The organism is Pantoea sp. Tr-811, from assembly GCF_011752535.1.
Lineage (GTDB): Bacteria > Pseudomonadota > Gammaproteobacteria > Pseudomonadales > Pseudomonadaceae > Aquipseudomonas.
Genome location: NZ_VWXJ01000029.1, coordinates 1 through 51,239, shown reverse-complemented (window position 1 = coordinate 51,239; position 51,239 = coordinate 1). Strand labels below are relative to the sequence as shown.

Below are 51,239 nucleotides of genomic sequence, written 5' to 3'. Positions count from 1 at the left end.
CTGCACAAGGCGCACAATCGTGTTTCGTCGTAAACTTTTTCATGGTCTCGCCCTCGCTGCCGTTGGCTTCTTAGAACGCCACCGTGGCACTGTGATGCCTCGGCGGGGGCGAGTCCATTTAATTACAAATGCCTGGGTTTGATGGCCCATTGTAGGAGCGGGCTTGCCCCGCGAAGAGGCCCGTATAGACTACAGCGTTACCTCAGGCCACGCCGACCGTCATGCCCCACGATCCGCAGTCTCTCTACCTGCAGGCGCTCACCCAGCAGGGCTTTACCCAGGACTCCGCCCAGGCCCGTGCCGTCCAGGCCCTGCAAGCCTGCTTCCAGGCCCTGGAGCAGGGCAAGCGCCCCCAGGGCCTTTACCTCTGGGGCCCGGTTGGCCGGGGCAAAACCTGGCTCATGGACTTGTTCCACCGCTGCCTGGGCGTTCCGGCCCGGCGCCAGCACTTTCACCATTTCATGGCCTGGGTCCACCAACGCCTGTTCCAGCTCAACGGCACCGCCGACCCGCTGCAAGCACTGGCCCGTGAACTGGCCAGGGAAATCCGTGTGCTGTGCTTCGATGAACTGTTCGTCAGCGACATCGGTGATGCCATCATTCTCGGCCGGCTGTTCCAGGTACTGTTCGACCAGGGCGTGGTGATCGTCGCCACGTCCAACCAGCCCCCTGGGCAGCTGTACCGCGACGGTTTCAACCGCGAGCGCTTCCTGCCGGCCATCGCCGCCATCGAGCGCCACATGCAGGTGCTGCCCGTGGCCGGGGAGCAAGACCACCGCCTGCACCAGGGCGCCGAGCACAAACGTTACTGGGTGGCCGAGCCCGGCACGCGCGGCGCCCTTGAAAGCGTGTTCCAGCAGCTCAGCCCAGGCCAGCCGGGCACTGCCGAGCCCTTGCAGATCGGTGCCCGGCAGATTCGGGTGGTCCGGCGCAGTGCCCAGGCCATCTGGTGCCGTTTCGCCGACCTGTGCGAGCAACCCCTGGCCGCCATCGACTTCATGGCGCTGTGCGATGATTTTCCAGCCATCCTGCTCGAAGGCGTTCCTGCCCTGGGCGGCCAGCAGCAGCCCGGGCGCATCGCACGCGGTACGGAGGACGCAGCCGTGCGGGTCGAGGCAGGCGACCGCGAGCTGCCCATGCTGTCGCCCAGGGACGACGCCGTGCGCCGCTTCATCGCCCTGGTCGATGAGTGCTACGACCGCCGCGTGGCGCTGTACCTGGAAGCCCAGGTTCCGCTCGATGCCCTCTACACCCAGGGTTACCTGGCGTTCCCGTTCCAGCGCACCCTGAGCCGCCTGCGAGAAATGCAACTGCAGCGTTTCCAGACCCTGTAGGAGCGAGCAAAGCTCGCGATCACCGGCAAGGCCGGTGCCAGGCACCCTGAGGGCTGCCTGGCAGCCCATCGCGAGCTCTGCTCGCTCCTACCGGCCTTGCGCCGATTTAGAAAAGGTCATCGTGTAGCCGGTGGCTGCCCCAGCCACTCCACCAGGGTGCGGTTGAAGCGCCGCGGTTCTTCGATCTGCGGTGCATGCCCCATGCCTTCGAACGTCACCAGTTGCGCATGGGGAATCAGCTTGGCCACCTGCGGCCCCAATTCCTGATACTTGCCCAGCTTGGCTTTCACCTCCGGCGGGGCGATGTCGCTGCCGATCGCCGTGGTGTCCTGGTCGCCGATCAGCAGCAGGGTCGGCATCTTCAGGTCCTTGAACTCGTGGTACACCGGCTGGGTGAAGATCATGTCGTAGATCAACGCCGAGTTCCACGCCACCGCTTCATGCCCCGGTCCCTGGTTCAGGCCCACCAACATGTGTACCCAGCGCTCGTACTCAGGCTTCCAGCGCCCGGCGTAATAGGTCTTGCGCTCGTACTCGCGCACGCCCTCGGCGTCGAGTTTCAGCTCGCGGGCGTACCACTGGTCGACCGTGCGGTAAGGCACACCCAGGGCCTTCCAGTCCTCAAGGCCGATTGGGTTGACCATGGCCAGGCGCTCGACCTGCTGGGGGTACATCAGCGCGTAGCGGGTGGCGAGCATGCCGCCGGTGGAATGGCCAAGAATGATCGCCTGCTTCACCCCCAGTTGTTCGAGCAACGCATGGGTGTTGCTCGCCAGTTGCTGGAAGCTGTACTGGTAATGCGCAGGTTTGCTGGAGGTGCAAAAACCGATCTGGTCTGGGGCAATGACCCGGTAGCCGGCCTCGCTCAACGCCGCGAGGCTGGTTTCCCAGGTGGCGGCGCAGAAGTTCTTGCCGTGCATCAGCACCACGCTGCGGCCATTGGCCTGGCCCTTGGCGGGAATGTCCATGTAGCCCATCTGCAGGTTCTGGCCCTGGGACAGGAAGTCGAAATGCTTGAGGGGGTAGGGGTAGTCGAAGCCTTCGAGCTGTTTGCCATAGGTGGGCGATTCGGCAGCGATGGCCGGGGCGCCGACAAGGCAGGCCAGGGCCAGGGCGGTTGCGCGCAGCATGGGGAACTCCGTGTAGGGCCATGTAGGAAAGGGCGACTTTAACAGGCAGCGGAGCACCTTAAACGTTAAAGGTGTTACCAAGCATGAACCTCGAGCGCAGCCCCCTGCCGCGCCGGGGCTCAGGCACCGTGAGGTTGCTGGTCCAGGTCGCGCATCAGCAGGCCGTATTCCAGCGTGACCTGTTCGGGAATCGGCAGGTACACCACGTGGCCATCGCCCAGCGCCACGTCGATTGCCTGCTGCTGGCGGTTGTACAGGCGGTGCAGGTCGAAATGGTAGTTGCCCCGTGGCGTCATCAATTCCAGGTGGTCGCCCACGGCGAAGCGGTTCTTCACCTTGACCTCGGCCAGGCCATCGATGCGCGCACCGGTCAACTCGCCCACGAACTGCTGGCGCTCGGACACGGAGTTGCCGCGTTGGTAGTTCTGATACTCATCGTGCACATGGCGGCGCAGGAAACCCTCGGTGTAACCGCGCTGGGCCAATGATTCGAGGTTGTCCATCAGGGCCCGGTCGAACGGCCGCCCGGCAGCGGCATCGTCGATGGCCTGGCGGTAGGCTTGCACAGCGCGGGCGCAGTAGAAGTGCGACTTGGTGCGGCCCTCGATCTTCAGCGAGTGCACGCCCATCGCTGCCAGGCGCTCGACGTGCTGGATCGCGCGCAGGTCCTTGGCATTCATGATATAGGTGCCGTGCTCGTCTTCGAAGGCTGGCAGTTCGGTGCCGGGGCGGTTGCTTTCCTGCAACAGGAACACCTGCTCGGTGGGGGCGCCCAGGCCCAGGGTAGGCTCAGCCTGGCGAACGATGTCGCCGCAGGCATCTTCGCCTGCGGGGCTGGCCTGGTACTTCCAGCGGCAGGCGTTGGTGCAACTGCCCTGGTTGGCGTCGCGCCGGTTGAGGTAGCCCGACAGCAGGCAGCGGCCGGAATAGGCCATGCACAGGGCGCCGTGCACGAACACTTCCAGCTCCATGTCCGGCACCTGCTGGCGAATCTCCTCGATTTCTTCAAGCGACAATTCCCGCGACAGGATCACCCGGCTCAGGCCCAGCCCCTGCCAGAACTGCACGCTGGCCCAGTTGACCGTGTTCGCCTGCACCGACAGGTGCACGGGCATCTGCGGGAACTGCTGGCGCACCAGCATGATCAGCCCTGGGTCGGACATGATCAGCGCATCCGGGCCCATGGCGATGACCGGCGCCAGGTCCTTGAGGAAGGTCTTGAGCTTGGCATTGTGCGGGGCGATGTTCACCACCACATAGAAGCGCTTGCCCAGGGCATGTGCCTCGGCGATGCCAAGCGCCAGGTTGGCGTGGTCGAATTCGTTGTTGCGCACCCGCAGGCTATAGCGTGGCTGGCCGGCGTAGATCGCATCGGCGCCATAGGCGAAGGCGTAGCGCATGCTCTTGAGGGTGCCGGCTGGGGCCAGCAGTTCGGGCTTGGCGGAAGGGGTCATGGGCGCACCGGGGCAAAAGGCTGGGATGCTAAGGCCCAGCGCTGCGCGCCGTATTGATTTGAATCAAGGCTATGAAGGCACTTTTCCAGGATTGCGCTGCACTAATAGCCATGACAGTCGAGGAGTCGCCATGAACCCAAACCCCCTGCACAACAAAGCCCTGGCGGTACTCCTGGCGCTGGTGACCATCGCCTTCGTGTGGATCATGCTGCCGTATTACGGCGCCATCTTCTGGGCGATCATTCTCGCCATCCTGTTCGCGCCGCTGCAGCGCCACCTGGTGATTCGCTTTGGCCGCCGGCGCAACCTGGCGGCCGCCAGCACCACCCTGGTGTGCCTGTTGGTGGCGATTCTGCCGGTGATCATCACCAGCGCCTTGCTGGTGCAGGAGGGCGCCACGCTGTACCAGCGCATCGAAAGCGGTCAACTGGACATCGCCGGTTACGTCGAGCGGGGCAAAGACATGCTGCCGGCGTTCGCCCAGCACGGCCTGGACCAGATGGGCATGGGCAACCTGGACGGGCTGCGCGACAAGATCAGCAAATGGGCGACCCAAGGCAGCCAGGTGCTGGCCAGCCAGGCGTTCAGCTTTGGCCAGGGCACCTTCGAGTTCCTGGTGAGTTTCGGCATCATGATGTACCTGTTGTTCTTCTTCCTGCGCGAGGGCCCCGACGTGGCGCGCCGGGTGCGGCTGGCGGTGCCGCTGCCCGAGCAGCAGAAGCGCCGCCTGCAGTTGAAGTTCAGCCGGGTGGTGCGGGCCACGGTCAAGGGCAACCTGCTGGTCGCCATTACCCAGGGTGCCCTGGGCGGCTTCATCTTCTGGGTACTGGGTATCCCCAGTGCGCTGGTGTGGGGGGTGTTGATGGCGTTTCTGTCGCTGCTGCCGGCGGTGGGCGCGGGCATCGTCTGGGCGCCGGTGGCAGCCTACTTCCTGCTGACCGGGGCCATACTGCCCGGGGTAATCCTCACCGCCTTCGGCGTGCTGGTGATCGGCCTAGTGGACAATTTGCTACGGCCGATCCTGGTGGGCAAGGACACGCGCATGCCCGACTACCTGATCCTGCTGTCGACCCTGGGCGGGTTGGCGGTGTTCGGGCTCAATGGGTTCGTGATCGGGCCGCTGATCGCCGCGCTGTTCATGTCCAGCTGGGCGATCTTCGCGGCCACCCAGCCGCAGGTTCAGTTGCCCCAATGAGGGCTAGCGGAAGCTGTAGGAAACCCCTGCATACACCCCAAGGCCTTCACCTGGGGTGGAGCGGGCAACGTCCAGCCCGGCATCGTCGTAGCCCGGGGTCACCGTGGCCGCGTAACGCTTGTTGGTGAGGTTGCGCAGGTCCAGCCAGGTTTGCCAGTCTTGCTTGGGCGAGTCCCAGCCCAGCCGCGCGCCCAGCAGGGCATAGGCATCGGCGTGGTAGCTGTTGGCGTAGTCCACCTGCACCTTGGAGGCCATCTGCGTGTTCACCCCGGCGTAGAACCCGCTCGGCCAGTCGTAGCGCAGCTCGGCCTGGTAGTAGTGCATGGGAATGCCCGGCAGGCGGTTGTTGCCGAACTTGTCGTCGTCGCGGTAGTGGAAGTCGCTGAAGGTATAGGCCTGGCGCAGGCTCAGCTTGCCGGTGCCGGAGCGCTCCCACAGAAGGCTGTCCAGGCCGGCCTCGACACCCTGGTGCACCGTGGGGCTGGCGTTGAATTCCTTGAACGGCAGGCCCTGCACCACTTCCACGTTGAGCAGTTCATGGCGCACCTGCGCGTAGTACCAGGCCAGGTCCCAGCGCCCCAGCGCCGAATCGCCACGGGCACCCAGCTCCAGGGTGGTGGCGGTCTGGTTCTGCATCTTCATCGGCTGGTTGGTCACCGGCGCACTCCACACCAGCGACCATGGGTGCGGCGGCTCCACCGAGCGGCTGAGGTTGCCGTACACCTGCAGGTCCGGGCGGATGTCGTAACGCAGCCCCAGGCGCGGTGCATAGTCCCAGTCATGCTGGCTCACCCGGCCGCCACTGGCCGGGTAGGTGACATCGCTCTCGCGGCGGGTGTAGATCATCGCCAGGCCCGTGGTCAGCCACAGGTCCGGCACCAGCTCCAGGTCATTGCCCACGTGCAGGACGGTGTCCGAGCCCTGGTAGCTGAAGTCGCGCGTGCGGGCGCCCACCACGTTATCCACCCGCGAGAACTGCGAGGCACCGCTGTTGGGCAGGTGCTTGGTGGTACGCCAGCCGACGGTGGTCTTGCTTTCATGGCCGAACAGGGTGTCGCGGCGCAGGTAGTTCAGCGTACCGCTGACATCGGTGTAGGCCACCTTCAGGCGCATGGCACCTTCGCGCAGGTCCATCGGGTAGTCGTGATAGACCAGCCCGGCCTCCAGACGCGAATCGTCATCGAGGTAGAAGGTGGTCTTGTTGCCGACCCAGGTGCTGCCCGGCTGCGGCCGGCTGTCGTTGCGCGACAGGTAGCCGGGGTTGGCAGCCCGCGGGTCGTGCTTGATCTGCTCCTTGGTCAGGCGCCCGGCCAGGTCGTTCTCGGTTTCCCGGTAGCGCAGGTAGAAGCGCGTTTCCAGGTTCGGGTTGAAGCGGTAGCCCACGTTGGCGGCGATGCCTTTCGCACTGCCGCTGCTGTGCCGCTGGTAGCCGTCGTATTCCGAATCGGTGAGGGCCACGTAGTAGTCAAGGTTGCCCAGTACCTGCCCGGAGCTGATATGCCGGTGCTGGTAGCCACGGCTGCCGACTTCATAGCGGACCTGCAGCGGTGCGGCATCGTAGCCGGTGTGGGTGACATAATTGATCGCCCCGCCCAGGGCCAGCGAACCCTGGTCAAAGCCGTTGGCGCCGCGCAGCACTTCGGCGCGGCTCAGCCACAGCGGCTCGAACAGTTCGTAGGGGGTGCCGCCGGGGCCGGTCAGCGGCAACCCGTCGAACATCGTGTATACCCCCGAGCCGTGCGCACCGGGCGCACGGTTGATGCCCGAGCCACGAATCGACAACTTGATGCCATCGTTGCCCGCCGACTGGGCAAACACGCCCGGTTGGTAGGCCAGCACATCGGCGTTGCTGGCCACTCGGCCTTGCTCCACGTGCTGCAGGTCCACCAGGTTGCTGGCGCCTGGAATCGTGCGCAGCTTCTCGCGGGCCTCGTCCAGTTCGCTTTGCGCTTCGTCGCTGATCAGCACCTGGCCCAGCTCCACGGCGGGTGCCGCCAGGGCTTGTGGGCTGGCGCTGGCGAAGGCCAACAGGCCGAGGAATGACGGCAGGGGCAAAACGGGACGCATCGGGCAACTCCAGGCGAAGGGCGGGCAACGGCGTTGTGACGCGCGAAATCATGCTCAGAGCACGCAGGATGTCGATTTATCGCGTGTCACCCCTGAAATACGGATGCCCAGGGCTGCGCTTTACACGTCGCCCAGGCTGCCATGGCGCGCAAAAAAAACGCCCCGCTGGTGCGGGGCGTTTTTGCTGCGGGGCTGATCAGCCGATCAGCTGCAGGCCTGCTTGCTGAACCAGGTCCAGCAACGGCTGTGGGTACACGCCCAGGACGAAGGCAAGGATGGCGATGGCCAGCAGCATCACGCCGCCGGTGCGCTGTTCCCACTTCAGCGGGGCGTCGTGGCGACGCAGGTTCGGCTCTACCAGGTACAGGGTGACCATCACCCGCAGGTAGTAGTACACGCCGATGGCGCTGCCGATCACCAGGGCACCGACCAGCCACCACAGGTGCGACTCGACGCCGGTGGCGATGATATAGAACTTGCCGATGAAGCCGGCCGTCAGCGGGATACCCGCCAGCGACAGCATCATCACGGTCAGCACCGCGGTCAGGTACGGGCGGCGCCAGAACAGGCCGCGGTACTCGTACAGTGCGTCGGCATCACGGCCGCCATACGGCGAGGACATCAGGGTAATCACGCCGAAGGCGCCAAGGCTGGTGATCACGTAGGTGACCAGGTACACGCCCATGGCTTCCATGGCCAGGCCCTTGCTGGCCACCAGGGCAATCACCAGGTAACCGAAGTGGGCGATGGACGAGTAACCGAGCAGGCGCTTGAGGTTGCTCTGGGTCAGCGCCAGCAGGTTGCCGATCAGGATCGAAGCCACGGCGATCACCGCCAGTACCGTGCTCAGCACGCCGCTGCTGGCGGCAGGGGAGAGCATGAACAGGCGCACCACCACGGCGAATACCGCCACCTTGCTGGCCGTGGCCAGGAATGCGGCCACCGGCGCCGGGGCGCCTTCGTACACGTCTGGGGTCCACAGGTGGAACGGCACCAGCGACAGCTTGAAGGCCAGGCCCACCAGCATCATGCCCAGGCCCAGCTGTGCCAGCAGGCTAGGCATGCTGGTGGCCGCCAGGGCCTTGCCCAGCTGGTCGAAGGTCAGGCTGCCGGCGTCGGCGTACAGCAGGGCCATGCCGAACAGCAGGAAGGCGGAGCCGGCGGCCGACAGCACCATGTACTTGATGCCCGCTTCCAGTGAGCGCTTGTTGAAGAAGGCATACGCCACCAGGCCATACACCGGGACCGACAGCAGCTCCAGGCCGATGAACAGGCCCGCCAGGTGGTTGGCGCTGACCAGCACCAGGCCACCCAGGGCAGACATCAGCAGCAGCAGGTAGAGCTCTTCACGGTTGCCCGGGAAGCCGGTGGAGCCTTCGCCCAGGTAGGCGTGGGCCAGGGTGACGCAGGCCAGCGTCGCCACCAGGATGATCGCCATGTACAGGCAGGCGAACTTGTCGATGGTCACCAGCGAGGTGACCGCCAGCGGCGCGACCTTCAGTGCCGGCAGAATCGACAGCAGGGCCAGGTTCAGGCCCACGGTGGACAGCAGGAAGGTCTGCGAGTGGTTGCGCTTCCAGGCGATCGCCAGCATCACCACCACGGTGGTGATGGTGGTGATCAGCATCGGCGCCAATGCGATGAAGTGTTGAGTGGTGAATTCCATAGCGCTCTTACCGGGCCGAAGCGAGTTGAGTGAAAGCGGAACCGAGCCACTGCTGCACGCCGGTCATGGTGGCGGCAGAGGTGTCGAGGAACGGCTGCGGATACACGCCCAGCAGAATCAGCAGTACCGCCAGGCCCAGCACCATGATCAGCTCGCGTGTGTCCATGCCGGCCAGCACGGTGTCGGCCTTGGCCGGGCCGAAGTAGGCGCGGTGGATCATGATCAGCGAGTACACCGAGCCGAATACCAGGCCGGTGGTGGCGATCACGGTGATCCACGGTACATGCACGAAGCTGCCGATCAGGATCAGGAACTCGCCGACGAAGTTACCGGTGCCTGGCAGGCCAAGCGATGCGGCAGCGAAGAACAGGCTGATCGCCGGCAGGTAGGCGATGCGGTGCCACAGGCCGCCCATCTGGCGCATGTCACGGGTGTGCAGGCGCTCGTACAGCTGGCCAGACAGGATGAACAGCGCAGCAGCCGACAGGCCGTGGGCCAGCATCTGGATCACCGCGCCCTGCAGGGCTTGCTGGCTGCCGGAGTAGATACCGATCAGCACGAAGCCCATGTGCGAGACGCTGGAGAAGGCGATCAGGCGCTTGATGTCGGTTTGTGCGAAGGCCAGGAAGGCACCGTAGAAGATACCGATCAGGCCCAGGGTCATGGCGATCGGCGCAAACTCCGCCGAGGCGTTCGGGAACAGCGGCAGGGCGAAGCGCAGCAGGCCGTAGGCCGCGGTCTTCAGCAGGATACCGGCCAGGTCCACGGAACCTGCGGTGGGTGCCTGGGCGTGGGCGTCAGGCAGCCAGGAGTGGAACGGCACCACCGGCAGCTTCACCGCGAAGGCGATGAAGAAGCCCAGCATCAGCAGGTACTCGGTGCCAGCTGGCAGTTCGGCCTTGAGCAGGTCGCTGTAGTTGAAGGTGATGACGCCGGTGTTGGTGTAGTTGACCAGCACCAGGCCAAGAATCGCCACCAGCATGATCAGGCCGCTGGCCTGGGTGAAGATGAAAAACTTGGTCGCCGCGTAGATCCGGGTTTTCTTGCCGTCTGCCGAGCTGTGACCCCAGAGCGCGATGAGGAAGTACATCGGCACCAGCATCATTTCCCAGAAGAAGAAGAACAGGAACAGGTCCAGGGCCAGGAACACACCGACCACGCCGCCGAGGATCCACATCAGGTTGAGGTGGAAGAAGCCGACGTGGCGCTGGATCTCTTTCCAGGAGCACAGCACCGACAGCACACCGAGCAGGCCGGTGAGCAGGATCATCAGCAGCGACAGGCCGTCGAGGGCCAGGTGGATGCTGATGCCGAAGCGCTGGATCCACTGGACTTTGTATTCCACCGCCCAGTGCGGTTCGGCGCCTGGCGCGGGCGCCAGGGTGTAGTCGCCGTGAGCCCACAGCCACAGGCCGATGCCAAGCAGCAGGGACATGGTCAGCAATGCGATCCAGCGCGGCAGGGTGGCGCCGAAGCGCTCACCCAGCCAGCACAGAAGGCCGCCGATGAAGGGAATCAGGATCAGCCAAGGCAAAATCATGACGGGTTGGTTTCCTTTGGCAAAGTCGCAAGGTTCTTCATAGTCATACCGCAGCCACTACCACGGCGCCCAGCACCAGCACGGCGCCCACGGCGATCGAGGCGGTGTACCAGCGCAGCTGGCCGGTCTCGGTCTTGCTCATGGCAACGTTGCCGCCGCGAGCGATGCGAGGAATCAGGCCAATGCTGCGGTCCACCGGGTCCTTGCGCAGGACATGGCTGATCAGCAGGTAAGGTTTGACGAACAGCTTGTCGTAGATCCAGTCGAAGCCCCAGGCGGCGAACCACCAGGCCGACAGGACGCGACCGATGCCGCTGTTGGCCACGGCGCTGACGAAGCGGCGCTGGCCCAGGAACAGCAGGGCCGACAGCAGGATACCGGCGATGGCGATGGCACCGGAGGTGATCTCCAGCGCATGCTTGGCTTCGCCACCGGCGTGGCCTGCACTTTCCGGCAGCACGCCTGCCAGTGGTGGGGTGATCCAGGCGCCGACGAAGGTCGACAGCACGATCAGCACGCCCAGCGGCAGCCAGTGGCTGATGCCGTGGCCAGCGTGGGCTTCGGTCTTGGCTTCGCCGTGGAAGGCGATGAAGATCAGGCGGAAGGTGTACAGCGAGGTCATGAACGCACCGACCAGGCCGGCGTACAGCAGCCCGGTGTTGCCGCTGGCGAAGGCTTCCCAGAGGATTTCGTCCTTGGAGTAGAAGCCCACGGTCACGATTGGCAGGGCTGCCAGGGCAGCACCACCGACCACGAAGCTGGCGTAGGCCAGCGGCAGCTTCTTCCACAGGCCGCCCATCTTGAAGATGTTCTGCTCGTGGTGGCAGGCAACGATCACCGCACCCGAGGCAAGGAACAGCAGGGCCTTGAAGAAGGCGTGGGTCATCAGGTGGAAGATCGCCGCATCCCAGGCACCCACGCCCAGGGCCAGGAACATGTAGCCGATCTGGCTCATGGTCGAGTAGGCGAGGATACGCTTGATGTCGGTTTGCACCAGCGCGGCGAAGCCGGCCAGCACCAGGGTCACACCACCCACCACACCCACCAGGTGCAGGATGTCCGGGGCCAGCAGGAACAGGCCGTTGGTACGGGCGATCAGGTATACGCCCGCGGTCACCATGGTCGCGGCGTGGATCAGTGCCGAAACCGGGGTCGGGCCCGCCATCGCGTCGGCCAGCCAGGTCTGCAGCGGCAGCTGGGCCGATTTACCAACCGCACCACCGAGCAGCATCAGGGTCGCCAGCACCATCCAGGTGTCGCCGGCCTTGAACTTCTGCGGTGCCAGCACCAGCAGTTCCTGCACGTTCAGGGTACCCAGCTGGGCGAACAGGATGAACAGGCCGATGGCCATGAACACGTCGCCGATGCGGGTGACGATGAACGCCTTGAGTGCAGCGTTACCGTTGTTACGGTTGCTGTAGTAGAAACCGATCAACAGGTACGAGCACAGGCCCACGCCTTCCCAACCGAAGTAGATGAACAGCAGGTTGTCGCCCAGGATCAGGAACAGCATGCTGGCGATGAACAGGTTGGTGTACGAGAAGAACCGCGAGTAGCCGGTTTCACCGCGCATGTACCAGGATGCGAACAGGTGGATCAGGAAGCCCACCCCGGTGACCACGCCGAGCATGGTCACCGACAGGCCGTCCAGGTACAGGGTGAAGTTCGGCGCGAAGCCGTCCACCGACATCCACTGCCACAGCAGCTGGCTGTACGCACCGCCCTCAGGCGGGGCGACGTTGAACTGCCAGATGACGTAGGCGGCGGTGGCTGCCGACAGGCCCACCGAGCCAACGCCGATCAGCGCCGACAGGTTCTCCGAGAACCGCCCGCGGGAGAACGACAGCAGCAGGAAGCCGACGAGGGGGAAGACGAAAGTCAGGAAGAGAAGGTTCATCCGCGCATCTCACTGGCAGCATCGATGTCGAGAGTGTGGAAGCGGCGATACAGCTGCAGCAGGATCGCCAAGCCAATACTGGCCTCGGCGGCTGCCAGGCTGATCACCAGAATGAACATGATCTGGCCGTCGGGCTGGACCCAACGGGCACCGGCGACGATGAACGCCAGGGCAGATGCGTTCATCATGACTTCCAGGCTCATGAGCACGAAGAGGATGTTGCGGCGGACCATCAGGCCAACCAGACCTAAGCAGAACAGGATGCCGGCGACGGCCAGGCCATGTTCGAGAGGGATAGCACCCATGATTTACTCCTTCGCCTCGTTGCGGCCCAGGTGGAAGGCCGTGACGGCTGCCGCAAGCAGCAGCATCGAAGCCAGTTCGACCACCAGCAGGTACGGGCCGAACAGGCTGATACCCACTGCTTTCGGGCCCACGGTGGTACCGCTGATGGCCGCGCCGCTTGGCGCGACGAACAGCACGTACAGCAGCTCCAGCAGCAGCAGGGCGGCCAGCAGCACCGGCCCTGCCCAGATGCCGGGCTTGAGCCAGCCCCGTTCCTGGGCCACCGACGCCGGCCCCAGGTTGAGCATCATCACCACGAACACGAACAGCACCATGATGGCGCCGGCGTAGGCGATCACTTCCAGGGCGCCGGCGAACGGCGCACCCAGGGCGAAGAAGATCATCGCAACGGAAATCAGCGAGATGATCAGGTACAGCAAGGCGTGCACGGGGTTGGTCCCGGTCACCACCCGCAGGGTGGAAACCACGGCGATCCCGGATGCGAAGTAGAAAGCGAATTCCATCTTTCTGTCCTTATGGGAGCAAGCTCTTCACGTTGATCGGCTCGGCTTCGTTCTGCGCAGCGCCTTTCGGCTTGCCAGCGATCGCCATACCCGCAACACGGTAGAAGTTGTAGTCAGGGTTCTTGCCGGGGCCGGAGATCAGCAGATCTTCTTTCTCGTACACCAGGTCCTGACGCTTGAACTCGGCCATTTCGAAATCCGGAGTCAGCTGGATCGCGGTGGTCGGGCACGCTTCTTCACACAGGCCGCAGAAGATGCAGCGCGAGAAGTTGATGCGGAAGAACTCCGGGTACCAGCGGCCGTCCTCGGTTTCGGCCTTCTGCAGCGAGATGCAGCCAACCGGGCAGGCCACCGCGCAGAGGTTGCACGCCACGCAGCGCTCCTCGCCGTCGGGGTCGCGGGTGAGGACGATGCGGCCGCGGTAGCGCGGCGGCAGGTACACGGGTTCTTCGGGGTACTGCAGGGTGTCGCGCTTGCGGAACCCGTGGGAGAACACCATTGCCAGGCTGCGCAGCTGGGTGCCGGTGCCCTTAACGATGTCGCCGATATACTTGAACATGGGTCAAATCCTCACTGGGCCGCGACGGCTGGCGTGTTGTAGAGCACGATCGCAGCGGTCACCAGCAAATTGATCAGGGTCAGCGGCAGGCAGAACTTCCAGCTGAAGTCCATCACCTGGTCATAGCGTGGGCGCGGGATCGAGGCGCGCAGCAGGATGAACAGCATGATGAAGAACGCGGTCTTCAGGGCGAACCACAGGAACGACAGTTGCGGCAGGATGCCGAACGGGCCGTGCCAGCCGCCGAAGAACAGGGTCACCAGCAGCGCCGAGATGAGGATGATGCCGATGTACTCACCGACGAAGAACATGCCCCATTTCATGCCGGCATACTCGATGTGGTAGCCGTCGGCCAGTTCCTGTTCCGCTTCTGGCTGGTCGAAGGGGTGACGGTGAGTCACGGCCACGCCGGCGATGAAGAAGGTGCAGAAACCGAAGAACTGCGGAATGATGAACCACAGGTTCTGGGCTTGGTATTCAACGATGTCGCGCATGTTGAACGAACCCACCTGCACCACCACGCCCATCAGCGCCAGGCCCAGGAACACTTCGTACGACACGGTCTGCGCCGAGGCGCGCAAGCTGCCCAGCAGGGCGTACTTGTTGTTCGACGACCAGCCGGCGAACAGCACCGCATAGACCGACAGGCCGGCCATGGCGAAGAAGAACAGCAGGCCGATGTTCAGGTCGGCGACGCCCCACAGCGGGGTGATCGGAATCACGCAGAAGGCGATCAGCAGGGCACTCATGGCCACCACTGGCGCCAGGGTGAAGATCATGCGATCGACGAAGGGCGGGTTCCAGTCTTCCTTGAAGAACATCTTCAGCATGTCGGCAGCGATCTGGAACATACCGAACGGGCCGACGCGGTTCGGACCGTAACGGTCCTGCCACCAGCCCAGCAGGCGGCGCTCGACGAAGCTGAGCAGCGCGCCGCAGACCACCACCGCGAGCAGGACCACCACGGCCCGGACCACGGTGAGGATCACATCGATCACTTCGGGGGTGAACCAGCTCATTGTGCTGCCTCCTGCAGACCTTCGACGGATGCACCGAAGATGGCAGGCGGAATGCCGGCCAGGCCTTTGGGCAGGGCCACCAGGCCTGCGCCCAGTGCTTCATTGATGCGCAGCGGCAGGCGCAGGGCCACGCCAGCTACGTTCAGGCTCAGCAGGGCACCTTCGTTGACGCCCAGGCGGTCGGCTTCGGACTTGGCCAGGGCCACGTAGGCGGCCGGGATGCGCTCTTGCACCGGGGTGGCGCGCGAGGAGTTCTCTTCGCTGCCGAACAGGTGGAAGAACGGAACCGCCGTCCAGGTGCCACGGGCTGGGTTGAAGGCGCCTGGAACGGCGTTGAACCAGCTCAGGCGGTCGCCTTGCGACTCGATCAGGCGCACGCCAGGGTCACCGGCACGCAGGTGGCCGCCGACCTCGTCCTGAAACTTGTTCCAGGCCTGTGGCGAGTTCCAGCCCGGCGACCAGGCGAACGGCACTTGCTGGCGCGGTTCGGCCGAGCCCGAGTAGCCTTCCATGGAGAAGGCGAACGCGGTGTCCTTGTCCTGCGGGGTACGCGGCTCGTGCACGCTGATGTTGGCGCGCATGGCGGTACGGCCGGAGTAGCGCAGCGGCTCACGGGCAAGCTTCATGCCCTTGATGCGGAATGCCGCGCTTGGCGCTGCGTTGACGATGCCGGCCAGTTGCGGGGCGGCTTCGGCGCAGGCGCTGGTGACGTGGTCCAGCTGGGTCCAGTCGACCGGCTTGTTGAGCAGGGTGGCACGCAGGGCGTGCATCCAGCGCCAGCCTTCGTGGACTTGAATGCTGCTGTCCAGGTACTGCGGGTCGAACACCTGGAAGAAGCGCTGGGCACGGCCTTCCTGGCTGACCAGGGTGCCGTCGCCTTCGGCGAACGAGGCCGCTGGCAGCACCAGGTGGGCGCGGTCGAGGGTCGCGGTCTTGGAGTGGTCGGCAACGATCACCACCTTGGCCGCAGCCAGGGCAGCGTCGACCTTGGCGGCCGCTACGCGGGCGTACAGGTCGTTTTCCAGCACCACGATGGCGTCGGCCTTGCCGCTGATTACAGCGTCCAGCGCGGCATCGACGGAGTCGCCGCCGAGCATGGCCAGGCCCAGGCTGTTGGCCTCAGGCACCACCAGGCTCAGCGAGCCGTTCTTCTCGCGCAGCTGCAGGGCCTTGGCGATGTTGGCAGCGGCTTCGATCAGCGCAGGGTCGGCCAGGGACGTGCCCGCTACCACCAGTGGGCGCTTGGCGGCGACCAGAGCATCGGCGATGCGCTGGGCAAGGGCCTTGGCTTCTGCGTCCAGGCCTTCGACGGCCGGGGCGCTCGGGTCGATGGCGTTGGCCACGGCGAAGCCCAGGCGCGCCAGGTCGGCAGGGGCTGCGTGCACGCATTCCTCGGCCACGTCGTCCAGCTTGGTTTCAGCCAGCGAGGCGATGAACAGCGGGTACAGCGCGTGCTGGCCGATGTTCTTCACCGCAGCGTCGAGCCACGGCTGCACTTTCATCGCTTCGGCCATGGCCTCGGCCTTGCCCTTGGTGGCCTGGCGCACGGCCAGGGCAACGCGGGCAGCGGTTTGGGTCAGGTCTTCACCGAGCACGAACACGGCGTCGTGGTCTTCGATGTCGCGCAGGGTTGGCACCGGCAGCGGGCTGTTGTTCAGCACGTTCAGGGCCAGGCGCACACGGGCCAGCTCGCCGGCTTCCATACCGCTGTAGAAGTAGTCGGCGCCCACCAGCTCACGCAGGCCGTAGTTGCTTTCCAGGCTGGCGCGTGGCGAGCCGATACCGACGATGGTGCGGCCGCGCAGCAGGTCGGCGGCCTTGTCCAGGGCGGCGTCCAGGCTCAGCTTGGTGCCGTCGGCCAGGTAAGGCTGGCGCGGGCGGTCCTTGCGGTTGACGTAGCCGTAGCCGAAGCGGCCGCGGTCGCACAGGAAGTACTGGTTGACCGAGCCGTTGAAACGGTTCTCGATCCGGCGCAGTTCGCCATAGCGCTCGCCCGGGCTGATGTTGCAGCCGCTGGAGCAGCCGTGGCAGATGCTTGGGGCGAACTGCATGTCCCACTTGCGGTTGTAGCGCTCGGAGTGGGTCTTGTCGGTGAACACACCGGTTGGGCAGACCTCGGTCAGGTTGCCGGAGAACTCGCTTTCCAGCACGCCGTCTTCGACGCGGCCGAAGTACACGTTGTCGTGGGCGCCGTACACGCCCAGGTCGGTACCACCGGCGTAGTCCTTGTAGTAGCGCACGCAGCGGTAGCAGGCGATGCAGCGGTTCATCTCATGGGCGATGAACGGGCCGAGGTCCTGGTTCTGGTGGGTACGCTTGGTGAAACGGTAGCGGCGCTCGTTGTGGCCGGTCATTACCGTCATGTCCTGCAGGTGGCAGTGGCCGCCTTCCTCGCACACCGGGCAGTCGTGCGGGTGGTTGGTCATCAGCCATTCGACGACGCTGGCGCGAAACGCCTTGGACTCATCGTCATCGATGGAAATCCAGGTGCCGTCGGAGGCAGGGGTCATGCAGGACATGACGATACGACCACGGGTGTCGTTCTCGTCGGTGTACTGCTTGACCGCACACTGCCGGCAGGCGCCGACGCTACCGAGCGCCGGGTGCCAGCAGAAATAGGGGATGTCGAGGCCCAGTGACAGACACGCCTGTAACAGGTTGTCTGCACCGTTGACTTCGAGCGCTTTGCCGTCTACGTGGATAGTGGCCATTGTTCAAAGTTCTTCGTTGGCCCGCGTGAGCGGGCGTGGCTAATGGAAATCGGTGAGCGTGTGGCACGCCACAATCAGGTTGGGCCTGCCAGTACGCTGGCGAGTGGCACGGACCACCCGCCTAATCATCTTGTTATGCGCCGACCACGATCGGCTTGGCCAGGTTAGGGCGCAGGGTGCCAGCGCTTTCGGGCGCCACACCTGCCTCGAACTCCGACCGGAAGTACTTGATGGCACTGCCCAATGGCTCGACGGCACCTGGTGCGTGAGCACAGAAGGTGCGGCCTGGGCCGAGGAAGTTGACCAGCCCCAGCAGCGTCTCGATGTCTTCGGCGCGGCCCTGGCCTTTTTCCAGTGCGCGCAGCATCTTCACGCTCCATGGCAGGCCGTCGCGGCATGGGGTGCACCAGCCGCACGACTCGCGGGCGAAGAACTCCTCCATGTTGCGCAGCAGCGACACCATGTTGATGCTGTCGTCCACCGCCATGGCCAGGCCCGTACCCATCCGGGTGCCGACCTTGGCGATGCCACCGGCGTACATCTGCGCGTCGAGGTGCTCGGGCAGCAGGAAGCCAGTACCGGCGCCGCCTGGCTGCCAGCACTTGAGCTTGAAGCCGTCGCGCATGCCGCCGGCGTAGTCTTCGAACAGCTCGCGGGCGGTGACGCCGAACGGCAGTTCCCACAGGCCTGGGTTCTTCACCTTGCCGGAGAAGCCCATCAGCTTGGTGCCGTGGTCTTCGCTGCCTTCACGGGCCAGCGACTTGTACCAGTCGTTGCCGTTGGCGACGATGGCCGGCACGTTGCACAGGGTTTCGACGTTGTTCACGCAGGTCGGCTTGCCCCACACGCCCACGGCGGCAGGGAAGGGCGGCTTGGAGCGCGGGTTGGCGCGGCGGCCTTCCAGGGAGTTGATCAGCGCGGTTTCTTCACCGCAGATGTAACGCCCGGCGCCGGTGTGCACGAACAGCTCGAAGTCGAAGCCGCTGCCCAGGATGTTCTTGCCCAGCAGGCCTGCGGCCTTGGCTTCATCGATGGCGCGGTTGAGGTTCTTCGCGGCCGTGGTGTATTCGCCACGCAGGAAGATGTAGCCACGGTAGGCCTTCAGGGCGCGGGCGCTGATCAGCATGCCCTCGACCAGCAGATGGGGCTGTTGCTCCATCAGCATGCGGTCCTTCCAGGTGTTGGGCTCCATTTCGTCCGCGTTGCACAGCAGGTAGCGGATGTTCATGGACTCGTCTTTGGGCATCAGGCCCCACTTCACACCGGTGGGGAAGCCTGCGCCACCGCGGCCCTTGAGGCCGGAATCCTTGACGCTTTGCACGATGTCGTCGGCGGACATCTCGGCCAGTGCCTTGCGCGCGGCGGCGTAGCCGTTCTTCGACTCGTACTCGGCCAGCCATACCGGCTCGCCGTCATCACGCAGGCGCCAGGTCAGCGGGTGGGTTTCGGCCGTACGCGCGATGCGGTTGGCCGGGCCGAAGGAAGTAATGGTCATACGTAACCCTCCAGCAGTTTGGAAACACCGGCCGGCTGCACGTCGCCGAAGGTGTCGTCGTCGATCATCAGGGCCGGGGCCTTGTCGCAGTTGCCCAGGCAGCACACCGGCAGCAGGGTGAAACGCCCGTCCGCGGTGGTTTGGCCCAGGCCGATGCCCAGCTCGTTCTGGATCTGGCTGACCACCGATTCGTGGCCGCCGATGTAGCAGACCATGCTGTCGCACACACGGATGATGTGGCGGCCCACCGGCTGGCGGAAGATCTGGCTGTAGAAGGTGGCCACACCCTCGACGTCGCTGGCCGGGATGCCCAGCACTTCGCCGATGGCGTGGATGGCGCCGTCCGGCACCCAGCCACGTTCTTTCTGGACGATCTTCAGGGCTTCGATGGACGCCGCGCGCGGGTCCTCGTAGTGATGCATTTCGTGCTCGATGGCCGAGCGCTCGGTTTCGCTCAGGGCGAAACGGTCTGTCTGGATAAGCGTGCTGTTCATGCTTAGCGGTCCACGTCAGCCATAACGAAGTCGATACTGCCCAGGTACGCAATGAGGTCGGCGACCATGCTGCCTTTGATCACCGAAGGGATCTGCTGCAGGTGCGGGTAGCTCGGGGTACGGATCCGGGTGCGGTAGCTCATGGTGCCGCCATCGCTCGTCAGGTAGTAACTGTTGATGCCCTTGGTCGCCTCGATCATCTGGAACGACTCGTTGGCCGGCATCACCGGGCCCCACGAGACTTGCAGGAAGTGCGTGATCAGGGTTTCGATGTGCTGCAGGGTGCGCTCTTTCGGCGGCGGCGTGGTCAGCGGGTGGTCCGCCTTGTACGGGCCTTCCGGCATGTTGCGCAGGCACTGGTCGATGATGCGGATACTCTGGCGCATCTCCTCGACACGGACCATGCAGCGGTCGTAGGCATCGCCGTTGTGGGCCAGCGGTACTTCGAACTCGAAATTCTCGTAGCCGGAGTAGGGGCGGGCTTTACGCAGGTCGAAGTCGCAACCGGTGGAACGCAGGCCGGCACCGGTGGTGCCCCATTCCAGGGCTTCCTTGGTGTTGTACGCGGCAACGCCGATGGTACGGCCCTTGAGGATGCTGTTCTGCAGGGCCGCCTTGGTGTATTCGTCCAGGCGCTTGGGCAGCCATTCGACGAAGTCCTTGACCAGCTTGTCCCAGCCGCGCGGCAGGTCGTGGGCGACGCCACCGATGCGGTACCAGGCCGGGTGCAGGCGGAAACCGGTGATCGCCTCGATCACGGTGTAGGCGCGCTGGCGGTCGGTGAAGGTGAAGAACACCGGGGTCATGGCGCCAACGTCCTGGATGTAGGTACCCAGGAACAGCAGGTGGCTGGTGATGCGGAAGAACTCGGCCAACATGATGCGGATCACGTCGACCTTCTGCGGCACCTGGATGCCGGCCAGCTTCTCCACCGCGAGCACGTACGGCAGGTTGTTCATCACCCCGCCGAGGTAGTCGATACGGTCGGTGTAGGGGATGAAGCTGTGCCAGGACTGGCGCTCGGCCATTTTTTCGGCGCCACGGTGGTGGTAGCCGATGTCGGGCACGCAGTCGACGATCTCTTCACCGTCCAGCTGCAGCACGATACGGAAGGCGCCGTGGGCCGAAGGGTGGTTCGGGCCCAGGTTGAGGAACATGTAGTCCTCGTTGGCGCCGTGGCGCTTCATGCCCCAGGCTTCAGGGTTGAAACGTGCCGATTCCTCTTCGAGCTGCTGCTTGGCCAGGGTCAGGCTGTAGGGGTCGAACTCGGTGGCGCGGGCCGGGTAGTCCTTGCGCAGCGGGTGGCCTTCCCAGGTGGGCGGCATCATGATGCGGCTCAGGTGCGGGTGGCCGGCGAAGTCGATGCCGAACATGTCCCACACTTCGCGCTCGTACCAGTTGGCGTTCGGCCAGATACCGGTCACGGTCGGCAGGTTCAGGTCGCCTTCGCTGAGCGACACCTTGATCATCACGTCGCTGTTACGCTCGACCGACAGCAGGTGGTAGAACACGCTGAAGTCGGCGGCTGGCAGGCCACGGCGCTGGGTGCGCAGGCGTTCGTCGACGCCGTGCAGGTCGTACAGCATGCTGTATGGCTTGGCCACGCCACGCAGGAAGCTCAGCACTTCCTTGAGCTGGGCGCGCTTGACCCACAGCACGGGCATGCCGGTGCGGGTTTCCTGGGCGACGAATGCGTCGGCGCCAAAACGGTTGTGCAGTTCGACGACCACATCCTGGTCGTCTGCCTTGTAGGGCGGAATGAAAATAGCGTTGTCCGCTGTCATGGTCTCGGTCGCTTCGGGTCAGCGTTAAGAATGAAGCCAGGCCGCCGGCTCCTTGGGGAGCGGGCGGCAGGTCGCTGGATCAGACTTCGTCGGGGCTGCGCAGGTTGGTTACCGCAATGCGCTGTTCACGACGCAGGTCTTTCTGGGCTGGCATCTCGGCACGGTAGATGCCTTGATCACCAACAACCCAGGAAAGCGGGCGTCGTTCTTGGCCGATCGACTCCTGCAGCAGCATCAAGCCTTGCAGGAAAGCCTCAGGGCGTGGCGGGCAGCCAGGCACGTAGACGTCCACGGGGAGGAACTTGTCGACCCCCTGAACGACCGAGTAGATGTCGTACATGCCACCGGAGTTGGCGCACGACCCCATGGAGATGACCCACTTCGGCTCAAGCATCTGCTCGTACAGGCGCTGAATGATCGGCGCCATTTTGACGAAGCAGGTACCGGCGATGACCATGAAGTCGGCCTGGCGCGGCGAAGCCCGGATGACTTCGGCGCCGAAGCGGGCGATGTCGTGGGGCGCCGTGAAGGCCGTGGTCATTTCCACGTAGCAGCAGGACAGGCCGAAGTTGTACGGCCAGAGGGAGTTCTTGCGCCCCCAGTTGACCGCGCCACGCAGCACATCTTCGAGTTTCCCCATATAGATGTTCTTGTGGACCTGGTCCTCCAGCAGTTGGTCGGTGACGGTTTCCCGATCACCTACCGGGTACTGCTCGTTGGGCGCATCCGGATCGATTCTGGTGAGATTGTATTGCATTGCCAAAGCCTCATTGTTTCAGCTTCGCTTGCCGCTTGCGGCGACCTTCGGGGGCCCAGTCAAGGGCTCCGACGCGCCAAAGGTAGACAAGACCTGCCAACAGAATTGCTATGAAAACGAGTGCTTCGACGAATCCGGTCCAGCCGCTTTCGCGGACGGACACAGACCATGCATACAGGAAGAGGGCTTCGATATCGAAGATCACGAACAGCATCGCGACCAGATAGAATTTGGCGGACAGGCGCAGGCGGGCGCTGCCGACGGGCAGCATGCCGGATTCGAAGGGTTCGTTCTTGGCGCGGCCCCAGGCCTTGCTACCGAGCAGGCTGGAGAGGCCGAGCATGAAGGCACACAGGCCGACGACACCCAGGAGGAAGATGGCAAAGCCCCAGTTGTGGGCGATGAGTCCTGCCGAATCGGACATGCTAGAAATCCTTATACAGAGACCCAGCTCTGCAGTCTGAAATAAGTAGAGCGGCGACGTGGTGTCGCAGGTGCAGTGACCAAATGTCGCAGCTGAATCAATCGGGCTGATTTTATGGGTAAACCCGGTGCAAGTAAATTTTCCGTTGCAAATTTATTCGTAGGATTAAGAACAAAAGGGCCGCGTAACTGGCTGAAAGCCTTGAGATTCGGGCATTGCGAACGGTTTTGTTAATTATGTTTCTTGCGACTGGTAACGAATTACAAGTTGCGTAATGATAATTAATATCATTTGACCTGATGCCTTCTAATTGGGCTGTTCTGCCGCTTGTAAAGTTCATCTGGCGATTTCCCCTACTTGCAAATGCGAAAGAATCTTGTTGTAGCAGCTTTTGCGCGCGTGCGTACCGCTCTGGGTCAATGCTTTGGTGGTTGGGGTGAAGCATAGACGTGATCTGGCGTCATGGCCTGCGGGTGTCCGGCATGACAGGTTTGGCGCCTGTGAGATCGAGCGCCGCCCGCGCGGCGCATCGCGAGCTGCGCTCGCTCCTACAGAGGACCGCGCGCGGTGGCCACATGAACATTGGCCCGAAACAGACGTAGGAGCGAGCGCAGCTCGCGAAGCGCCGCGCGGGCGGCGCTCGATCTCCCCGGCGCTGCACCTCTACCGCCGGGCACCCCACGCCGTGCACCCCAATCCCCACGCAAAAAAAGCCCGGAGCTCTCACAAGCCCCGGGCCTTTCTCGATCAGCTACCCACTATTCAGTGGAACTGCTCCTCCTCAGTCGACCCAGTCAGCGCAGTCACCGACGATGCCCCACCCTGAATCACCGTGGTCATGTCGTCGAAGTAACCCGTGCCCACCTCTTGCTGGTGCGCCACGAAGGTGTAGCCCTTGCTGGCGTCGGCGAATTCCTGCTCCTGCAGCTTCACATACGCGGTCATGTCGTTGCGGGCGTAGTCGTGCGCCAGGTTGAACATGCCGTGCCACATGTTGTGAATGCCCGCCAGGGTGATGAACTGGTGCTTGTAGCCCATCGCCGACAGCTCGCGCTGGAACTTGGCAATGGTCGCGTCGTCCAGGTTCTTCTTCCAGTTGAAGGAAGGCGAGCAGTTGTACGACAGCAGCTGGTCCGGGTACTCCTTCTTGATCGCCTCGGCGAAGCGACGGGCCTCGTCCAGGTCCGGCTTGGCGGTTTCGCACCAGATCAGGTCGGCATACGGGGCGTAGGCCAGGCCCCGGGCGATGGCCTGGTCGAGGCCGGCACGCACCTTGTAGAAGCCTTCGCGGGTACGCTCGCCGATCACGAACGGCTGGTCGTACGGGTCGCAGTCACTGGTCAGCAGGTCGGCGGCGTTGGCGTCGGTGCGGGCCAGGATGATGGTTGGCACGCCAGCCACGTCAGCGGCCAGGCGCGCGGCCACCAGCTTCTGCACCGCTTCCTGGGTCGGTACCAGTACCTTGCCGCCCATGTGGCCGCATTTTTTCACCGAGGCCAGCTGGTCTTCGAAGTGCACGCCGGCGGCGCCCGCTTCGATCATGTTCTTCATCAGCTCGTAGGCGTTCAGCACGCCGCCGAAACCGGCTTCGGCGTCGGCCACGATGGGGGCGAAGTAGTCGATGTAGCCTTCGTCACCTGGGTTCTTGCCGGCTTTCCACTGGATCTGGTCGGCGCGGCGGAACGAGTTGTTGATGCGCTTGACCACGGTTGGCACCGAGTCGACCGGGTACAGCGACTGGTCAGGGTACATGGACTCGGCCGAGTTGTTGTCGGCGGCCACCTGCCAGCCCGACAGGTAGATGGCCTGGATACCGGCTTTTACCTGCTGCACCGCCTGGCCGCCGGTGAGGGCGCCCATGCAGTTGACGAAATCTTTTTCCGGGCGGAAGGACGGGTGGGCACCCTGGGTGACCAGCTTCCACAGTTTTTCTGCACCCACGCGGGCCAGGGTGTGCTCCGGCTGCAGGGAGCCACGCAGGCGAACGACATCGGCGGCGGTGTAGGTACGGGTCACGCCTTTCCAGCGCGGGTTCTCGGCCCAGTCTTTTTCGAGGGCTGCAATTTGCTGTTCGCGTGTCAGTGCCATGGAAATAAACCTCGTCGCATCGATCTTGGGTTAATTGTGCTGATGCTCGGGGCAGATCAGGGGCCTGGCGGCTGTCCTGTCCGGGGGAGTGCGGCAGCGAACGCGAAGGCGCGAGGGGGAAGGAGGTGCAGGCCAGGCGCAAGGGTGCTCCAGCAGTTCGGCTCGTGGTTGCCTTGTGCGGTGCGACGCGATTGCCAGTGCTGCGGTGATGCGCTTCCGTCCCTCGGGACAACTTCTTCGTTGCAGTCGCAATCCCGTCGAACCGCCTTGTGGGCCGTATAGACACGAGGTGCCTCCAGGGGTGGGAGGAGTGCGCCTCGAAGGCCCTTGCCAGGGCCCCTGATTAGCGGGAGCGAGGCCATCATGCCCTCGTGAAAAAGTGCCTGTCAAATGTTTTGTAGTGCTTTTTTAGGCTTACTACATCTTTGGTCTAATGCGACTCTGCGGTCAATTTCAAGGCCTTTGGTCGAGGCCTTGAGTTGCCTGGGATCAGTCCAAAAGGTCGACTTTTACCCGCACTGTCATGTTTTCACCCCGCTGGGTGCTGTAAGTACGGCTTGACGGGTCGCGGCCGGCTTGGCTCTGCTGGTTGTGGCCGGCCAAGGTGATCCACTCACCGAGCCTTCCGGTGATTGTCGTGTCGGTACTTTGCACTTTCACTACATCAGCGCGTTCCTGGCTCATTCGATCGTTATTGGTGCTTATTTGCAGACGAACGGTTTCCCCGCTCAAGCTTGGTGTTACATAGAAACCCTGGGTCACGTTGCGGTATTCGGTGTTGCTCTGGAGGCGCCCGTAGCCGTCCGTACTGGTGCTGGTAATCGGAATGCTCTGGCCCACCTGGATCAGCGCGGGCTGGCCTTCGCTGGCTTGAACCTGCTGCAGGCCGCCCTCGCGGTTGCTGGTGCCGTAGTGGATGACCCGGCCATTGCCGCGGTTGTCCTGGTAGTTGCTGTCATCGTTGTCGACGCTGATCAACAAGCGCTTGGGCGCGGTGTCCAGTTGCTGCAGCAAGGCGCGCAGGTCGTCGATGCGCTCGGCGCTGGCGTTGACGATCAGCTTGTTTTCGAAGGCGCTGACCGTGCCGTCGCGGCCAATGAACGACTGGGCTGCAGGCAGCAGTTCAGCGCTGCTGCGGTGCTGCAGCGGCAGCACCTCGGTGGCGGCCTGGGCACTGAGGCTGGCGGCCAGCAGCAGGGAGGCGAAAAGGGGGCGTAGCGGCATGTCCATGATCTCCGCAGGTGGAATCAACATGATGGCAAATTTGCCGCAGGTTTGCCGGGCCTGGGTCACGGCGCCCGGTTTTTTCCGGTGCCGACACGGCCAATGATGAAACCTTTTTCAGCTTCGCCACTGCCGCTTCGCCTCGGGCTATTCTAGGGGCTCCACTCACTGGAAAAGACAAACCCCATGTCAGGTCCACGAAGTACCACCCCGCGATACGAAGTGCCCGCACCCGCCGGCTAGCTGGTGGTGCGCCCGTGCTTCGCGTCGCCTCCCGCGGCAGGAGCACAGACCATGACCGTAAAAGAACGCAACAACCTCGCTTCCCACTTCACCCCGGCTGCCCACCCAGGGCTTGCCGAAACCTTTGCACGCCTGCACGCCACCCGCCATGGCCTGAGCGAAGCCGAGGCCGCACGCCGGCTGGCCCGCGACGGCGCTAACGAGGCGCTGCACGGCAAACCGCAACCGGCCTGGCTGCAACTGCTGGCTGCGCTGCACAACCCGTTCATCTATGTGCTGCTGGCCCTGGGCGCAATCAGCTTCGTCACCGATTACTGGCTGCCGATTCGGGCAGGCAATGTGGGCGATGCCGACCTGACCAAGGTCGTCATCATCCTCACCATGGTCAGCCTCAGCACCCTGCTGCGTTTCTGGCAGGAGTACCGTTCGGGCAAGGCTGCCAGCGCGCTCAAAGCCATGGTGCGCACCACTGCCACGGTGCTGCGCAGCGAGGCAGAAGGGCAGGACGGGCACCTGCGCGAAGTGCCTATGGCCGAGCTGGTGGTCGGTGATGTGGTGCAGCTGCATGCCGGTGACATGATTCCCGCCGACGTGCGCCTGATCGAGTCGCGCGACCTGTTCATCAGCCAGGCCGTGCTGACCGGCGAAGCGCTGCCGGTGGAAAAGTACGACACCCTCGGCAATGTCGCGCAGAAAAGCGCCGGTGACAGCGATGGCGCCGGGGAGCCGCTGCTGGACAACGCCAATGTGTGCTTCATGGGCACCAACGTGGTCAGCGGGCGCGCCCGTGCGCTGGTGATCGCCACGGGCCGTAACACCTATTTCGGCAGCCTGGCCAAGGCCATTTCCGGCTCGCGCAGCGAAACCGCCTTCGACCGTGGGGTGAACAGCGTCAGCCGCCTACTGATCCGCTTCATGCTGGTGATGGTGCCGGTGGTGTTCCTGCTCAACGGCTTTGCCAAGCATGACTGGAGCGACGCTTTCCTGTTCGCCCTGGCCGTGGCCGTAGGGCTGACCCCGGAAATGCTGCCGATGATCGTCAGCGCCAATCTGGCCAAGGGCGCCGTGGCCATGGCCCGGCGGCGGGTGGTGGTGAAACGCCTGAACGCCATCCAGAACTTCGGCTCGATGGATGTGCTGTGCACCGACAAGACCGGCACCCTGACCGAGGACCGGATCATCCTTGAGCAGTGCCTGGCCGCCGATGGCAGCGCCGACCCGCGGCTGCTGGAACTGGCCTGGCTCAACAGCCATCACCAGAGCGGGGTAAGGAACCTGATGGACCAGGCTGTGCTGCGTCGCACCGCCGAAACCCCAGGGTTCGAGGCGCCGTTCGCCTACACCAAGGTCGACGAGCTGCCGTTCGACTTCATCCGTCGCCGGCTGTCGGTGGTGGTCAAGGACCCGCTGGGTGATCGCCTGATGGTCAGCAAGGGCGCGGTCGAGGAGATGCTGGAGATTGCCAGCCATGTCGAGCTGCATGGCCTGCGTGTGCCGCTCGATGAGCAGCGCCGCAGCCAGCTGCGCGCCTTCGCCGATGCCCGCAATGCCGAAGGGCTGCGCGTGCTGCTGCTGGCAACCCGTGAACTGGGCAATGACTTCAGCAAAGTGCAGTACGCCGTGGAGGATGAACACAACCTGGTGATTCGCGGCATCCTGACCTTCCTCGACCCGCCGAAAGAAAGCGCAGGGCCCGCCATTGAGGCCCTGGCCGGCATGGGTGTGCAGGTCAAGGTGCTGACCGGCGACAGCGCCGAAGTGTGCTGCAAAGTGTGCCATGAGGTGGGGCTGAACCCTGGTGAGCCGCTGCTCGGCCAGGCCATCGAAGGCATGGACGATGCCCGCCTGGCAGCCGAAGTCGAGGTGCGTACGGTGTTCGCACGGCTCACCCCGCTGCAGAAATCGCGGGTGCTCAAGGCCTTGCAGGGTAACGGCCACACCGTGGGTTTCCTGGGCGACGGCATCAATGACGCCCCGGCCCTGCGTGACGCCGATGTGGGCATTTCGGTGGACAGCGCCACCGACATCGCCAAGGAATCGGCCGATATCATCCTGCTCGACAAAAGCCTGCGGGTGCTGGGCGACGGTGTGCTGCAAGGGCGGGAAACCTTCGGCAACATCATGAAGTACCTGTGCATGACCGCCAGCTCCAACTTCGGCAACGTGTTCTCGGTGCTGGTGGCCAGTGCGTTCATCCCGTTCCTGCCGATGCTGGCCATCCAGCTGCTGCTGCAGAACCTGATGTACGACGCTTCGCAGCTGGCCTTGCCATGGGACCGCCTGGATGGCGACTTCCTGGTTGAGCCGCGCAAATGGGATGCCCGTAACATTGGCCGCTTCATGCTCTGGGTGGGGCCGACCTCGTCGGTGTTCGACATCACCACGTTCGCCCTGATGTGGTACGTGTTCGCCGCCAACAGCGTGCACATGCAGGCGCTGTTCCAGTCGGGCTGGTTCGTCGAGGGGCTGCTGTCGCAAACGCTGGTGGTGCACATGCTGCGCACCCGCAAGGTGCCGTTCTTCCAAAGCCGCGCCGCATTGCCAGTGACCCTGGCCACGCTGCTGGTGATGGGCCTGGGCATCTACCTGCCGTTCTCCTCGCTGGGGGCGATGGTCGGGCTGGTGCCGCTGCCGCTGGCCTACTTCCCTTGGCTGGTGGCGACGCTGGTGGGCTATTGCGTGCTGGCGCAAACCATCAAGACCCTGTACATCCGCAGGTTCGGCCAGTGGTTCTGAGTGAGTAGGGCGCGAGGTGATGGAGAATGCCGCCAGGGTAGCCTGGCGGTGGCCGCTGGCCGACATTTTCCGTAACATCGCGCCCCTTGTTTTTTGCAACGTGCGCTTGCACTGCCGCTCAGGAACCCCATGAAACCCGCCCGACTACGCGCCGACCTGCTCGCCGGCCTTACTACCTCGTTCGCCCTGGTGCCCGAGTGCATCGCCTTTGCCCTGGTGGCCCACCTCAACCCGTTGATGGGCCTCTACGGCGCCTTCATCATCTGCACCCTGACCGCGCTGTTTGGCGGTCGGCCTGGGATGATTTCCGGTGCCGCCGGCTCCATGGCGGTGGTGATCGTTGCCCTGGTGGTGCAGCACGGCGTGCAGTACCTGCTGGCCACTGTGCTGCTGGGCGGCGGGATCATGATCCTGTTCGGCCTGCTGCGCCTGGGCAAGCTGGTGCGCCTGGTGCCGTACCCGGTGATGCTCGGTTTCGTCAACGGCTTGGCGATCGTCATTGCCATGGCCCAGCTGGAGCATTTCAAGGACGGTGAGCACTGGCTGGGTGGTACGCCGCTGTACCTGATGATCGGCCTGGTGGCCTTGACCATGCTGGTGGTCTATCTGCTGCCCAAGCTCACCCGCGCGGTGCCCCCGGCGCTGGTGGCGATTCTCGGGGTTGGCGTGCTGGTGTACCTGCTCGATTTGCCGACCCGCACCCTGGGCGACATGGCCCATATCGCCGGTGGCCTGCCGCAACTGGCCCTGCCGCAGGTGCCGTGGAGCCTGGATACCCTCAAGGTCATCGCCCCGTATGCCGTGCTGATGGCCCTGGTCGGCCTGCTGGAAACCTTGCTGACCCTCAACCTCACCGATGAAATCACCGAAAGCCGAGGCTTTCCGGACCGCGAGTGCGTGGCCCTGGGCGCGGCCAACCTGGTGTCTGGCTTGTGCGGTGGCATGGGCGGCTGCGCGATGATCGGCCAGACCGTGATCAACCTCAGCTCCAATGGCCGGGGCCGGTTGTCTGGCGTGGTGGCCGGGGTGATGATCCTGCTGTTCGTGCTGTTCCTGTCGCCGCTGATCGAGCGCATACCGTTGGCGGCGCTGGTGGGGGTGATGTTCGTGGTGGCCCAGCAGACCTTTGCCTGGGCGTCGTTGCGGGTGCTGCACAAGGTGCCGGTGAGCGATGTGCTGGCGATCGTGGCGGTCACCGTGGTCACGGTGTTTACCGACCTGGCCACGGCGGTGCTGTTCGGCATCGTTATCGCGGCGGTGAATTTTGCCTGGCAGCATGCCCGTGAGCTGTATGCCGACAGCCATGAAGACGGCGAGGGGGGCAAGCATTACCAGGTACATGGCACGCTGTTCTTTGCCTCGACCACGCCGTTTCTGAATCAGTTCGACCCGGCGGGCGACCCGGCCAAGGTGACCCTGGACTGCCAGCACCTGAGCTTTGTCGATTATTCGGCGATCGCTGCGTTGAAGACCTTGCGCGAGCGTTATGCCAAGGCGGGCAAGCATTTGCGCGTGGTGCATTTGTCGGAGCGTTGCAAGAAGCTGCTTAAACGGGCGGGTGAGCAGCATTGAACCTGTTTCGGCCCTGATCGCGAGCTGCGCTCGCTCCTACCGAGAGGGCGCGATCCCCGTAGGAGCGAGCGCAGCTCGCGATCAGGGCCCTCAGCCGCCTCACTCCCCGCGGTTCTTCTTGACGATGCCATCGGCAATGCTCGCCGGGGCCTCGGCATAGCGGGTGAACTCCATCGAGAAGCTGGCCCGCCCCTGGGTCATCGAACGCATCGAGGTGGCATAGCCGAACATCTCGCCCAGCGGCACCTCGGCGCGGATCACCTTGCCGGCAGGGGTTTCGTCGCCATCCTGGATCATCCCCCGACGCCGGCTCAGGTCGCCGAGAATGTCGCCCTGGTACTCCTCGGGCGTTACCACCTCCACCTTCATCACCGGCTCCAGCAGCACTGCGCCGCCTTTTTGCGACAACTGCTTGGTGGCCATGGAGGCGGCGATCTTGTAGGCCATTTCGTTGGAGTCGACGTCGTGGTAGGAGCCGTCGTACACCGCCGCCTTCAGGTTGATCAGCGGGTAGCCGGCCAGCACGCCGTTCTTCATCTGCTCCTCGATGCCCTTCTGAATCGCCGGAATGTACTCGCGCGGCACCACGCCGCCGACGATCTCGTTGATGAACTCCAGGCCTTCCTTGCCTTCATCACCGGGGGCGAAGCGAATCCAGCAGTGACCATACTGGCCACGGCCGCCGGACTGGCGAACGAAGCGGCCTTCGATTTCGCAGGTGTTGCGGATTTTCTCGCGGTAAGCCACCTGCGGCTTGCCGATATTGGCCTCGACGTTGAATTCGCGGCGCATGCGGTCAACGATGATGTCCAGGTGCAGCTCGCCCATGCCCGAAATGATGGTCTGGCCGGTTTCTTCGTCGGTGCGCACGCGGAAGGATGGGTCTTCCTGGGCCAGCTTGCCCAGGGCGATGCCCATTTTTTCCTGGTCGGCCTTGGTCTTGGGCTCCACGGCCACGGAAATCACCGGGTCGGGGAAATCCATGCGTTCGAGGATGATCGGCTTGTCCATGTCGCACAGGGTGTCGCCGGTGGTGACATCCTTCATGCCGATCAGCGCGGCGATATCGCCGGCGCACACGTCCTTGATCTCGGCGCGCTGGTTGGCGTGCATCTGCACCATGCGGCCGATGCGTTCCTTCTTGCCCTTGACCGAGTTGAGCACCGCATTGCCTGAGCTGAGTACGCCGGAATACACCCGGGCGAAGGTCAGGGTGCCGACGAAGGGGTCGGTGGCGATCTTGAACGCCAGCGCGGAGAACGGCTCCTTGTCGTCGGCGTGGCGCTCCAGGTGCTTGTCTTCGTCGTCCGGGTCGGTGCCCTTGATCGCCGGGATTTCCGAGGGTGCCGGCAGGTAGTCGATGACCGCGTCGAGCATCAGCGGCACGCCCTTGTTCTTGAACGAGGAGCCAAGGATGGTGGGCACGATTTCGTTGGCGATGGTGCGCTGGCGCAGGGCCGCCTTGATCTCCTCGACGCTCAGCTCCTCGCCTTCGAGGAACTTCTCGGTCAGCGCGTCATTGGCCTCGGCCGCAGCCTCGACCATGTGCGCCCGCCACTCGTCGGCCAGCGCCTGCAGCTCGGGCGGGATGGCTTCCTCGCGGTAGCTGGTGCCTTGGTCGGCGTCGTTCCAGTAGATGGCCTTCATCTTCACCAGGTCGATCTGGCCGATGAAGTTTTCCTCGCTGCCGATGGCCAGCTGGATCGGCACCGGGTGGTGGCCCAGGCGCTGGTCGATCTGGCGCACCACGCGCAGGAAGTCGGCACCCTGGCGGTCCATCTTGTTGATGTAGGCCAGGCGCGGCACATGGTACTTGTTGGCCTGCCGCCACACCGTCTCGGACTGCGGTTCGACCCCGTCGGCGCCGCTGAATACCACCACCGCGCCGTCGAGCACGCGCAGCGAGCGCTCCACCTCGATGGTGAAGTCGACGTGGCCGGGGGTGTCGATGATGTTGAAGCGGTACTTGTCGGCAAACTGCTTGGTCGAGCCTTGCCAGAACGCCGTGGTCGCTGCCGAGGTGATGGTGATGCCGCGCTCTTGCTCCTGGGCCATCCAGTCCATGGTCGCGGCGCCGTCGTGCACCTCGCCCATCTTGTGGTTGACCCCGGTGTAGAACAGGATGCGCTCGGTGGTGGTGGTCTTGCCGGCGTCCACGTGGGCGACGATGCCGATATTGCGGTACAGCTCGATGGGCGTTGTGCGGGCCATGGCAGGCTACCTGCGGCGGTGCGGATTCTCCCACGGTAGCAGAGCGGGAGAATCTTGCCCGACCGCCGAGCCGTCAGTCGGCCTGGGCTTGCAGCATCCACTGGCCGTCGCTTTCACGGGCCAGGCCGCTGGCCGGCAGCAGCGCCAGCAGGCGTTCGTGCAGGGTCGCGTCGGTGAAGGTCTTGAGGGTGGCCAAATCCAGCGCGCCAACCAGGCTGAGCTCGGCCTTGGTGTACGACAGCCAGGCCTTTTTCAGCACCTGGGCGACGTCGCTGCCGGCGGTGCTGGCGAAGCGGCGGTGCCACTGGCGGCCTTCGAAGGTGAAGCTGTGGGCATGGCTGTAGCGGCTTTGGTCTTCACCTTCGGCGCAGCGGTGGCAGCGGCAAGGGCCTTCGCCGAAGGCATTGCGCAGGTAGCTGTTGAAGTCCACGACGGGCTTGAGGGTCAGGCGTTTGTCGACCTCGAACAGGTCGGCGATCAGGGGTTCTTCGGCGCTCACTCAGGTGTCCTCGTGTGGTGTGGCGTGCATCGGCGGGCACCCTAACAGATTGGGCCCGCTTTTGCAGGTCCGGCCTCTTCGCGGGGCAAGCCCGCTCCTACACGGACCAACCTGTAGGAGCGGGCTTGCCCCGCGAAGAGGCCGGTAGAGACAACCGCCACCGCCTGCCGTACTCTACGCGCCCATACGCCAACACTCTTTTGAGGTAACCCCGCTTGAGCACCCAGTACCCGTGCACCGCCACCGTGACCATCAGCGCCGAAGACCGCGGCGGCGACACCGAGGCCTCGGAAAACCCCGGCATGCGCGTTGGCCTGGAAGCGGTAACCGAAACCCTGAAGAAGGTGCATTTCGTCGGTACGCTCGCCGCTCCGGAAAAACCTGCCACGCACATCTGCGTGACCCTGGAGAACGGCCTGACCTACTACGGCCCCATCGTCAACGGCCACGCCGAACTCGAAGGCGGCTGGATCGCCTTCGAGTCCGACATGCTCACCCCTGAAGAGCTGGGCCTGTAAGCCTCAGGCCAGCTCGCCCAGGCACTGCTCCAGGATATCCAAGCCTTCTTCGAGCACCGCCTGCTCGATGGTCAGTGGTGCCAGCAGGCGAATGATGTGCCGCGCCTTGCCGCTGGGCATCAGCAGCAACCCCTTGGCCCGCGCGGCCTCCAGCACCTTGGCCAGGTGCGCCGGCGCCGGGCTGCCATCGGCATTGACCAGTTCGATGCCGCGCATGGCGCCCACCCCGGTCAGGCGGCCGATGAACGGGCTCAACCCTGACGCTTTCCAGCGCCCATGGCGGCTGACGATCGCCTGCTCCTGGCGTTCACCCCAGGTGGCAAGGTTTTCATCGCTCATCTGCGCCAGGCTCGCCAGGGCCGCCGCGCAAGCAATCGGGTTGCCCGAGTAAGTGCCACCCAGCCCCCCTTTAGGCAGCGCCGCCAGCAGCGCCTGGCGCCCGACCACCGCGCCCAGCGGCAGGCCACCGGCAATGCTTTTTGCCAGCAGCAGCAGGTCGGGCTCTATCCCCAGGCGCGGGAAGGCGAAGCGCTGGCCGGTGCGGCCGAAACCGGACTGGATTTCATCGATGATGATGAGAATCCCGTGCGCGTCGCAGAAGCGGCGCAGGGCCTGGGCGAAGGCCGGGTCCAGGGCGAGGAAGCCGCCTTCGCCTTGCACCGGCTCGAAGATGAACGCCGCCACGTCCTCCACCGCCAGCTCGACGCTGAACAGCCGCTCCATGGCCTTGAGCGCCTGTTCGCAGGTGATGCCGGTGTCGCTGCCGGGGTAGGGCAGGTGGTACACCGGCCCTGGCAGCTCGCCAACCCGTTGCTTGTAGGGGGCGACCTTGCCGTTGAGGTTCAGGGTGGCCAGGGTGCGGCCGTGGAAACCACCGTCGAAGGCGATGATGGCGCGCTTGCCGGTGGCGCCGCGGGCCACTTTCAGGGCGTTTTCCGCCGCTTCAGCACCGCTGTTGGTGAGCATGCCGGCCAGCGGGTAGCTGACCGGGACGAACTGGCGCAGGCGCTCCATCAGTTCCAGATAGGGCGCATGGGGGGCGGCGTTGAAGGCGTAATGGGTCAGGCGGCTGGCCTGGGCCTGGACGGCGGCGACCACCGCCGGGTTGCAGTGGCCCAGGTTGAGCACGCCGATACCGCCGACGAAGTCGATGTAACGTTTGCCGTCGGTGTCCCAGACTTCGGCGTTACGGCCATGGGAAAGTGTGATCGGGTGAACGATGGCAATGGACTGGCTGATACTTTCCTGGTTCATGGGCACGCGGACCTTGTTCGAGTTTCTTACTATCCAAGCGTGCCGGGGACGCTGTGCGCAAACGAATTATCCGATCGGGGTCATTCCTCTGATTCATGAACTTGTGTGCGACCTGTAGGAGCGGGCTTGCCCCGCGAAAGGGCCGCCTAGGGTGCCTCAATCCCCCTCGGCCACCCGCTCCCGAATCCACTGCACGAACGCCCGCACCTTGGGCACCTCGGCCGCATGCTCGGCATGGGCCATGAAGTGCCGCCCATTGCTCGCCACCGGGTGGTCCCAGGCCACCACCAGCTTGCCCTCGGCCAGTTCCTCGGCCACCAGGTAACGCGGAATCAGGGCAATCCCGCAGCCGGCGATGGCCGCGCGGATGCACAGGTAGAACGTGTCGAACCTGGGCCCGTGGTAGCTGTTCTGGCTGTGCAAGCCCAGCCCCAGGAACCACTCGTGCCACGCCTCTGGCCGCGAAGCGCACTGCAGCAGGCGGTGCTCGGTCAACGCCTGGGCACTGGCGAAGCCGCAGCTGGCGCGCAGTTGCGGGGCGCACACCGGCACCACCGCCTCGCTGAACAGCTCGATGCAGGTTGCCCCTGGCCAGGTGCCCTGGCCGAAGAAGAACGCGATATCCGCCTTGGCCTGCACCAGGTCGAAGGGCTCCAGTTCGTTGCGGATGTCCAGGTGGATGCGTGGATGGCGGTCACCGAAACCCTTGAGCCGCGGCACCAGCCAGCGCGCACCGAAGGTCGGCTGGGTGGCGATGCGCAGCACCTCGGTTTCGTCGCCGTAGCTGAGGATGTAGCGGCTGGAGATGTCGATCTGGGTGAGGATCTTGTTCACCTCGGTGAGGTACAGGGCACCGGCCGGGGTCAGGTGCAGGCGCCTGCGAATACGCTGGAACAGCGAGTGCGCAAGCATGTCCTCAAGCTGCGCTACCTGCTTGCTGACGGCGCTCTGGGTCAGGTGCAGCTCCTGCGCGGCGCGGGTGAAGCTCAGGTGGCGGGCAGCGGCTTCGAAGCATTGCAAGGCGGTGGTCGAGGGCATCAGGCGTTTGGGCATGGCAGGCGCGTACCGAGCAAAAAAGGAAGAAGTTCATTCCATATCGGAATCATGTGCTTCGAAAAGGTCGTTTGTTGACCTCGCTCTATAGATTAATACTTGCCTCGACCAACGAAGACAACCCGGTTCGGCGAAGAGGAGGAAAGTGCACGACCGGCCATTAAAAACAACAACAACGCGCACAACGACCTAGACGAATTCTGCTCCAACTTTTCAGCTGTCAGTCATGACGGCCGACCCATTCGAGGGTTCTCCATGGCTTCGCTACACAACAACAAACAGCGTTCCTTGCAGCACGGCCTGACCTCCCGTCAGGTGTCCATGATCTCCATCGCCGGTATCATCGGCGCTGGCCTGTTCATCGGTTCCTCCAACGCCATCGCCACTGCTGGCCCGGCCATTCTCATCTCCTACGCCATGACCGGCCTGCTGGTGCTGCTGGTGATGCGCATGCTCGGCGAAATGGCCATCGCCAACCCCAACAGCGGCTCGTTCTCCACCTATGCCTCCGAGGCCATCGGCCCTTGGGCGGGCTTTACCATCGGCTGGCTGTACTGGTGGTTCTGGGTGCTGATCATTCCGGTCGAGGCCATTGCCGGCGCCGATATCCTGCATGCCTATTTCCCGGCCGTGCCGTCCTGGCTGTTCGCCTTCCTGATCATGCTGGTGCTGTCGGGCAGCAACCTGGTCAGCGTGAAGAACTTCGGCGCCTTCGAATACTGGTTCGCGCTGGTCAAGGTGATTGCCATCATTGCCTTCATCGCGGTGTGCAGCCTGGCGGTGTTCGGGTTCTGGCCGCTGGCCGAGGTGTCGGGCGTCAGCCGCCTGTGGGACAACGGCGGCTTCATGCCCAACGGCTTCGGTACAGTGCTGGGGGGCGTGCTGATTACCATCTTCTCGTTCTTCGGTGCCGAGATCGTCACCATCGCCGCCGATGAAACCGCCAACCCCAAGGACAAGATCCGCCGCGCCACCAACCTGGTGGTGTACCGCATCGCCATCTTCTACCTGGCGTCGATCTTCCTGGTGGTGTCGCTGGTGGCCTGGAACGACCCGCAGCTCAAGGCGGTGGGTTCGTTCCAGCGGGTGCTGGAAGTGCTCAACGTACCCGGCGCCAAGCTGCTGGTCGACCTGGTGGTGCTGGTGGCCGTGACCAGCTGCATGAACTCGGGCCTGTATACCGCCTCGCGGATGCTGTATTCGCTGGGGGCTCGCGGCCAGGCGTTGAGCATGACCAAGCGCATCTCCGGCGCCGGCGTGCCAACCGTGGCGGTGATCCTGTCGACCCTGGCGGGCTTCGTCGGTTGCGTCGTCAACTATGTGCTGCCCGGCAAGGTGTTTGGTTTCCTGCTGTCCACCACCGGTGCCATCGCCTTGCTGGTGTACCTGGTGATTGCCGTGTCGCAGCTGCGCATGCGCGCCCGCGCCGACCGTGAGGGGCGGCCGCTGGAGCTGAAGATGTGGCTGTTCCCGTGGCTGACCTGGCTGGTGATCGGCACCATCGTCATGGTCCTGGGCTATATGCTGTTCAGCGATGCCTACCGCTATGAAACGCTGATGACGGCGGGGGTGACCCTGTTCATCCTGCTGGTTTCGCTGACCCAGAAGGGCAGCAGGGCGGTGGCCCAGGCAGCCTGAGGCTTGGGTGCTGGAAGGGGGCGTTTCGCGCCCCCGATGGTCAAATCGCGGCGCGGTCCCTTAAAGTGGGCGTTTCCATGGATTGCAGGAAACGAGCATGACCGATCTGAGCGCTTTCCCCATCACCCGTAAATGGCCGGCGCAGCACCCCGAGCGCCTGCAGCTGTATTCGCTGCCCACGCCCAATGGCGTCAAGGTGTCGATCATGCTGGAGGAGATCGGCCTGGCCTACGAGCCGCACAAGGTCAGCTTCGACACCGACGACCAACTGACCCCCGAATTCATTTCCCTGAGCGCCAACAACAAGATCCCGGCAATCCTCGACCCCAACGGGCCGGGTGGCCAGCCGCTGGCCTTGTTCGAGTCGGGTGCGATCTTGCAGTACCTGGCGGAGAAAAGCGGGCAACTGTTGAGCCAGGACCCGGCCCAGCGCTACCAGACGCTGCAGTGGCTGATGTTCCAGATGGGCGGCATCGGGCCGATGTTCGGCCAGGTGGGGTTCTTCCATTTTTTTGCCGGCAAGGAGTACGAGGACAAGCGCCCGCGTGACCGCTACGTCAACGAATCGAAGCGCCTGCTGGGTGTGCTGGACCGTCACCTGAAAGGGCGCCAGTGGATGGTCGATGACTACAGCATCGCCGATATCGCCATCTTCCCCTGGGTGCGCAACCTGGTGGAGCGCTACAATGCACGGGATCTGGTCGGCTTCGATGAGTTCAAGGAAGTGCAGCGCGTGCTGGCCAGCTTCCTCGAACGCCCGGCCGTGCAACGGGGCCTGAAAATCCCCGCCTGACCCCCAAAACGAACGGAATTTGGGTAGGAGCGAGCGGAGCTCGCGATGGGGCGCGCAGCGGCCCAGGTTCTCAGCTTCGCAGCACAGGATGCCGGGGCTGCTTTGCAGCCCATCGCGAGCTTCGCTCGCTCCTACCCAGCGATTTGGCACAGCAGCCAGTACAGGCACCCGGCCAGCAGCATCGCCGCCGGTAGGGTGAGCACCCAGGCCATCATCAAGTTGACCAGCGTACGCTTCTGAATGCCCGAGCCATTGGCCACCATGGTGCCGGCTACCCCGGAACTCAGCACATGGGTGGTCGATACCGGCAAACCGAACATATCCGCCGCACCGATGGTGCACATTGCCACCAGCTCGGCCGAGGCGCCCTGGGCATAGCTCAGGTGCGCCTTGCCGATCTTCTCGCCCACCGTCACCACGATGCGCTTCCAGCCGACCATGGTGCCCAGCCCCAGGGCAAGGGCCACGGCTACCTTGACCCATAGCGGAATATAGCGGGTAGCGGCGTCGATCTGGGCCTTGAAGGCCTGCAGGTGGCTGAGGGTTTCGGCATCGAAGGCCACCTGCCGGTCGTGCTCCAGCAGGCGGATGGCTTCGCTGGTCAGGTACATGTCGTTGCGCACGTTGGCCATGGCCTCGGCCGGCACCCGCTGCAGCGAGCCATAGCCTTCGACTTCCTCGCCGATCATGCCCGCCAGCGCGGCCAACGCGGGCACCAGCTGCGGGCTGGCCTCGGGGGCGGCAACGAAGGCAGTGAGCACCTGGCGTGGGTCAGCCGGGGGCGCTTGCGGGGCGCTGCGCACCAACGCCTGCCGGGTGGCTTCGGCCACCGCGGAAAAATGCTGCGCCTGGTCGCTGGGCATGGTTTTGTTCAAGGCGTAGGCCATCGGCAGGGTGCCGACCAGAATCAGCATGATCAGGCCCATGCCTTTCTGGCCATCGTTGGAACCGTGGGCGAACGACACCCCGGTGCAGGTCAGAATCAGCAGGCCGCGAATCCACCAGGGCGGCGGCGTGCGGCCTTGCGGCGCCTGGTACAGCGCCTGGCGCTTGACCAGCGCACGCAGGGCGAGCAGCAGCAAGGCCGCGCAGGCAAAGCCGATCAAGGGCGAGAACAGCAAGGCGTAGCCGACCTTGCTTGCCTGCGCCCAGTCCACCCCACTGGTGCCGCTGCGCCCATGCATCAGCGCATTGGCCACGCCCACACCGATGATCGAGCCGATCAGCGTGTGCGAAGACGACGCCGGCAGCCCCAGCCACCAAGTGCCGAGGTTCCAGATGATGGCGGCCAGCAGCAGGGCGAAGACCATGGCGAAGCCGGCCGAGGAGCCCACCTGCAGAATCAGCTCCACCGGCAGCAGGGCAATGATGCCGAAGGCCACTGCGCCGCTGGAAAGCAGCACGCCAAGAAAATTGCACAGCCCCGACCACACCACTGCCACCGGTGCCGGCAGCGAATGGGTGTAGATCACCGTGGCCACCGCATTGGCGGTGTCATGAAAGCCATTGACGAACTCGAAGCCCAGGGCAACCAGCAGCGCCAGGCCCAGCAACAGGAACGGCGTGACGGTGGTGATGACCGTACCGCTGGCCGAAACATCCTGTTTCAGGCTCCAGGCGGTGTAGGCGATGCCGGCCAGGAGCAGGCCGAAGAACAGCACGAGGGTGGCACGCCCAGGCCGGTGGGAAAGCTGCGGGCCGGCCTCGCGTTGTGCCAGTGGCGGCTGGCTGGCCAGGGACGGGGTTGCCATGGGGGCTCCGGGTGGCAGTTGCCGAAGGCCCTGAGCATAGAAACAATTCCCAAGGTGGACGTGACCCGGGTCAATGAATTGCCTAGGCTCAAGACGAACGGTAGAGGCGGGAAACGTTGATGAAGTGTGGCAAACCCTTGGCGTTGATAGCCGCCACCGACGCCGATCGTGATTTCGCCCGCGACCTGACGCGAAGGGCGATGCTGCCCTATTACCGTGACTTCGACCTGTTGTGGGTGGAGGACGCCTTCGATCAGGCCTGGGGCTGGCGCGAGCAATGGCTGATCGTGCAGCAGGGCGCAGTGCTGGGCTATTGCAGCCTCAGCCAGGACCGCCAGGCCTTGTTCATTCGCGAACTGCACCTGCTGCCCGAGCACCGCGGCCGCGGCGTGGGTCAACAGGTGCTGGAAACCCTGGCCGGCTGGGCAGCGCAACGGCATTTGCCGCTGCTACGGTTGATGGTGTTCAGGAATAACCCAGCGCGGCAGCTGTACCGGCGCTGCGGGTTTGCCGAGATGGGCGAGGATGAATGCTTCGTCAGAATGCAACGCAGCATCGGTTGAGCGGTGCCGTTGCCAGGCCCGCTGCTGGCGCAATACTGGCTTGCGACGGGCGCTGGTGATGGGCATAGTGACCGCTGGGTCTACCTTTGCTCACAGGGCTGTGAGCGGTGCCCGACGATTACCCGTAACCAGGAGAAGCCTGAAATGAATGGACTCGGTCCACGCCTAAGGGAAGAGCGTGAACGGCTGGGCATGACCCAGCGTGTGTTTGGCGATATTGGCGGCGTCGAACCCAATGCCCAGGGCAAGTATGAGAGCGGCGAACGTACGCCCCGGGTCGATTACCTGGCGGCCCTGGCAGCCAAAGGCGTCGATGCGTTGTATGTCCTCAGCGGCGTGCGCACCCCGGCGCCACTGGAAAGCCTGAGCGCGGATGAAACCGGCCTGCTAGGCGCGTTCCGGCGATTGCCGAGCGCCGACCAGGCGGCTTTCGGGCACTTGCTGGGGCGGCTGGTGAGCGAGGGCGGCCACCGCGAGCTGGTGCGCCTGCCACGGCCGGAGCGTCAGACGTTTCTGAAGGAAGTTTTACGCTAGGTCCGCCATGAAAAATTTTGTTAAGGTGGCGGGATCCAATCGCCCTGTTGACGAGGTGTCTGCTTGATTAGGGTCCTAGTGGTCGACGATCACGATCTGGTACGAACCGGGATTACCCGCATGCTCGCCGATATCGATGGCCTGCAGGTGGTGGGGGAGGCAGATTCGGGCGAGTCGGCCATCAAGCTGGTCCGTGAGCTGAAGCCCGACGTCGTGCTGATGGACGTGAAGATGCCAGGCATCGGCGGCCTGGAAGCTACCCGCAAATTGCTGCGCAGCCACCCGGACATCAAGGTGGTGGCCGTCACCGTGTGCGAAGAAGACCCGTTCCCCACGCGCCTGATGCAGGCTGGGGCCGCGGGCTACCTGACCAAGGGCGCTGGCCTGGATGAAATGGTCCAGGCCATTCGCCTGGCCTTCGCCGGGCAGCGTTACATCAGCCCGCAGATTGCCCAGCAGCTGGCGCTGAAGTCGTTCCAGCCGCAAGGCTCGCCGTTCGATGCGTTGTCGGAGCGGGAAATCCAGATCGCCCTGATGATCGTCGGCTGCCAAAAGGTGCAGATCATCTCCGACAAGTTGTGCCTGTCACCCAAGACCGTCAATACTTACCGTTATCGGATCTTCGAAAAACTCTCGGTCACCAGCGACGTCGAACTGACGTTGCTGGCCGTTCGCCACGGTATGGTTGACGCAAGCCTGTAAAACCTCATGTCACAAGTCTTTGATGCCAGCGCGTTCCTGGCCACCTGCAGCGGCCGCCCGGGCGTGTACCGGATGTTCGATGCCGAGGCGCGCCTGCTTTACGTGGGCAAGGCCAAGAACCTCAAGAAACGCCTGGCCAGTTATTTCCGCAAGACGGGCCTGGCGCCGAAAACCGCCGCGCTGGTGGGGCGTATCGCTCAGGTTGAAACCACCATCACCGCCAACGAAACCGAAGCGTTGCTGCTTGAGCAGAACCTCATCAAGCAATGGCGGCCGCCGTACAACATCCTGTTGCGCGACGATAAGTCCTACCCGTATGTATTCCTGTCCGACGGTGAATTCCCACGCCTGGGGATCCACCGTGGCGCGAAGAAGGCCAAGGGCCGTTATTTCGGCCCTTACCCCAGTGCCGGGGCCATTCGTGAAAGCCTGAGCTTGCTGCAGAAGGCGTTTTCCGTGCGCCAGTGCGAAGACAGCTACTACGCCAACCGCACCCGGCCCTGCCTGCAGTACCAGATAAAACGCTGCAAGGGGCCGTGCACCGACCTGGTCAGTGCCGAGGAATACGCCGAGGATGTGCGCCATTCGGTGATGTTCCTCGAAGGCCGCAGCCAGCAGTTGGGCAATGAGCTGAACGAGGAAATGGAAAAGGCCGCCATGGCCTTGAACTTCGAAAAGGCCGCCGAGCTGCGTGACCAGATCGCCTTGTTGCGGCGGGTTCAGGACCAGCAATACATCGAAGGCGGTTCTGGCGATGTCGACGTGGTGGCGGCCTTCGTCAACCCCGGTGGCGCCTGCGTGCACCTGATCAGCGTGCGCGGTGGCCGGGTGCTGGGCAGCAAGAACTTCTTCCCGCAGGTGGGCATCGAGGAGGAGGTGGCCGAGGTGATGGCCGCGTTCCTGTCGCAATACTACCTGGGCAACGCCGAGCGCGAACTGCCCGGCGAGCTGATCGTCAACGTGGTGCACGAGGATTTTGCCACCATCACCGAGGCGCTGCAGAGCCTGCGTGGGCGCGAGCTCAGCATCAGCCACCGGGTGCGCGGCACCCGTGCGCGCTGGCAACAGCTGGCGGTGACCAACGCCGAACAGGCGCTCAATGCGCGCCTGGCCAACCGTCAGCACATGGCCGCGCGTTTCGAGGCCCTGGCCGAAGTGCTTGGCCTGGACGAGGTGCCGCAGCGCCTGGAGTGCTACGACATCAGCCACTCCAGTGGCGAAGCCACGGTGGCCAGTTGCGTGGTGTTCGGCCCCGAAGGCCCGCTGAAATCCGATTATCGCCGCTTCAATATCGAAGGCGTCACCGCAGGCGATGACTACGCGGCCATGCACCAGGCCCTGACCCGCCGCTACGGGCGTATCAAGGACGGCGAGGGCAAGCTGCCCGATGTGCTGCTGGTGGACGGCGGCAAGGGCCAGCTGAACATGGCCCGCGAAGTGATGCAGGAGCTGGCCTTCACCGACCTGACCCTGCTCGGCGTCGCCAAGGGCGTGACCCGCAAGGCCGGCTTCGAAACCCTGTACCTCAACGATGTTGCCCATGAGTTCACCCTCAAGGGCGACAACCCGGCCCTGCACCTGATTCAGCAGATCCGCGACGAAGCCCACCGTTTTGCCATCACCGGCCACCGTGCCCGGCGCGGCAAGGCGCGCCGGGTTTCCAGCCTGGAAGACGTGGCCGGGGTAGGGCCCAAGCGGCGCCGCGACCTGCTCAAGCACTTCGGTGGCCTGCAAGAGCTCAACCGCGCCAGTATCGACGAGATCGCCAAGGCGCCCGGCATCAGTAAAAAGCTTGCCGAGTCGATTTATGCCAGCCTGCATAGCGAGTAGAATGCCGGGCTCAACCCGCAGCCAGTCGTACCGATGAATATTCCAAACCTGCTCACCGTTCTACGCGTCCTGCTCATCCCGATCTTCATCCTGCTGTTCTATGTGCCCTATCACTGGAGCTACACGGCCGCCAGCACGGTGTTCGCCATCGCCGCCGCCACCGACTGGCTGGACGGCTACCTGGCCCGGCGCCTGGAGCAGAGCACGCCGTTCGGCGCCTTCCTCGACCCGGTTGCCGACAAGCTGATGGTGGCCGTGGCCCTGGTGCTGTTGGTGCAGGTGCACGCCAATTTCTGGCTGACCCTGCCGGCGGCGGTGATCATCGGCCGCGAGATCGTGGTGTCGGCCCTGCGCGAGTGGATGGCTGAGCTTGGGGCGAGGGCGCACGTGGCGGTGTCCAACCTGGGCAAGTGGAAGACTGCGGCGCAAATGCTGGCGCTGGTGATCCTGCTGGCCAACCCGCCGGTGGTGAGCTTCTGGGTAGTGCTGGGTTATGCACTGCTGCTGGTGGCGGCGGCGCTGACCCTGTGGTCGATGATGCATTACCTGCTGGCCGCCTGGCCGCACCTGCGCGAAGGTTCGGAAAAAAAATAAAACTTTTTGAATCAAGGGGTTGACGCCGTTTCAGATATCGCTAGAATGGCACCCATCACGACGCGGGAATAGCTCAGTTGGTAGAGCACGACCTTGCCAAGGTCGGGGTCGCGAGTTCGAGTCTCGTTTCCCGCTCCAGTTATAGATCTACAGAGTTCCATGGAAGTCTGTAAGTCGTTGAAAAAAGGGCCTTATGGCCCTTTTTTCGTTCCAGCGGAAACCACCGAAAACCGGCAGTATCCGGAAAGATTGAGGCCAGATTTGAGGCCAGAATTGGAAATGCCCCAATTCGCTTTTCCGGTGGAGCTTGGTGGAGCACGAGACGAGCATTTGGCCTCTGACAGGTTCAGGAGGTCACTATGGCACTCTCGGAGATGGCGATTCGGCACGCCCGAGTCACCGGCAAGGACTATACGCTCGCTGACAGCGATGGCCTGATTCTTCATATCACCGCGCAAGGTGGAAAGGTCTGGCATTTTCGTTACTACTGGGCTGGCAAGCAGAAGCGCATGTCGTTCGGCAGTTATCCGCAGCTCGGGCTGCGGGATGCGCGCACCAAGCGGGATGAAGCGCGAGCGCTATTAGCCCAAGGCACGAATCCAAGCGAGCAACGCAAGCAGCAGCGCCTTGCAGTCCGCCTCTCCAGCGATCATGCCTTCGAGGCCGTGTTCAATCAGTGGGTCGCCTTCCGCCGCTTGAGCCTCAAAGAGGGGCGTCAGAGCACGCTGTCACAGATGCTGCGCATCTTCGCCAAAGATATTCTGCCCCACATCGGTGACCGCTCCATCCATGACATCACCCGACATGTGCTCATGGCGGTGCTGGATCGTATTGAGTCTCGCGGTGCATTTACCACGGCAGAAAAGTGCCGGACCTGGCTGAATCAACTGTTTCGTTATGCACTGGTGAGGATCGCGGGCCTGGAGCATAACCCTGCGGCCGACCTTGACGTTGTGGCGATGCCGAAACCTCCGGTAGAGCATAATCCTTTCCTGCGCATGGCTGAGCTGCCCCCGCTGCTGAGTAAACTTCGTACTTATCACGGCGGTCAGCAGACCCTGTTGGGGATCTGGCTGCTGCTACTCACTGGCGTGCGCACCGGTGAGTTGCGCTTGGCTACTCCAGATCAGTTCGATCTGGAGCGTCGACTGTGGGTCATCCCGCCTGAAGTGGTTAAGCAGCTGCAGCTCAAAATGCGCAAAAGCCGTAGCCAGGCCTCCAAGGTGCCGCCCTACATCGTACCTCTGTCGGTCCAGGCGCTGGAGGTGGTGAGGCTGCTGATCGATCGTGTTGTGCCCGCGCAGCGACACTTGCTTGCCCATCGAAGTGACTTAAGTAAACGCATCAGCGAGAACACTTTGAACAGTGCGCTGCGGCGTATGGGGTTTGCTGACAAGCTCACCGGGCACGGCATGCGAGCTACCATCTCAACGGCCCTCAACGAGATCGGCTACCCAAAAGCATGGGTTGACGCACAGCTTTCACACGCGGACCCTGACAGGGTAAGCGCCTCCTACAACCACGCCGAATACGTTGAGCATCGCCGGGCAATGATGCAGGACTGGGCGAATAGACTGGATCTTTGCGCTCAAGGGAATGTACAGGCAGCAAGTGCACCCTTAACAATACGCTTGGAAGGCACAGCGTCCGTTCCGGTGCGGCCTGACGCCACACAATTTGTAGTCCCACTGCACAATGCACTCGCGCAACCTAAGCCGAATGGGGCCCGGTATGATGCCAAATCTTATAGGCGGCCGGATGTCGAGTCGCGGGCTGAGATCGGTGGCAGTGAAGTCTCAGGCATCCAAAAAGAGCGGGCGGAGATGCTCGCAGCATTTGAAGCGCCAAGTAATCTTCCACTCCCCGCATTTGCTCGGCTGGCTGGCAAGTCTCGGGATCAGCTCAATCGGGATATCAAGGCTCGGAGGTTGCTCTCAATCAGTCTTGGGAATCGGGGTCAAAGGATTCCGGATTGGCAGCTTGATCCGTTGAAGCTCAAGCTGGTGTTTGCGGTATTCGAAGCACTGCCTGCAATGGGAGCCTGGGATGTCTTCCGCATGCTGACCAATCCTCATGCAAAGCTGCGAGGAAATGCTCCTTGCACTGCTGTCACCCTTGATAATTTTGAAGAGCTATTGAGCCTTCTCACTTCCAGGCGCTAGACGCGAAGGCCACTGCTATGGGTCGATAGGCGGCCTGTCGTGAATGACGCACCACCAGATTCTGGATTTCTGCAAAGCAGCTATGCAGCTTGCACCGTGGTGCTGGTACTCACGACCGTTAGAATTGGCTTACGCACTACTCCTCGCCGAGGCTCATTCCGGGCCTCGCGAGCTCACAACGGTCGATTCCTAATAAGAACGGAGAAGCCTCATGTCATCCGGTGAAATGCAATACGCGCCGCCATTCCTCAATCCCGCTCTGTCCCCGATTCGCGTGCTTCTGTCCTACGCAAATCGGCCTGGGACCGTGTCGTTCGCCGGTGGGCATCCGGATGTGAGTCTCTTCAATGTCGATGCACTCCGGGAAGCCTCTGAGATCGTGTCGTCCCGTCTTGCTGGCTGCCTTCAATACGGCGAAACCGGTGGGCAGCCCGCGATGCGTGAGGCCGCAGCCAATTTGTCGGCAGGGAGAGGCGTTAAGGCTGATCCCAGCAGTGAAGTAATCATCACTGGTGGGTCGCAACAAGCCCTAAGCTTGGTTGCCCAAGTGATGCTGACTGTCGGCGATAAGGTCATTGTTGAAAACCCTTGTTTCCCTTCGACCGATCAAGCACTCAGGCATACCGGCGCACAGCTAATTCCAGTTACGTCCGGGGCTAGCGGCATCGAGCTGGAGGAGCTTGAGGAGGCTATCCGTCAACACCGCCCCAAAATGATGTGCGTGGTCGCGTCGTTCTCGAACCCGTCAGGTAGCACTCTCTCTGCAGAGAAACGTAAAAAACTGCTTGGGCTCGCTCTGAAGTACAAGGTTCTCCTGGTCGAGGATGATCCCTATTCGGACCTGCGCTACGCAGGCGAGCCAGTCCCTCCGATTGCCGCTTTTGCGGACGAGGAGGAGCGGAATTGGATCGTGTATTTGTCGAGCCTTTCGAAGACTGTTGCGCCGGCACTTCGTATCGGTTGGATGGTCGCACCAGCGGAGCTTCGTCGACGTTGCCTGGTTGCGAAGCAAGCCGACGATTTGTCTACCTCGCCTTGGACCCAGGAGATTGCTGCCGAGTATCTCCGAGCAGGTGCATTCCACAGTCACTTGCCTTCATTGATAAAGACGTATGGTCATCGCTGTGAAACCATGTGCTCAATGATTACCGAGCTATCCGGAGGGCGCCTCACGTTCACCAAGCCAGAGGGCGGCATGTTTGTTTGGGCTCGACTGACCGGAGGTCGGAAGGCACAAGACCTACTCCAGCACGCGATTGATCAAGAGGTTGTCTTCGTACCTGGTAATGCTTTCTACCCTGATCCAAGTAAGCAGGATCCTTCCACGCTGCGGATGTCCTTCGCTTCCGTGAACAGTGATCTGATCATTGAAGGGGTTAAGCGGTTGGTTAAAGCCATCGATATACTGGACGCGCAATAAAAGATTCTCACCTTTGAGCTTTGCTCAGTGCCTCCCGGCCTCGGCTTATACGCCAGGCCGGTTTTTTTGTTTATGGGTAAGCCTAAGCTTCAGCGGTATGATGTGTAGTCGACCGCCAGAGGGGCTATCGATCGTAAACATAAACTCTTGATGAATTTCATATGTGTCCTTGACATGTGGTTCATCAAGATCAAAGGTGTTTGTATCGAGGTTTATTAACGAATTTCGAATGCAGTGCTCACATGAGTTACATTCAGTGGGGAGGTGAAAGTTACGCGGAAAATGCCTGGATCGAAATCGACTTTAATGTCGTTGAGTCAAATGTGGGGCAGCTAAAGAGTATGTTAGGTGGTCGTGCGGGGCTGTGTGCTCAATGTGCACCTTTCGCTCAATTCTGGAGGGATGTCGCGTAATGACTTAGATATTGATACTAATCATGGTCAGGGCGAAATACTAAAAATAACCGCACTCAAGAGCATGCTGCAAATATCTTTGCAGCACTGAACGACCCCAAAAGCCACTTCGACATGGTGCGAGTTGGGGCTGCACTGTATGGCTTCAGAGGTCCTCGTCCAGAGTTTTAAGCTGCGTTGTCATTAAAAATAAGAGTAAGGCATTTGAATGTGTGCCTGAAGGGTAATACGGTGGGCTATGATAGAAAGGCAGTATTTGAGGCGGATCGGCTGCTGGCAAATCTACCGGTCGGATACTCAGATGGCTATCGTAGGGCTTTCGCAAACCGAGGAGAGGTTCTGATTCGTGATAAGAGGGTATCGGTGGTTGGCAATATTTCCATGAATATAAAGATGGTGGATGTAATCGATATTTCAGGTGCTACATTTGACGGTGAAGTAGTCTTGTTTGGTAAGCAGGGTAATGATGAGATTACTAATCCAGAAATTGAGAAGGTCGCGGGGGGTTACTAGCCGATCAATACGGTGCGTGGGGTAATTCGAATTCCCATGTTGTTGTTCGTAAGTGAATCGATTGCTGGGAGGGGGCACCAAATGGAGTGGGCGACTCATGTTTAAGCTTTTCTGGATTGAAAACTAGTAATCTGCCCAGCTTTTTAAGAGAATGCTCCGTATTGAAAAATACGGAGCATTTTTCCTTGTGGCCTAAATATAAGGCGAGCCCCGCAGCCAGTCCAGCTTGTTTGCGGGCTCGCTAGATGAGCTGATTTCCCGAGGATTACCTCGTTCGTGTCATCGACCTGAATATCGGCAGGCTGGATCTGGGGCATAAGTTTTCGACGCTGTAAAGCCCAAGGCTACTGGATGCCAAGCACACGATCCCGCCGATCAGCAAAAGCTCAACCTTTATGGTATTTTCATCGCTTTGGCTCGTCCTGGCCTTTGGAAGCTAAATGCCAGTGCAACATTGAGGTGGTGTGGTTGGTCAAATCAAGAGGGCGATCAGCGTCTTGGGTGCCAAGCAAATGATGGCCGGAAGAGCCTTTTCAGTACAAAAAAACGCCTCCGAGCAAGTCGGGGCGTTTTGTCTAACGACGTTCAGTGTGTTTTCACACAGTCTGCTATGTCGCCTTGTTTCTGTCATGAATATGTTATTAAGCGCTTGAAGCTACTGTTTCAGCCTCCTGAGCAGGAGCCGGTTTCAATTCAATACGTTTAATGGGTCCAACAATGAACAAGTGTGAGCACACGGCGAGCAATGCATTAGCCCCAATGTAGATCAATGCATATTTAAAGGAGCCGGTTGCTGCAATGATATAGCCGATGACAATGGGGGTTGTGATCGAGGAAAGGTTGCCGATCATGTTGAAGAGACCGCCAGCAACACCTACGATTTCCTTGGGTGCAGTATCCGATACGACAGCCCAAGCCTGGCCACCGAAACCCTGTCCAAAGAACGCGAGTGCCATGAAGGTCACGATGAGCCAGTCAGATTCAACGTAGTTACAGAAGACCATAGTTGTTGCGAGCAGCAGACCGCAGATAATAGGGCCTTTCCGAGCGACGCTGAGGCTATGCCCGCGACGAAGCAAGCCGTCTGAAACTGCTCCACCCGCCAGTGCGCCAATGCAGCCGCAAATTGCTGGGAGTGATGCTACAATGCCAGCTTTGAGAATATCCATGTGCCTCTCCTGGACAAGGTAAACTGGGAACCAGGTCAGGAAGAAGTACACAATCGAGTTGTTACAGAACTGAGCGAGGTAGATACCGCGCATCATTCGGTTCGCGAACAACTGACGGATGTGATTTAGAATTTGTCCTTTAGGTTGTGTGGCAGCATGTTTATCAATGTCAACCAGGCCACCGTTGGATTCAATGTAGTCTAACTCCGCAGCATTGATCAATGGGTGCTTTCTCGGCTCATAAACCGTAAAGGCCCAGACAATCGAGATGATGATTCCGAGACCACCCATAATAATGAATACGTGCTCCCAACCCATTGAGTGCACGATGTAGCCCATAATAGGAGCAAATACCACAGTGGCGAAATATGATCCGGCGTTGAAAACGGAGGTTGCAAAACCCCGTTCTTGAGTTGGGAACCATGAAGCTACAATTCGCGCATTACCTGGGTAGGATGGTGCCTCAGCAAGCCCAACAAGGAATCGCAGTAAGAACAAGCTGAGTACGATAGTGCCGGTGTTGAATTCACCAATGTGACCTTGGAGAAGAGTCAACAGCGACCACGTGAAAATCCCAATCCCGTATACTTTTTTTGAGCCGAATCGATCAAGCAGCCAGCCAGAGGGAATCTGCGCAATCACATAGGCCCAACCAAATGCAGAGAATACATAGCCGAGAGATACGGCATCAAGCCCAATATCTTTCTGAAGGCTTGGGCTTGCAATTGACAGGGTGGCTCGGTCTGCATAGTTTATCATCGTTACGATAAACAGCATGGCGAGGATCAGATAACGTGTGCGAGTTGGTTTATTTTCTTTGAGCATAATGATGCACTCACGTTGTTGTTATTGGGCCAGGACTTGGGCAGAAAAAAGCTATTCCATTGGTCCTAAGTGCGCCGCTTGTGAGCAATTGTCCCGCGTAAACATCCAATTTTTACGCCAAAAAATTGTCGCTAATAGGCTACAGATAATACAGGGTTTTACTGCACATCGACCTTTTTGTAAGTTCCGGATTCAATCCTATTCCCTCGGTCACATTGACGCACTGGAGAAGTGGAATAGCTGCTATGCATTTTTTTCATGCTTGCAGCATTGCCGTATGCGGTCACCGCTCGCTGCTGGTGAGCATGGTCTATGCTATTGTCTTTGGGAGTAGGGGCGCCCTTTCGGGCGCTTTGGGCGTCAGACAGAAGCGCTACGCTCTTTGATCTCAAAGTTAAGAATCCGATCGTTCTCGCTGTAGTCGACTGGACAGTCGATCACGTGCACGCCCGGATTGCAAATGCAGTGGTCGAGCAGCGGCAGGAAGGCTTCGGCGCTTTCCACACGGTGGCCGTTGGCACCGTAGGCTTCGGCGTATTTGACGAAGTCCGGGTTGCCGTAGTCCAGGCCGAAATCGGTGAAGCCCATGTTGGCCTGCT

The 51,239-nt window shown here is 62.6% G+C and carries 40 protein-coding genes and 1 tRNA gene; 16 read left to right on the top strand and 25 right to left on the bottom strand.

The annotated features are described in order from the left end of the window. Positions 1–221: 221 nt before the first annotated feature. A complete protein-coding gene (gene zapE, locus F3J44_RS27930) occupies positions 222–1,334 on the top strand; it encodes a cell division protein ZapE (protein WP_167277695.1) in 1,113 nt (370 codons plus the stop codon). 116 nt (positions 1,335–1,450) lie between these two features. Here the strand turns inward: zapE and F3J44_RS27925 are convergent, their stop codons facing one another. Further along, on the bottom strand, positions 1,451–2,464 hold the full coding sequence (locus F3J44_RS27925; RefSeq protein ID WP_167069950.1) for an alpha/beta fold hydrolase: 1,014 nt from the start codon (positions 2,462–2,464) through the stop codon (positions 1,451–1,453). A 119-nt stretch (positions 2,465–2,583) separates the two neighbouring features. Next, positions 2,584–3,918, bottom strand: a complete 1,335-nt coding sequence (gene yegQ, locus F3J44_RS27920) for a tRNA 5-hydroxyuridine modification protein YegQ (protein WP_167277694.1) — start codon at positions 3,916–3,918, stop codon at positions 2,584–2,586. Positions 3,919–4,048: 130 nt separating this feature from the next. Here yegQ and F3J44_RS27915 point away from each other — a divergent pair, with 130 nt between their 5' ends. Next, the gene (locus tag F3J44_RS27915) at positions 4,049–5,113 is read left to right on the top strand and encodes an AI-2E family transporter (RefSeq protein ID WP_167069945.1); all 1,065 of its coding nucleotides are present in this window, start codon (positions 4,049–4,051) and stop codon (positions 5,111–5,113) included. Between the two features lie 3 nt (positions 5,114–5,116). Here F3J44_RS27915 and F3J44_RS27910 read toward each other — a convergent pair whose 3' ends face one another. The 16 genes from F3J44_RS27910 to F3J44_RS27835 all read right to left on the bottom strand — a co-directional run bounded on the left by F3J44_RS27910 (position 5,117) and on the right by F3J44_RS27835 (position 25,647). Further along, complete coding sequence (locus F3J44_RS27910) at positions 5,117–7,180, bottom strand: TonB-dependent receptor domain-containing protein (protein ID WP_167069943.1); 2,064 nt, start codon at positions 7,178–7,180, stop codon at positions 5,117–5,119. A 196-nt stretch (positions 7,181–7,376) separates the two neighbouring features. After that, positions 7,377–8,846, bottom strand: a complete 1,470-nt coding sequence (nuoN, locus tag F3J44_RS27905) for an NADH-quinone oxidoreductase subunit NuoN (RefSeq protein ID WP_167277692.1) — start codon at positions 8,844–8,846, stop codon at positions 7,377–7,379. A gap of 7 nt (positions 8,847–8,853) precedes the next feature. Then, on the bottom strand, positions 8,854–10,386 hold the full coding sequence (gene nuoM / locus F3J44_RS27900; protein ID WP_167277690.1) for an NADH-quinone oxidoreductase subunit M: 1,533 nt from the start codon (positions 10,384–10,386) through the stop codon (positions 8,854–8,856). A gap of 43 nt (positions 10,387–10,429) precedes the next feature. After that, complete coding sequence (gene nuoL / locus F3J44_RS27895; RefSeq protein WP_167069937.1) at positions 10,430–12,283, bottom strand: NADH-quinone oxidoreductase subunit L; 1,854 nt, start codon at positions 12,281–12,283, stop codon at positions 10,430–10,432. Beyond that, on the bottom strand, positions 12,280–12,588 hold the full coding sequence (nuoK, locus tag F3J44_RS27890; RefSeq protein WP_167069935.1) for an NADH-quinone oxidoreductase subunit NuoK: 309 nt from the start codon (positions 12,586–12,588) through the stop codon (positions 12,280–12,282). The genes nuoL and nuoK overlap by 4 nt, the downstream gene beginning before the upstream one ends. Positions 12,589–12,591: 3 nt before the next feature. Further along, the gene (gene nuoJ / locus F3J44_RS27885) at positions 12,592–13,092 is read right to left on the bottom strand and encodes an NADH-quinone oxidoreductase subunit J (RefSeq protein WP_167069933.1); all 501 of its coding nucleotides are present in this window, start codon (positions 13,090–13,092) and stop codon (positions 12,592–12,594) included. 10 nt (positions 13,093–13,102) lie between these two features. Beyond that, entirely contained in the window at positions 13,103–13,651 is a 549-nt protein-coding gene (nuoI, locus tag F3J44_RS27880) for an NADH-quinone oxidoreductase subunit NuoI (RefSeq protein ID WP_016488223.1), read from the bottom strand. An 11-nt stretch (positions 13,652–13,662) separates the two neighbouring features. Continuing rightward, the gene (nuoH, locus tag F3J44_RS27875) at positions 13,663–14,670 is read right to left on the bottom strand and encodes an NADH-quinone oxidoreductase subunit NuoH (protein WP_027920602.1); all 1,008 of its coding nucleotides are present in this window, start codon (positions 14,668–14,670) and stop codon (positions 13,663–13,665) included. Continuing rightward, positions 14,667–17,381 (bottom strand): NADH-quinone oxidoreductase subunit NuoG, encoded by a 2,715-nt coding sequence (gene nuoG / locus F3J44_RS27870; protein WP_167069931.1) that lies wholly within the window; start codon positions 17,379–17,381, stop codon positions 14,667–14,669. The genes nuoH and nuoG overlap by 4 nt, the downstream gene beginning before the upstream one ends. Before the next feature lie 133 nt (positions 17,382–17,514). Further along, the gene (nuoF, locus tag F3J44_RS27865; protein WP_167069929.1) at positions 17,515–18,876 is read right to left on the bottom strand and encodes an NADH-quinone oxidoreductase subunit NuoF; all 1,362 of its coding nucleotides are present in this window, start codon (positions 18,874–18,876) and stop codon (positions 17,515–17,517) included. Continuing rightward, positions 18,873–19,370: an NADH-quinone oxidoreductase subunit NuoE gene (gene nuoE, locus F3J44_RS27860; RefSeq protein ID WP_161892702.1), complete on the bottom strand. Its 498-nt coding sequence runs from the start codon at positions 19,368–19,370 to the stop codon at positions 18,873–18,875. Before nuoE ends, nuoF begins: the two co-directional genes overlap by 4 nt. Positions 19,371–19,372: 2 nt before the next feature. Then, complete coding sequence (nuoC, locus tag F3J44_RS27855; RefSeq protein WP_167069927.1) at positions 19,373–21,154, bottom strand: NADH-quinone oxidoreductase subunit C/D; 1,782 nt, start codon at positions 21,152–21,154, stop codon at positions 19,373–19,375. Between the two features lie 79 nt (positions 21,155–21,233). After that, a complete protein-coding gene (locus F3J44_RS27850; RefSeq protein WP_029614113.1) occupies positions 21,234–21,911 on the bottom strand; it encodes an NADH-quinone oxidoreductase subunit B family protein in 678 nt (225 codons plus the stop codon). Positions 21,912–21,921: 10 nt separating this feature from the next. Further along, positions 21,922–22,335, bottom strand: coding sequence for an NADH-quinone oxidoreductase subunit A (locus tag F3J44_RS27845; protein WP_011534614.1), 414 nt, complete (start codon positions 22,333–22,335; stop codon positions 21,922–21,924). 762 nt (positions 22,336–23,097) lie between these two features. Then, on the bottom strand, positions 23,098–24,423 hold the full coding sequence (gene aceA, locus F3J44_RS27840; RefSeq protein ID WP_167069925.1) for an isocitrate lyase: 1,326 nt from the start codon (positions 24,421–24,423) through the stop codon (positions 23,098–23,100). A gap of 489 nt (positions 24,424–24,912) precedes the next feature. Beyond that, on the bottom strand, positions 24,913–25,647 hold the full coding sequence (locus F3J44_RS27835) for a secretin N-terminal domain-containing protein (RefSeq protein ID WP_167277689.1): 735 nt from the start codon (positions 25,645–25,647) through the stop codon (positions 24,913–24,915). A gap of 294 nt (positions 25,648–25,941) precedes the next feature. On the opposite strand from F3J44_RS27835, the gene mgtA reads away from it, so the two are divergent. Both mgtA and F3J44_RS27825 read left to right on the top strand, forming a co-directional pair. Beyond that, complete coding sequence (mgtA, locus tag F3J44_RS27830) at positions 25,942–28,626, top strand: magnesium-translocating P-type ATPase (RefSeq protein ID WP_167277687.1); 2,685 nt, start codon at positions 25,942–25,944, stop codon at positions 28,624–28,626. A gap of 129 nt (positions 28,627–28,755) precedes the next feature. After that, positions 28,756–30,198: a SulP family inorganic anion transporter gene (locus F3J44_RS27825; protein WP_167069919.1), complete on the top strand. Its 1,443-nt coding sequence runs from the start codon at positions 28,756–28,758 to the stop codon at positions 30,196–30,198. Between the two features lie 99 nt (positions 30,199–30,297). On the opposite strand, the gene fusA is transcribed toward F3J44_RS27825, so the two are convergent. Together fusA and F3J44_RS27815 are read right to left on the bottom strand one after the other, a co-directional pair. Continuing rightward, the gene (gene fusA, locus F3J44_RS27820) at positions 30,298–32,409 is read right to left on the bottom strand and encodes an elongation factor G (RefSeq protein WP_167069917.1); all 2,112 of its coding nucleotides are present in this window, start codon (positions 32,407–32,409) and stop codon (positions 30,298–30,300) included. A 73-nt stretch (positions 32,410–32,482) separates the two neighbouring features. Next, positions 32,483–32,908 carry a hypothetical protein gene (locus F3J44_RS27815; RefSeq protein WP_167277686.1) on the bottom strand — a complete coding sequence of 142 codons (426 nt, stop codon included), beginning with the start codon at positions 32,906–32,908 and terminating at the stop codon, positions 32,483–32,485. Between the two features lie 215 nt (positions 32,909–33,123). On the opposite strand from F3J44_RS27815, the gene F3J44_RS27810 reads away from it, so the two are divergent. Next, entirely contained in the window at positions 33,124–33,426 is a 303-nt protein-coding gene (locus F3J44_RS27810; RefSeq protein ID WP_167277684.1) for a hypothetical protein, read from the top strand. 3 nt (positions 33,427–33,429) lie between these two features. On the opposite strand, the gene F3J44_RS27805 is transcribed toward F3J44_RS27810, so the two are convergent. Further along, positions 33,430–34,680, bottom strand: coding sequence for an aspartate aminotransferase family protein (locus F3J44_RS27805; protein WP_167277683.1), 1,251 nt, complete (start codon positions 34,678–34,680; stop codon positions 33,430–33,432). 156 nt (positions 34,681–34,836) lie between these two features. Next, positions 34,837–35,733: a LysR substrate-binding domain-containing protein gene (locus F3J44_RS27800; RefSeq protein ID WP_167277681.1), complete on the bottom strand. Its 897-nt coding sequence runs from the start codon at positions 35,731–35,733 to the stop codon at positions 34,837–34,839. Positions 35,734–35,988: 255 nt separating this feature from the next. Here F3J44_RS27800 and F3J44_RS27795 point away from each other — a divergent pair, with 255 nt between their 5' ends. Both F3J44_RS27795 and F3J44_RS27790 read left to right on the top strand, forming a co-directional pair. Then, positions 35,989–37,371 (top strand): amino acid permease, encoded by a 1,383-nt coding sequence (locus tag F3J44_RS27795; RefSeq protein ID WP_167277680.1) that lies wholly within the window; start codon positions 35,989–35,991, stop codon positions 37,369–37,371. 97 nt (positions 37,372–37,468) lie between these two features. Further along, the gene (locus tag F3J44_RS27790; RefSeq protein WP_167277678.1) at positions 37,469–38,164 is read left to right on the top strand and encodes a glutathione S-transferase N-terminal domain-containing protein; all 696 of its coding nucleotides are present in this window, start codon (positions 37,469–37,471) and stop codon (positions 38,162–38,164) included. 131 nt (positions 38,165–38,295) lie between these two features. On the opposite strand, the gene F3J44_RS27785 is transcribed toward F3J44_RS27790, so the two are convergent. Then, the gene (locus F3J44_RS27785; RefSeq protein WP_167277676.1) at positions 38,296–39,915 is read right to left on the bottom strand and encodes an inorganic phosphate transporter; all 1,620 of its coding nucleotides are present in this window, start codon (positions 39,913–39,915) and stop codon (positions 38,296–38,298) included. 119 nt (positions 39,916–40,034) lie between these two features. On the opposite strand from F3J44_RS27785, the gene F3J44_RS27780 reads away from it, so the two are divergent. The 9 genes from F3J44_RS27780 to F3J44_RS27740 all read left to right on the top strand — a co-directional run bounded on the left by F3J44_RS27780 (position 40,035) and on the right by F3J44_RS27740 (position 48,646). After that, on the top strand, positions 40,035–40,478 hold the full coding sequence (locus tag F3J44_RS27780; RefSeq protein ID WP_167277675.1) for a GNAT family N-acetyltransferase: 444 nt from the start codon (positions 40,035–40,037) through the stop codon (positions 40,476–40,478). A 144-nt stretch (positions 40,479–40,622) separates the two neighbouring features. Next, positions 40,623–41,012 (top strand): helix-turn-helix domain-containing protein, encoded by a 390-nt coding sequence (locus F3J44_RS27775; RefSeq protein WP_167069898.1) that lies wholly within the window; start codon positions 40,623–40,625, stop codon positions 41,010–41,012. 63 nt (positions 41,013–41,075) lie between these two features. Further along, the gene (uvrY, locus tag F3J44_RS27770) at positions 41,076–41,714 is read left to right on the top strand and encodes a UvrY/SirA/GacA family response regulator transcription factor (protein WP_167069896.1); all 639 of its coding nucleotides are present in this window, start codon (positions 41,076–41,078) and stop codon (positions 41,712–41,714) included. Positions 41,715–41,720: 6 nt separating this feature from the next. Next, complete coding sequence (uvrC, locus tag F3J44_RS27765) at positions 41,721–43,544, top strand: excinuclease ABC subunit UvrC (protein WP_167277673.1); 1,824 nt, start codon at positions 41,721–41,723, stop codon at positions 43,542–43,544. A gap of 33 nt (positions 43,545–43,577) precedes the next feature. Next, on the top strand, positions 43,578–44,138 hold the full coding sequence (gene pgsA, locus F3J44_RS27760) for a CDP-diacylglycerol--glycerol-3-phosphate 3-phosphatidyltransferase (RefSeq protein WP_167069892.1): 561 nt from the start codon (positions 43,578–43,580) through the stop codon (positions 44,136–44,138). A 62-nt stretch (positions 44,139–44,200) separates the two neighbouring features. Next, a tRNA-Gly gene (locus F3J44_RS27755) sits at positions 44,201–44,276 on the top strand. Between the two features lie 221 nt (positions 44,277–44,497). Further along, positions 44,498–46,300 carry an integrase arm-type DNA-binding domain-containing protein gene (locus tag F3J44_RS27750; RefSeq protein WP_167277669.1) on the top strand — a complete coding sequence of 601 codons (1,803 nt, stop codon included), beginning with the start codon at positions 44,498–44,500 and terminating at the stop codon, positions 46,298–46,300. 211 nt (positions 46,301–46,511) lie between these two features. Next, positions 46,512–47,720 carry a PLP-dependent aminotransferase family protein gene (locus F3J44_RS27745; RefSeq protein WP_167277668.1) on the top strand — a complete coding sequence of 403 codons (1,209 nt, stop codon included), beginning with the start codon at positions 46,512–46,514 and terminating at the stop codon, positions 47,718–47,720. Between the two features lie 590 nt (positions 47,721–48,310). Beyond that, on the top strand, positions 48,311–48,646 hold the full coding sequence (locus tag F3J44_RS27740) for an alanine racemase C-terminal domain-containing protein (protein WP_255457100.1): 336 nt from the start codon (positions 48,311–48,313) through the stop codon (positions 48,644–48,646). A 641-nt stretch (positions 48,647–49,287) separates the two neighbouring features. Here the strand turns inward: F3J44_RS27740 and F3J44_RS27735 are convergent. Both F3J44_RS27735 and F3J44_RS27730 read right to left on the bottom strand, forming a co-directional pair. After that, positions 49,288–50,640: an MFS transporter gene (locus F3J44_RS27735; RefSeq protein WP_167277664.1), complete on the bottom strand. Its 1,353-nt coding sequence runs from the start codon at positions 50,638–50,640 to the stop codon at positions 49,288–49,290. A gap of 360 nt (positions 50,641–51,000) precedes the next feature. After that, the coding region (locus tag F3J44_RS27730) for a thiamine pyrophosphate-dependent enzyme (RefSeq protein ID WP_240158560.1) at positions 51,001–51,239 on the bottom strand (239 nt) is incomplete at its 5' end.

Excerpts from the sequence above, each read along its gene's own strand:
- zapE (WP_167277695.1), top strand. The coding sequence starts at position 222 with ATGCCCCACGATCCGCAGTCTCTCTACCTGCAGGCGCTCACCCAGCAG.
- F3J44_RS27925 (WP_167069950.1), bottom strand. The coding sequence starts at position 2,464 with ATGCTGCGCGCAACCGCCCTGGCCCTGGCCTGCCTTGTCGGCGCCCCG.
- yegQ (WP_167277694.1), bottom strand. The coding sequence starts at position 3,918 with ATGACCCCTTCCGCCAAGCCCGAACTGCTGGCCCCAGCCGGCACCCTC.
- F3J44_RS27915 (WP_167069945.1), top strand. The coding sequence starts at position 4,049 with ATGAACCCAAACCCCCTGCACAACAAAGCCCTGGCGGTACTCCTGGCG.
- F3J44_RS27910 (WP_167069943.1), bottom strand. The coding sequence starts at position 7,180 with ATGCGTCCCGTTTTGCCCCTGCCGTCATTCCTCGGCCTGTTGGCCTTC.
- nuoN (WP_167277692.1), bottom strand. The coding sequence starts at position 8,846 with ATGGAATTCACCACTCAACACTTCATCGCATTGGCGCCGATGCTGATC.
- nuoM (WP_167277690.1), bottom strand. The coding sequence starts at position 10,386 with ATGATTTTGCCTTGGCTGATCCTGATTCCCTTCATCGGCGGCCTTCTG.
- nuoL (WP_167069937.1), bottom strand. The coding sequence starts at position 12,283 with ATGAACCTTCTCTTCCTGACTTTCGTCTTCCCCCTCGTCGGCTTCCTG.
- nuoK (WP_167069935.1), bottom strand. The coding sequence starts at position 12,588 with ATGGGTGCTATCCCTCTCGAACATGGCCTGGCCGTCGCCGGCATCCTG.
- nuoJ (WP_167069933.1), bottom strand. The coding sequence starts at position 13,092 with ATGGAATTCGCTTTCTACTTCGCATCCGGGATCGCCGTGGTTTCCACC.
- nuoI (WP_016488223.1), bottom strand. The coding sequence starts at position 13,651 with ATGTTCAAGTATATCGGCGACATCGTTAAGGGCACCGGCACCCAGCTG.
- nuoH (WP_027920602.1), bottom strand. The coding sequence starts at position 14,670 with ATGAGCTGGTTCACCCCCGAAGTGATCGATGTGATCCTCACCGTGGTC.
- nuoG (WP_167069931.1), bottom strand. The coding sequence starts at position 17,381 with ATGGCCACTATCCACGTAGACGGCAAAGCGCTCGAAGTCAACGGTGCA.
- nuoF (WP_167069929.1), bottom strand. The coding sequence starts at position 18,876 with ATGACCATTACTTCCTTCGGCCCGGCCAACCGCATCGCGCGTACGGCC.
- nuoE (WP_161892702.1), bottom strand. The coding sequence starts at position 19,370 with ATGAACAGCACGCTTATCCAGACAGACCGTTTCGCCCTGAGCGAAACC.
- nuoC (WP_167069927.1), bottom strand. The coding sequence starts at position 21,154 with ATGACAGCGGACAACGCTATTTTCATTCCGCCCTACAAGGCAGACGAC.
- F3J44_RS27850 (WP_029614113.1), bottom strand. The coding sequence starts at position 21,911 with ATGCAATACAATCTCACCAGAATCGATCCGGATGCGCCCAACGAGCAG.
- F3J44_RS27845 (WP_011534614.1), bottom strand. The coding sequence starts at position 22,335 with ATGTCCGATTCGGCAGGACTCATCGCCCACAACTGGGGCTTTGCCATC.
- aceA (WP_167069925.1), bottom strand. The coding sequence starts at position 24,423 with ATGGCACTGACACGCGAACAGCAAATTGCAGCCCTCGAAAAAGACTGG.
- F3J44_RS27835 (WP_167277689.1), bottom strand. The coding sequence starts at position 25,647 with ATGCCGCTACGCCCCCTTTTCGCCTCCCTGCTGCTGGCCGCCAGCCTC.
- mgtA (WP_167277687.1), top strand. The coding sequence starts at position 25,942 with ATGACCGTAAAAGAACGCAACAACCTCGCTTCCCACTTCACCCCGGCT.
- F3J44_RS27825 (WP_167069919.1), top strand. The coding sequence starts at position 28,756 with ATGAAACCCGCCCGACTACGCGCCGACCTGCTCGCCGGCCTTACTACC.
- fusA (WP_167069917.1), bottom strand. The coding sequence starts at position 32,409 with ATGGCCCGCACAACGCCCATCGAGCTGTACCGCAATATCGGCATCGTC.
- F3J44_RS27805 (WP_167277683.1), bottom strand. The coding sequence starts at position 34,680 with ATGAACCAGGAAAGTATCAGCCAGTCCATTGCCATCGTTCACCCGATC.
- F3J44_RS27800 (WP_167277681.1), bottom strand. The coding sequence starts at position 35,733 with ATGCCCAAACGCCTGATGCCCTCGACCACCGCCTTGCAATGCTTCGAA.
- F3J44_RS27795 (WP_167277680.1), top strand. The coding sequence starts at position 35,989 with ATGGCTTCGCTACACAACAACAAACAGCGTTCCTTGCAGCACGGCCTG.
- F3J44_RS27790 (WP_167277678.1), top strand. The coding sequence starts at position 37,469 with ATGACCGATCTGAGCGCTTTCCCCATCACCCGTAAATGGCCGGCGCAG.
- F3J44_RS27785 (WP_167277676.1), bottom strand. The coding sequence starts at position 39,915 with ATGGCAACCCCGTCCCTGGCCAGCCAGCCGCCACTGGCACAACGCGAG.
- F3J44_RS27780 (WP_167277675.1), top strand. The coding sequence starts at position 40,035 with ATGAAGTGTGGCAAACCCTTGGCGTTGATAGCCGCCACCGACGCCGAT.
- F3J44_RS27775 (WP_167069898.1), top strand. The coding sequence starts at position 40,623 with ATGAATGGACTCGGTCCACGCCTAAGGGAAGAGCGTGAACGGCTGGGC.
- uvrC (WP_167277673.1), top strand. The coding sequence starts at position 41,721 with ATGTCACAAGTCTTTGATGCCAGCGCGTTCCTGGCCACCTGCAGCGGC.
- pgsA (WP_167069892.1), top strand. The coding sequence starts at position 43,578 with ATGAATATTCCAAACCTGCTCACCGTTCTACGCGTCCTGCTCATCCCG.
- F3J44_RS27750 (WP_167277669.1), top strand. The coding sequence starts at position 44,498 with ATGGCACTCTCGGAGATGGCGATTCGGCACGCCCGAGTCACCGGCAAG.
- F3J44_RS27745 (WP_167277668.1), top strand. The coding sequence starts at position 46,512 with ATGTCATCCGGTGAAATGCAATACGCGCCGCCATTCCTCAATCCCGCT.
- F3J44_RS27735 (WP_167277664.1), bottom strand. The coding sequence starts at position 50,640 with ATGCTCAAAGAAAATAAACCAACTCGCACACGTTATCTGATCCTCGCC.